The following is a 56,444-nucleotide window of genomic DNA, read 5'->3' as shown; positions in this document are numbered from 1 at the left end:
GGTGTGGGAGGACAAGGACAGCGAATTGGTCAGCATGCTGGTCGGATACACGGATCTGCTCGCCGACGAAGCCGCCAACGAGACCGCCGCCCAGTTCATTCGCGAGCGAATCGCCGAGATCGTGACGGACCCGGCTGTCGCCCGGCTTCTTCAGCCCGCGGGCCTTTTCGGCGTCAAGCGCCCGGTTCTGGGGACGGATTATTACGAGACCTTCAATCGTCCCAATGTCCGGCTCGTGGACGTTCGCGCGACCCCGCTCACCGAGGTCACCGCCTCCGGACTCGAAACGACGGAGGAGAGTTTCGAATTCGACGACATCATCTACGCCACCGGATATGACGCGATGACCGGTGCGCTGGCCGCGATCGACATTCGCGGCCGGGGTGGCGTGTCATTGCGGGAGAAATGGGCAGCCGGGCCCGTCACCTACCTCGGCGTCGCGGTGGCGGGCTTTCCGAACCTTTTCGTGCTCGCGGGCCCGGGGAGCCCGTCGGTGCTGTCGAACATGATGGTGTCCATCGAGCAGCACGTCGATTGGGTCGCGGACGCGATCGATGCGATGCGGTCCCAGGACGTCACGACCATGGAGGCCGAGGTCGACGCGGAGCGGGAATGGACCAGGCACGTCGGCGAAGTCGGCGATATGACGCTGTACCCGAAGGTGGACTCCTGGTATGTGGGATCGAATGTCCCCGGCAAACCGCGGGTGATGTACGCGTACATCGGCGGCGTCGGAGCATATCGCGAGAAATGCGACCAGGTCGCCGCCGACGACTATGACGGTTTCGTTCTCACTCGTCAGACGAGACGCATCGGCGGGCACGCCGGAAACTGAACCGGTAGTGCCGCCAACGCTCGATGGAACTGCCCCGGCCGCCAAGGTAGTTGCTGCACAGGCACTTTCGGGCGGATATCCGGCAGCGCGTCGAGCAGCAGGTCGATGCCCTGGGAGGCAATCGTGTGGGCGAGGGGCTGGGCCGGGCAGCCGTGCGGGCCGCCGCCCCACGCGAGATGCGACCGGTTGCCCCTGCGGTCACCGCCTGCGACGGCGGGATCGTTGTTGCAGGCGGCCAGGCTGATGACCACCGGTTGATCGGCCGGCAGCCACGTATCGCCGATGAGTTGCGGCTGTTTGGGGTAGCTCACGCACCAGTTGGCCAGCGGGGGATCCTCGAACAGCACCGCATCGATGGCGTCCCGGGTGGCCATGGCGCCGCTGAGTACCTCGCCGCCGTAATGTTCATCAGTCATCAACTGCAGTAGCGCATTGAGAATGAGATTGCAGGTCGGCTCCGTACCCATCGAGAACAGGAGCGCGGCCTGATTCACCATTTCCATGGCATCGAGCCCGTCCGGGTGCTTCAACAACTCGGAGGTCAAATCGTCGCCCGGCTCGGCCTGCTTCTGCTGGACAACTCCTATCAGCGCCTGGACGAACTGCTGTTGCCCTTCTTCGGCGCCCACACCCTCCAGCATCGCGGCCATCCCGTGGTAGGCCGCCGCCGCGGCGTCTTCGGGAAAGCCCATCAGTTCACTGATGACCCGAAAGGTCAACGGAAACGCGTAATCGGTTCGCAGGTCGGCGGTTCCGGTTTCGCAGAAGCCGTTGATCAGCACTTCGGCGGCCCGAGCAACAGCGCCGTGCACCTTGTGCAGGTCGACGGTGTCCAACGCCGCGACAATGGTGCGCCGGTATCGCTCGTGTTCCGCACCCGCGGTGCGCAGCGCATTCTGGCGATAACCCAACATCGGCAGCATCGGGGAGTCCGATGGCGCGTTCTTCTCCCATCGACGGGAGTCGGCGGGGAAATGATGTTCGTCGTTGAGGATCTGCACGGCCACCTGGAAGCCGACCACGAGTGTCGCCGGTACGCCAGGAGAAAGCTCGATGGGCACCAGGGGTCCGCGTCGCCGCATGTTCTCGTAGGCGCGGTGCGGGTCGGCCGCGAACGCGGGGGTGTCCAGCCGCACGTGAGAGTCGGCGGGTACCGGGGACCCATGCGTGGTCAGGGACTTCCCGTTGGAGTTCGGATCTGTATTGCTCAACACATAACTCCCGCGCGCGGTGCCGCGTTGGATCCCTTTCGGCCTACTGCGGGACGGCCTGGCATTCGTTGTGTGGGCATGCTGGGGGATGTTACCGGGAGCTGTTGCAGTTCAATGGGTTCGGGGAAACAAGCATTCCAACTTGTTTCGTATCCAGGGCTATTGGCGATTCATGCAGGCGCGGCGGAATTGAGAGAAACCAGCTCGCTGTGAATCAGAATGGCGCCAGCAATAGGTCGTCGATCAATCGCCGGAAGCTGCGGTCGATGAGGGTGGGGTCTTCGGCGGTGCAGTAGCGCATGACAAGTCCTTGCAACGCGTTGATTGTTATGTCGGCGCGGGTGGCGGCGAGCTCGGCGGGCATGCCGATGGCTCGCAGCATTGCCTCGAGATTGCGGATCAGTTGTGTGAGAGTCTCCGAGGTGTAGGCGGCGTAGGGGCTGTCCTGCGCGCAGGCCGCGCCGAATATCTGCTCCTGAATCCGGACGCCGATGCGCTTCTCGCCGCGCATCATCGATTCCCAGTCGGCGAATGCCCACGCGCGCAACCCCGCCGGAGATGTGAGGTCCTCCGAACTCGGAGTGACCTGCTGCCGGTGGAGGGCGAGGACATCGAGGAGCAGTTGTTCCTTGGAGCCGAAATAGTAGATCAGCATCCTGGCACTGGTGCCCATCTCGGTGGCGAGGGTTCGCAGTGAGGTGTCGACGATCCCTCGGCGGCAGAGGATCTCGCTGGCCTGGGCCAGGAGCTGCTCGCGCTTCTCATGGTCTGTTCGGCGGGCCACGCCATGACTCTAGTGGTCGCCGTCTTGACTGTAACAAGTGTTTCAACTAAATGTGGTGCGGTGATCGAACACGCTGTCTGCCAGCTGTATTGCGCGGCGACCCGGGCCCGGTGCGACTGGGTTGGCGGGGTCGCGGGATGACGGCGACGCGTAGCGCTCCGGCTGCGGTTGTCAGCGGCTCCAAGATCGCCGACGACGGTCGGTCCCGCTGGTGGCGGTTTGTCGCCGCGGTGACCGGTCTGGCCGGTGCGGTGCTGGCGGTACTGGTGCCGTTGTTGCCGGTGTATCAGGAGCAGGCATCTTTCTCATGGCCGCAGCAGGGGCACGCCGGGAGCGTGAGTGCTGCGCTGGTGTCGTATTCGCCGCAGAGCGTGTCGGTGAATATTCCGTGTGCCGCCGCGTCGATGCTCGGGGAGCGGGGCGGGAATCTGGTGTCGACCGTGCCACCGGCGTCGGGCAGCGCATGGCATTACGGCTTGAACGTGGTCGTGACTCCCGTCGTGGAGGGTGGCCGGCTGCAGGTGGTTTTGCGGGACAAGGTGCTGCTGGATCGGCCGGTCGCCGAGTTGCCGCCCGGTTGCAGGGTCGTGGTCTTCTCCGACAGCGCCCGCACCACCGTGGACAGCGGCGGCGGAGAGCCGGTGATGTTGCGGGAGGACTTTCGGCCGCAGTTGGTTGGTGTGTTCACCGATCTGGCTGATCCCGCTGCGGTCGGCGCCCGTGCCGATGTCGTGATCGATTCGCGGTTTACCACGTCGCCGACCGGGTGGAAACTGGCCGCGATCATCGGAGCGGTGGCGGCGACAGCAGCAGCGCTGTGGGCGTTGCATCGCCTGGACCGCCTCGACGGTCGCGGCCACCGCCGCGTCTTCCCGCGCCGGTGGTGGCGGCCACGACCGGTGGACGGTGTGATCGTCGGAATTCTGGTGCTCTGGTACATCATCGGCGCAGGCACAGCGGACGACGGCTATATCTTCGGGATGGCCCGCACCGCCGGGCATGCCGGATATCTGGCGAATTATTTCGCCTACTTCGGGGTCCCCGAGACACCGGTCGGGATCCCCTACGACAACGTGATCGGGCTGCTGGCGCGGGTGTCCCCGGCGAGCGTCGTGGTCCGGCTGCCTGAATTGGTATTCGGCATAGCGTGCTGGCTGCTGATCAGTCGTGAAGTGGTGCCGCGACTGGGAGTGGCCGCTCGGACCGAACGCTGGGCGGTGTGGGCGGGTGGTCTGGCGTTGCTGGCGTTCTGGCTGCCCTACAACAACGGCCTGCGCCCCGAGCCCGCCGTCGCCGTCGCAGTCTTGCTGACCTGGGTGTCTGTGGAACGTGCACTCGCCACGCGGCGGCTCACTCCGGCAGCGGTCGCGTTGATACCGGCCGCGCTGGCCGTGGTCACCAACCCCACCGGGCTGATCTGCTTGGCGGCGCTACTGGCCGGCGCTCGCCCGCTGACCCTGATCCTCGTCGCCCGCGCGCGCCGCGTCGGCTATCTCCCATTGATCGCTCCCGCGCTCGCCACCGGATTGGTGGTGCTGGTGGTCGTGTTCGCCGGACAACCCCTCTCCGAGATCGCCGCGATGCGACAAGCTCACGGCGTGGTCGGCCCCGACATGCCTTGGTACACCGAGTATCTCGTTTACCAAGGTCTGTTCGAGCCGGCGCCCGACGGCTCACTCGCCCGGCGGTTCGCCATGCTGTTCCTGTTCCTCGTACTGGCGATAGCGGTCGCCGTGCTGCTGTCCCACCACGGCCGCATCCCCGGTCTCGCGGCCGGGCCCACCCGGCGAATAGTCGGAACCACCCTCGCGGCAATCCCGTTGCTGATTTTCTCCCCGACGAAATTCACCCACCACTTCGGTATCTACGCGGGACTTGCGGGAGCCGTCGCCGTGGTGGCCGCCGTCGCCTGCGGGCCCGGAATCATTCGGTCAGCGCGAAATAGGACACTGCTTGCCGTCGCCGTGGTGGTCGTGCTCGCGGTATCGTTCGCCTCTTCCAACAGCTGGTGGTATGTCGCCAGCTACGGAATTCCGTGGTGGGACAAGCCCATATCGGTCCACGGGGTGTCGGCGGGCCTCGTGCTGCTCGCAGCGGCGATGCTGCTCATCGCGATTGCCGGCTGGCACCACGTACGAGAACCGTTCCGCGTTGTGCCGCGAACGACGACGCGGGCGGTACCGATGCTGACTGTCACGGCCGCGCTTATCGTCGCGGTCGAAGTCGCGTCGTTCGTCAAAGCGGCCGTCGAGCAGTATCCGGCGTTCTCGCTGGCCGAATCGAACCTTGCCGCCATCGCGGGCCGACCGTGCGGGCTCGCCGACGACGTCCTGGTCGAACCCGATCCCAATATCGGCATGCTGGCGCCGATATCCGGCGATCCGGCGACCGCGCTCGGGGCCGGCACGGCGATCGGGTTCGGCCCCGACGGGGTCAACCGCGCCGACCTGTCCTCCGACGGCTCGGACGCCGCGGCCGCCTCGGTCGGACAATCGCTCGGCAGCGACGGCACCACGACCAAGACCGGTGGTGACACTGGCAGGGCCAGCGGCGACACCACCGATCCGAGCACCAGCGGAATCAACGGAACCACAATCGCGCTCCCGTTCGGACTCGACCCCGCACGCACGCCGGTCCTCGGTAGCTACGGCAGCCCCGGCGCCGACAAACACCTGGTCTCCGGCTGGTACAGGATGCCCGTACCGCACAGCCGCGGTCAGCTCCTCGCCATCAGCGCGGCAGGCCGCATCGCCTCCACCGACCTGGACAACCAGCCGGTGCCCGGCCAAACCGTAGAGGTCGAATACGGAACAGTCGGCGACGACAACGCCGTTCGATCACTCGGCACGATCACTCCGGACGATGTCAGCGTCCTTCAACCTGCCTGGCGCAATCTGCGGGTCCCACTACGCGAACTGCCCGACCAAGCCGACGCCGTTCGCATCGTCGCTTCCGTCTCGAGTAGTGACCCGAAGCAGTGGGTCGCACTCACGCCACCCCGCCTGCCACAAACTCGAACACTCGATACTGTTGTCGGACACGACATTCCAGTCCTGTTGGACTGGCTGGTCGGACTACAGTTCCCCTGCCAGCAGCCCATGCGGCATCGCGACGGCGTCGCCGAACTCCCGCACTACCGCATCACGCCCGACTTCTCCGGCGCACAAATGACCACCAACTGGCAAAGCCACAGCTCCGGAGGCCCGCTCGGCTACACCCAACTCCTCACCACCACCCAAACCGTCCCCACCTACCTTCGCGACGACTGGAAACGCGACTGGGGCCAACTCCAACGACTCATCCCACTCGACCCCAGCACCAGTCCCGCCCACCTCGACACCACCACCATCCAACGCTCCGCCCTGACAAACCCTGGACCACTGAATTTCAACGTCCGCTGACCGCCGCGCCGTTTCTTGTCGGTCGCCGAGTGGCATTGTCGGCCCGCGCGGCGGTCCCATGGCACCGTCGGTCCGTTTGGATTCGGTGAGTAGCCGCGCGACGTCGGCTCGTGGGGCGTATTCTGCTTGCGGTGCCTCGTCTTTGGGCTCGGGACAGGGGAGGCATGGTCTCAGTCGCCATCTGGCGACGGGTGGGGAAGCCGGTCAGTTGTGGGGAGGAGTTTCTGAATGTATTCGGCCGAAATCAACCGCAAGCAGCCTGCATTGTTGCTGCTGGTGATCGACCAGTCATATTCGATGCTGGAACCGTGGGCGGAGACGGGACAGTCGAAGGCGGCGGCGTTGGCGGCTGCGGTCAACAACCTACTGGGAAACGCGGTATTGCTGTGCAGCCGCGGAGACGAGGAGGTACACGGCTATTTCGAACTCGGTGTGCTCGGCTACGGATCGGCGGTGGGCCCGGTGCTGCACGGCAGTGACGACAGCCACCTCATTTTGTCGGTCGGACAGGTCGCGGACAACCCGTTGCGTGTGGATACGGTGACCCGGCGAGTGCCGGACGGTGCGGGTGGCGTGGTCGCCGTGCAGCAGCAGATGCCGATCTGGGTGGATCTCGCGGCGAACGGCGCGACGCCGATGACGGCGGCGTTCACCGCCATCGAGCCTGTGGTGGAGTCTTGGTGCGCCGCTCATCCGTCCAGCTTCCCGCCGATTGTGATCAATGTGACCGACGGACTGAGCACCGATGGCGAGCCGCGGGCGGTGGTGGATCGCATCCGGCAGATGGGCACCGACGACGGCCAGGTGCTGGTGTTCAACCTGCATCTGTCCGGACTTGTAAGTCAACCGGTCCGATTTCCGAATTCAGCTGCCGCGCTGTCTGATTCGAATGCGGCAATGCTCTACGAGTTGTCGAGTGAACTGCCGCCGTCGCTGCTCGACGCGGCCTCGGCGCTGGGGTACTCGGTCGAGCCGGGTGCTCGGGGATTTCTCTACAACGCCGATGCCGCGACCGTGATCGACTTTCTCGACATCGGCACCCGGTCGGTCACGCCGACCGGTCTGGGTGAGCTGACCGTGGGCCGAAACGAGAACTCGGACAGCGGAACTGCTGAGTGAGGCCCGTCTCGGCCATCGTGGGGACGGTCGCCAAAGACGGCCGCACCGACAAGGAGAACGATGACCGGGCCGCCGCCGGATTGTTCCGGTTCGCGGTCGCGGATGGTGCGACGGACGCCGGGCGGGCGGGGACCTGGGCGGAAATACTCGTGGACGCGTTCGTGCGGAACTGGCCCGCGCCGGTGGATATCTTCGCTCCGAATCATCTTGCGGCGCTGCGTGAGCAGTGGAGGAGTGAGGTCTACCGCCCGGATTTGCCGTTCCACGCGACGTGGAAGCTGGATCTCCGTCCCGGAGCCGCTGCGTTCGTCGGTGTCGAGGTCGACTGGCGCGCGCGAACGTATTCGGCAGTGGCAGTGGGGGATTGCTGCCTCCTTCACATCCGGGGTGATGAACTGGTGACGGTGGGGCCGATAGACGACTGGAAAGAGTTCGGGTCACGTCCGCAGCTGGTGAAGGCGGCTGCGGGAGAGGAAACCTTCCGTCGTGCGGTGTGGCGGAACGCGGGTCGGTACGAGTCGGCGGATGTGCTTCTCCTGGCGTCCGATGCTCTGGCACAGTGCCTGCTGCGTCGCTTTCAAGAGTGCGATGCCGCCGATATCGAGACGTGGGACACCGGTCTACGCAACGGATTTGCGGAATGGGTCAGCGCCAGACGCGCCCACGGTGAGCTGAACAATGACGATACGACAATGTGCATGGTGATGTTGTGAGACTTCCTTCGTTGTTGCAATATCAACTCGCGGTTCAGAATCCGCACGTGGCATTCGCTCACGACGCCGCACTGGCAGCGGCGACCGCCCGCCCGGACCGGCGGGGTATGCCGAAGGTCGCCTCGGGCGGATTCGCTGCGACCTTCGATCTGCAGGCAGGTAGCCAGCGCTGGGCGGTGCGGTGTTTCCACAAGAACGTCCCGCAGGACAGGCGGCTGCTGGACCGGTACCGGTATATCGGAGATTTCATCCGGGCGAACCGGGATCTCGACTTCTTGGTGCCCGTGCAGTACCGGGACGATGGCATTGCGGTGGGCGGTGAGGTCTACCCGACGGTTCGGATGCGGTGGGTGGACGGAGTATCCCTCGGCGTATGGCTCGCTCGCTGGGCTAATGAGCCCGTGCCTGATCGAAGGTCGATCGATAGGGTTCGCGCTGCGATCGGTACCGCTGTAGAGGCGCTACAACGCAAGGGTGTGGCCCACGGAGATCTCCAACACGGCAATATCCTGGTGCGCCCGGATCTGACGATTTGGTTGATCGATTATGACGGGATGTATCTGCCGGAGCTCGCCGATCTCGGACCGATCGAAGAAGGCCATCGCAACTATCAACACCCTGACCGGGGCAGTAACTTCGATGAGACGCTCGATTATTTTTCCGCCGAGACCATCGACCTTTCCCTGACTGCACTCGCACGGGAACCGTGGCTGTGGGAGGAGTTCGGCGGAACCGGCGAGAACTTGTTGTTCAAGGTCACGGATTTCGCCGATCCCGAGAAGTCTTACGCGTTCGAGGAGCTCAGGGCGATCGATGGACTGGCCGATCGAGTCGGCAGACTCCGGGATGCCTGCCGGTCCGGGTTCGCGGATATCGCGGCAGCGCTACGTGGAACGCCTGCCACGACGATGTACGGTCCCCGCCATGTGGTCACCGGCCCGGTGGTGTCGGGCGAGAACAGCGACGAACTCCGCGCTCTGGCCGGTTCCGTGGTCACGGTCTTCGGGACAGTGGTAACTACGACGCTGCAGGGAAACGACACCATCGCACTGATCAATTTCGGTGATTGGCGGCAGGGGGATTTCACGATCATCGGCTACGACGAGGTCGCCGAAGCTCTGTTCAAAAAGTATGGGCGGAGTGGGAGCAACGGGAAGTGGCTGCCCTTGCTGAAAGGCAAGCGCGTCGCGATCGAGGGTCTCATTACCTTGTATCAGAACAAGCGGGTGGAGCCGGTGACTCCGCAGATCGTGCTCGAACATGCACAGTTTCTACAGGTACTCGACGATGCCCAGTTCGAGGAGTACGTCCGGGCTGCGCAGAGCGTCGGCGATGATGGTCGGAGGGTGAAAGAGCGGAGGCAGACAACAGATTTCGGCTTCGGTCGGGACATCGATGCGACCGCGATGTCGTCTGTGCGCGAGCCCGTCGGTCCAGCGGCGCAGCCGTTACGGGAAATCGACCGCGAGATCAGCCGTAACGCACGCTTGGACAAACGATATCGAAAATGGCAAGGGCCCGCGGCCCCGTCGTCAGGAGGTTCGGTGCCGCCCGCCGAAAATCGGCCACCGCCGGTCCCGGCGCAATACCGGCGTGAACCCGTCGCGCCGCCCCCGCACCGTACCTCAACGGCACCTCCCGTCGAAAAGGCAAGGACAGAACATCCCGGCACGGTGGGACCGGGGCAATTTCCCACACCGCCTCAGCCATATCAGCAGCAGCCCGCCCCAACGCCCTATTCGGTGCAGTATCCCGTCTATCGGCCTCCGGCCCAGCCGCTGTACACGCCGCCGGCATCGCGGCGAAGCGGTCGGCGCACCGCGCTCGTGTTGACGATGTTGTTTGCCGGTGTCGTGGTGCTTGCTTTCGTCGTCCTACTTCTCTGAGTGCGAACCGGACTGATCCGGACGCTCGTAGAGTTGCCAGGCCGGTGTCCGGATGCCTGTTATCCGATGGTCCGGATCGGTGCGAAGCTGTATGCGGCGCAGCATGAGTCGCAAGTGCCGCGCTGGGTCATCGTCCCGTCCGGGACCGCGATCGAGTAGATAGGCGGTCTTGCTGCCGTCGTGGTTGGCGATGACCGCGTCGGTGTCGTAGCCGCAAATGGCGTCTCCCAGCGCCAGTTTCGCCGTTGTTGTGCCATCCAATGCCTCGAACAGGCGGACCAGCAGCGGATCTCGTATTGCCGCGGTGGACCGGCCGTGTTGCTTACCGGACTCGGCCGCGTCCAGCAGGGCGCCGCCGACCCGGCGGCTACGCCAGAGTTCCTTGTCGCCGACGACGACCAGGTGGGAACGGGCGCGCGTGATGGCGACATTCCAAAGGTTGAGCTGGTTATCGATTCTATTGACCGAACGCGCCGGCATGCCCGGGCCCGCGACGAGCGAGAAGATCATCACGTCGCGCTCGCCGCCCTGGAAGACGTGGACCGTCCCGACCTCGACGTGGTCGCGGAACCTACTCCCGAGACGGGAACGGATGGCGTCCGCCTGCGCCCGGTAGGGAGTGACGACACCGACACTCGCATTCGTCGGTAAGTTGCCCGAGTCGAACAGGAACCGAACGCATTCTTCGACTTTCGCGATCTCCGCCCCATTGATCCAGGACTTGCTCGACCGAGGATGCTCGGCGCGCCCGTCGGTCGGAACCCAGATGACAGCGGGCCGAGGTAGAGAAGGTTGTCGCCGCACGTCCGTCATGACCGTGAGCTTCCCGTCGTAGAACAGGTTGTTGGCCAGAGCGGCAATGTGGGGATGGCAGCGGAAGTGCTCGTCCAGTAGCAGGGGCTGCCCGACGGCTCGTTCCGCGGCTCGGAATGTCGAATGTCTCCGGTACGCCAACCTCCGGTGTTCGAGCCACGTGGCCTCGATTCCGGCATCGCGGTAAGCCCGTGCCTCGTCGTCGGCAGTGATGTCGGCGATGTGCTCGAGCTGCATCGGGTCGCCGATGACCAACGCCCGCCGGGCGCGGAACAGCAGCGGCAGCACATGCGGGATGGCGCATTGGCTGGCCTCGTCGACAACCACGAGATCGAACAGTGCCGGGTCGGGCGGGAAGCGGCGGGCGGACAGATTCGTCACCGCCCACGCGGGGATCGCCGGCAGCGCGGCACGAGTGGTCTTCCACTCGTCGCGGCTCCGGAGATTTCGTAGTAGTTCGGCGATGCGGGAGCGGCCGTCGCTGGCACGAGTACCCATGACGGACGAGAACAGCGCGGCCGCAGCCGTGCTGACTCTCGACTCGGTCTCCGCGTCGCGAGCCGACAGGTCATCGTCCGTCGGGAATTCGGACAGTGTCGACACATTCTTCCGCCACGCATTCTCGGCGGTGCCGAAGCCGTCGAGAGCCATGCAGGCCTCGACCGTGGACAGAGTTTTCACGGTGATGTCCCAACGTTTCAGCAGTCGAATCCGCCGCCACTCACCGAAGAACCGAGCGTTACCGGCTTTGGCTGCCTTCCGCGCCAGCGCCTGTGGATCTATCCGCGAGAATCGCTGGCTGAGTTCTGGGACCGACATGCCCAGTTCGGCGGCGTAGTTCTCCCGGTCCTGTCCCGTCCGCAGCTGCGCGGCCTCATGAGTTGCCTTGCACGCCAAAGTATCTCGCCATTCGGACCGCGCCTCCACGGCTCTGTGCAGGTACATGGACGCGGTGTCGATGTTGGTCTCGGGGTCCGAGGACGTGCGCAGTTCCTCTAGCGCTTTGGTCTCGACGGTGCGACGGGTCTCGACATTGCCGGTGCGGATGACGCTGTTCGGGACGACGCTGCAGCAGCGTTCCCAGACCTCGTCCACGGCCGTGTTGTTCGTGGAGGCGACGAGTACGGACTGGCCGGCGGCCACGGCGGTGGCAACCAGATTCGCGACGAGCTGGCTCTTCCCGGTCCCCGGCGGACCGGTCGCCACCGTGAGCCGTCGGGACATGGCCGAACGAATGACAGCTTCCTGGGCCTCGTTGCACGACAGCGGTGTCACCGGCCGGACCGTTGAGGGATCGCATTCGAGGGGCGGATCGATCCGTTCGACCGGGTCGGGAGACAAGGCGGCGAGAGCGGTATCGCGGATTGCGGCACTGCGCTTTTCGATATCCGCCAAGTCGGAGAGCAATTTGCCATTGGCTCCCGGATGGCGTGAAACCCGAAACAGGACAGCAGCATTCCGGCCGCCGTCCAAGGGAGTGTCGATGTCGATATGGTCGAACAGCTGGTCGGGTTGCGGTTCCTGGACACAGCCGAGTTCGAATTCGTCGGCGATTCTGCGTGCTTCGACACCCATTCGGTCGTGCTGGTTCCTTTGCCAGCCGGGTCGGTAGGTGTCGTTGAACAGGGCTGCTTCCTCCGCACCGAGACACTCCTGGGCCAGGGCCGGGTGAGCAAGGACCGGACCGATCGGCTGGAGCCGGCGTTCGCCACCGGTCTCGACGAGTTCAACCCGACGAATCAGCAAGGGCGCGAAGCGATTCGGTATGCGGTTCTTCCGTTTGTCACGCGGTGCCGTCAGCATTGCGGGATACCCGGCCCACAGCTCGTCGTCCGCTTCCGCGGCTTGACCCACCAGATCGGCGGCCTCTTGCGGGACCGCGATGCAATGATCGGCATCGACCTGCCCGCAGAGAATCCGCTCCGTGCCGGACAGACAGACGTACGTTGTGCCGTGATCGTCGACCGAAAGCCAGGGCACCTCGTACTGATCGGTGAGCAGACAGCTCCGGTAGTACTCCAGCAACATCGACCACGATGGTTGCGTCGAGCCCGTGCCCTGCACCGTCGGAACGGGTTTCGCGGGCCGGGACGACAGAGGAGCGAGGGTCGGTGCGGGGCCCTGCGGGCATGACGCAAGGATGATGCGATCGTCGACGCCGATCGCCGAAAGTACCGGGACCTGCGAGGTGTGGGAGCGCATGTGCCGGTTGGTGTACTCGAACAGGTCCTGGACCGAAACCTGCCCGGTACCGTCCTTGCCGACCGCGCCCGTGCGCAGAGCCTCGACCACGACTCCGGTGAACACCGACGGTTCCGGCCCCTCCGGAGTGCCACGGCCGGCACGGGAGACCTCACTCGCCCGGGACGACGACAGCACATACACGCCGCTGCTTTCCAGCGGGGAGCGACGATCCGACCGTCCCTTGGCCGTAGGCAGTGCCGGTTCCGAGTCCGCCGTCCGCAGCCCCAGTGCGAATCCGCCGCTGAGGCAGCTGTCGATCATGACGACCTTCTGTGGCGCGACGCACAATTCCAGTTGGTCGTTGATGAACCCCGCGCTGACTCCGGTGTCGGCGATGCGATCGAAATCGGTATCGGTAGCGACGAAATGGAATTCTCCGTTGGTCTGCACGAGCCGTTCGCCGTGGCCCGACACATACAGCAGGGCGAGTTCGTCCTCCTCGCATGCGGCGAGGAAGGTCGCGATCTCTGCGCACATCTGCTCACAGGTCAGGTCGACGCGGCGGTTCACCGACCCGAATCCGCCGATCTGGCGATGTGCCAGGACCTGCTCGAGTTGCCAGATGTCGGTCTGCACCGAGGGAAGAGGTTCGAAACGACTGTCGGTATATGTTTCGTTGCCGATCAACAGGGCTCTGCGACGACTCAGCCGCGTCATTCGGCTCCGCCTTCTGAGTTGTCTGCGCCAGGTTCATCGATCTCGCGGATGAACCGTTCGACCAACCTGGCCTGGCGTTTACCGAGATGACCGCTCACCATCACCTTGCTGCCGTTGCGTTCGAGTTGGACGGTGCGGTGCTTGTTCTGCTCGCACCACTGGGTGATCGCGGCAATCAACACGCGCGCAGCGGCATTCACCGAAGCGACACCGACTCCGGCCCACAGGACAAGGTCGGGATCGGACACGCCCTTGCTCCCGTCGGGCGTCGGGCGAGTGCTCTCGACAAATCCGGCATCTATACCCTCGGTCGACTGCAACTGCCGTCGTAGATCGCGGGTGAGACGCTCCTGGCGTAGTGCTCCCCCCTCAGGGATAACCGTGATTCGCCAGCCGTCGTCGCTCATACGGACCCCCCTTGTTCGTCGTGAACCTCGATTATGCACTGTCTCCCAAGGAGTTTCGTGTTACTCGAAGTTCACGTGGCGACGGCCGGTCAGATGAGGTTCAGTGCGAGGGCGAGTGTGCCGAGGGTCGCCAGGATGGTTGCCGAGCCGACGTGCATTCCGATCGAGATCCGGATGTCTCTGTGCCGCCAGGCGAGCCAGTATCCGGGGAATGTGAAGAGCACGCGTGAGAGGAATGCCCATGGTGACCAGAGGTGGTACAGCGAGAACAGGATCGTGTTGATTACGGGTGCCAGCCGGCCGAGGTGGGCAATGCGGGGCAGTAGGAAGCCGCGGAAGTACAGCTCTTCGATGAGCGGGAGTGCGAATCCGGTCAGTGGCAGGCAGATCAGCATCGTCGTGAGCGTGGTGGAGTGCGAGTATCCGTGCAGGTAGGCGTTGGTGCCGTTGCTGCCGGCGTCGGCGTAGGGGAGCCAGGTGAAGAGGTTGTCGAGGACGAATGTGTTCACCGGTGCCAGTGCGTAACCCAGGGTGATCATCCACAGGATGAGTGGGACGACCATCGCCACCAGTGTCCCGCGTGGGACCGGCCTGCCGGTGTAGTGCAGTACGCTGCGGAGTGCGAGGCGGCCGTTGCGGCGGTAGCCCAGCCACAGCAGGCCCGCCAGGATCGGTAGGAGAACCGTGCACAGGGCGATGGCCCAGCCGGCGAAGTGTGGATAGTCGATGGCGTCGACGAGTGGTTCGCCGATGAGCAGGTAGGCGGCGACGATCAGCGCACCGGGAGCGAGGTGCAACAGGACCGACAGTGGCACGGGGTGACGATCGCTCAGCAGCCGGTCGGCCAACCGGTTCGGTTGTGTGTCAACAAAAGCGGGCATGACCAGATTCCTTGTACTGGTGGTGGGTGGCACCGCGGGGCTCGGTCACCGCGGCGCTTGTCGTTGTGCGGGAGGAGGTTCCGTTGTCGCTCAGCCTGCTTTGTGGTCGAGGAGGGTGGTGATTTCGCGGACGGCGTCGGCGACGGCTGGGGAGTCGTTGCGCAGGATTTTGCCGTGGTCGCTGGCGACTCTGGCGCTGATTTTCAGGTTCGGGTTGCGGGCCAGGTAGGGGTCGAGGGTGCGGCGCATCTCCTCCAGCTCGCCGCCTTTGTCGTAGACGGTGTCGGCCGTGGCGGCTACGTATCGGATGGGGAGGGTGGCGCGGTCGAGGAGGGGGCCGAGGGCGGCGTGGAGTGCGTGGGCTTCGATCTGGATTTCGGCGTGTTGGTCGGCGCTCATGCGTGCGGCGAGGCCGAGTGGGGCGACCAGCGGGAGCAGGAGTCGCATGCGGCGGAAGGTTTTCCGGAGTCGTTCGCGGCCGGCTTCGTCGGTCCAGCCGGCGGGGTAGGGGCCGTCGACGCCGACGACGCCGAGGGCTCGGTCGGGGTGGCGGTCGGCCCAGTGGACGGCGAGGAGTGCGCCGTAGGACCAGCCGACCAGGAGCGGTTGGTAAATGTTTCGTGCGGTGAGGACGGCGTCGATGTCGCGCAGGCAGGCTTCGAAGGTGTAGTCGGTGGATCGTTTGGATTTGCCGCGGGCGCGTTCGTCGAAGGTGATGTGGCGGTAGTCGGGGCCGAGGTCGGTGATGACGCGTTGCCAGTGTCGTTGGCTGGCGTAGGAGCCGTTGAGGTAGATGATCGGTTGGCCGGTGCCGCCGGTGTCGGTGACGGCCAGTGCGGTGTCGTCCACGGGGATGGTGCCGGTCCAGGTTGAGTGGGTGGTGGTGTTGTCGGACATCGGGTTTCCTTTCGGGGGGGTGTTGTCCACCACTGTCACTGGCTCGGCTGTCACGGGGCTGACATGGTCCTGATATGGGCACTGACACGACGATTTCGGCACGGCCGGCCCGGCACGACAGCCCTTACCGAGCATCTGGCGCAGCCGGCGGCGAACAACGACAGGCTGCTGATCGAAGACTCGACCCTGTATCAACGAATGGCCGTGAATGTGCGACCGAGCTGCCGCTCGACTACGGCAGTCGAATAATCCTGTGCCAGATACGCGGGTCATAACTCTGAGACCCGGCCCGAAAGCACCCACACCGACCGGTCCGGCGGGTCCGGTCGCCAGTCACTGCCGATGGCAGTCGCGAGAACACACGCAGCATCCGGGCGGTCGCCTGCATCGGCCTACCTGTTCCAACTGAGGTTGGCCGCCGAACGAGCATTCAACTATGTATGACCTACGCGAATGACGTTTACCCCAGTGCCCCCGGCGGGGCGCTATAAGGATGGGACCGGCGGCGACCAGCGGTTTTCGTGGGGGACGCTGACGATCGAGGCGGGATTCAGGAATCCGAAGTCGGGTTGATGCCGTTCGGTGACTAGCTGGTGGGCGTTGCTGTGCCTCTCCGGTGCCGCCGAGTGTGGTATTCGGGTTCGGTCCGGGGCGCGTTCATGTGTCGTCGGCGGGCTCCGACGATTGTTGCCGCGCTTGCCCTTCCAGGATCTCTGTGACGACTTTGGCCTGTTGGCGGAGAAGCTGTTCGCCTTCTACGCCGTCGACCACGTGGATCCGGAAGTCGGCGGTCGGTTCGCGCGCTGCGATGGCCGCGCGCGTTTGGCTGATTGTTGTCGGCGTCGGGTTCCTCGGCCACCACGTCATCGTATCGAGCGGAGTTTTCGGGTGTGCAGGAGCGAGCGACGGTCATCGGTCGAGCATCTCCGTGCGGCAACCGGAGCAGTCCGAGGTGCCACGGAACGAGGTGACAGAGCAGGATCTGATCACTCGCGATATGGGGCTTTCCGTTCGTCCGACGAGGAAATCGTTGCCGACAGTTGCGTCTACCGGAACAAAGCGGAGGATCTATCCGTTTCATCCGCAGGATTCGGAGGCACACTCCGTATCGTCAAAAGGAAGGCGAAGCTATGAGGATTTCCGTTATCGGCGCCGGAGCGATCGGTGGCAACATCGCGCGGCGGCTCAGTGAGGCAGGACATGACGTGCTGGTCGCGGACGCCCGTGGACCGGAGGCGGTCGCGGCAGACATCGTCGCGGCGGGCGTTCGTGCGGTGGATGTGGACGAGGCGACGAACGACCGGGAGGTCATCGTGCTGTCGATTCCGTTCGCCAAGCAGCCCGAACTCGCCGATCTCCTCGCCGCGGTCACCACCGAGACGGTGATCGTCGACACGTCCAACTACTACCCCACCATGAATGGCCACGTCCGAGCCGTGGATGACGGTCAGGTCGAGAGCCTGTGGGTCGCGGAGCAACTCGGCCGCCCGATCGTGAAGGCGTGGAACGCGGCTCTCGCCGGTACGCAGCAGGGCAAGGGACTGCCCGCCGGAACGCCCGGTCGCCTCGCCATTCCGGTGGCCGCCGATTCGGACCGGGCACGTCGTCTCGTGATGGGCCTCGTCAACGATATGGGCTTCGATCCCGTCGACGCCGGGCCTCTGGCCGACTCGTGGCGGCAGCAGCCGGGAACGCCTGCGTACTGCACCGAACTGAACGCCGGGGAGTTGGATCGGGCCCTGGCAGCGGCCGACAAGGACGAGGCGCCCCGTACCCGCGACCGGCTCATGGAGCATTTCGCGAGCCTCACCGCGGCGCCCACCTTGGACGAGACGGTCGCGATCAACCGCGCCGCGCATCACTCGGACGCCCGCTGACCGATCCTCGGCGCATACGTGCCCGGTGCCTGTGGGGAACTGTCCATCGTCGGACGTTGCGGTTATCGCGGTGCCATCCGGATGGCACCGTCCAATCGAATGACCTCGCCGTTGAGCATCGGGTTTTCGATGATATGACGTACCAGGGCACCGAATTCGGCAGGATCTCCGAGTCGAGAGGGGTGCGGAGCCTGTGCGCCGAGCGATTGCCTGATGTCTTCGGGAAGCGTTTTCAGTAGCGGTGTGTCGAAGGTGCCGGGAGCTATTGTGGCGACGCGTATCCGGTGCCGCGCGAGTTCTCGCGCGATGGGTAGCGCCATGGACACGATCCCGCCCTTGGCCGCGGAGTACGCGGGTTGGCCGATCTGCCCGTCGAAGGCCGCGACCGAGGAGGTGTTGACGATGACACCACGTTCGCCCTCGACGCTGTCTGTCGCCGAGATTCTCTGCGCGGCGAGTCGGATGACGTTGAATGTGCCGGTCAGATTGATTCTGACGATGCGCTCGAAGTCGTCGAGCGGTAGCGGCCCGTTCTTGCCGAGGACCTTTCCGGGCGGGCCGACGCCCGCGCAGTTGACGACGACGCGAAGCGGCCCACGCTCGGCGAGGATGTCCAGTGCGCGAGTCACGTCGTCGGTCGAGGTGACGTCGCCGGGCACGAAAGTCATTGCCCCGCTGTGTTCTTCCTGAATTGCCGCGCCGGGGGACGACGGCAGGTCCAGCACGCCGACATGGGCGCCGGCCTTGATCAGCACTTCGGTGGTCGCGAGTCCGAGACCGGACGCACCGCCTGTGACGAGTGCGATCGTATTGTCCAGCTTCATGTTCGACGCTTCGCTTTCACAGTCGCTCGATAATGGTGGCGTTGGCCATGCCTCCGCCCTCGCACATGGTTTGCAGTCCGTAGCGCCCACCGGTGGCTTCGAGATAGGCCAGCATCGACCCCAGGATCCGGCCGCCGGAGGCGCCGAGCGGATGGCCGAGGGCAATCGCGCCGCCGGCCGGGTTGAGGCGCTCCGGGTCGGCGTCGAAATGGCTCTGCCACATCAGAGGAACCGGCGCGAACGCCTCATTGACCTCGTAGATATCGATGTCGGACAGGGGAATTCGGCTGCGGTCGAGAACCTTCTCGGTGGCCGCGAGCGGGCCGGTCAGCATCAGCAGGGGATCGCTACCGACAACCGCGAAGTTATGGAATCTGGCCCGCGGGGTGAGCCCGAGCGCCACTGCCTTCTCTTCGCTCATGATCAGTACGGCCGCGGCGCCGTCGGTGAGCGGTGAGGAGTTGCCCGCTGTGATCGACCACTTGATCTCAGGAAACCGGGCTGTCATCGCGTCGCTTTCGAACACCGGGCGCAATCTCGACAGCGACTCGGGAGTGGTTCCGGCACGGACGGTTTCGTCGGAGTCGACCACGATCGGCGCACCCGTCGCGTCGACCGTGGGCACGTCGATGATCTGTTCGGTCTGCTGACCGAGGCCGACCTCGACGGCCAGCCGGTGCGAGCGAGCGGCATACCTGTCGAGCTGCTCGCGATCGAATTTCCATTGAGCGGCAACAAGTTCGGCGCCGATGCCCTGTGTCACGAGTCCGTGCGGGTACCGGGCGGAGAGCGGCCCGGCCGCGGGGTCCTTGCCGCCGGCATTGGAAAACATCGGTGCCCGGCTCATCGATTCGACGCCGCACGCGATCACGACGTCGTACGCGCCCGCGGCCACGCCCTGTGCCGCGAAAGCGGTTGCCTGCTGGCTGGATCCGCACTGCCGGTCGATCGTCGTGGCCGGTACGGATACGGGGAAGCCCGCGGCCAGAACCGCGGTTCGCCCGATGTTCAAGGCTTGTTCGCCCGATTGCGTGACGCAGCCCGTGATGACGTCATCGACCAATGCGGGATCGAGATCGTACTTGCCGACAAGTGTCCGCAGCAGATCCGCGAGGAGGGTGGCCGGGTGAACGGCCGACAATGCGCCGCCGGGCTTTCCCTTCGCTGACGGGGTGCGTAAGACGTCGATGATGACCGCTGTGCTCACGACTCGGCCCCCGGCCTGACGCGTTCGGGCCTGGCCCAGGTGTCGGGACCGCGCCCACGCTCACGAAGCTCGCCCTTGCGAACCCGCTCGGTGGCCGTCTTCGGCAGTTGGCCGACCACCTCGATGAAACGCGGCCTCATGAACTCGGCCAGCCGTCCGGACAGGAACTCGTCCAATGCGGCCGCATCGACCTGCCGCGATTGTTTCGGAACGACGAAGGCCATCACCTCTTGCTCGCCCCACTCGGAGTCCACGCCCACCACCGCGCACTCCAGCACGTCGGGATGTTGCAGCACAGCGGCTTCGACCTCGACCGAGGAAATGTTCTCCCCGCGGCGGCGCAACGAATCCTTGAGACGATCCACCAGGTAATAGTTGCCCTGCGGATCACGACGGAACGCGTCCCCGGTGTGGAACCACAGATTGCGCCACGCGGCAACGGTCGCCTCGGGGTTTCCCCAGTATCCGGACGCGAAATGCCACGGTTCCCGCGGACGCAGTACCAGCTCGCCCACCTCGCCGTCCGGCACCTCGTGATCGAACTCGTCGACGATCCTGGCCTCGAACCCGTCGCGCAAGCGGCCACAACTCTGCGGGATGCTGACGTCACAGTCGACCGCGGCGATCGGCGCGCAGACCTCGGTCATTCCCCATTGCGTGGTCACCAGGACGTCGTGCCGCTTCTTGAAGTCCTCCACCTCCGGGATCACCGGAATCATCTGCACCAGCCGCAGCGGGGTCGACTCCGGCCGCACGTCGTGGCGGTAGACGAAATTCGCCATCGCCCCGAGGAGCAGGGTGAGGGTGCACCGGTACTTCTCGATGTCCGCCCAGAAAGCATCGGTGGAGAACCGCTCGCGCAGCACAGCTCGCCCATGTACCCGGGCCGCCGTGATCAAGTTGGCTCGATACGTGATGTGAGACGGCGGAAACGGGAGGTACACGGCGTCCTCATGACGGAGGACGGACGGCGGGAAGACCCCGAACGACGCCTCCTTCAGCTGGGCGAAGGGCACGACGACGCCTTTGGACAGGCCCGTCGTTCCTGAGGTGTAGAGGATGCAGGCGGGAGTATGTCCCGGTATCGGGTCGCCGGGCCAGGTGCGCTGGGATTCGCGCGCGGCCCCGAGAACGGTGTCTGCGTGGACTATCGAAGTCGGGCCGTCGGAGCGAAGGACGAGGTCGCCGCCGAGGACGACTACGTGCTCGATATCGGGCGCTCGGACCAACCCTTCGCGGACCGACGGAAAGTACCGGGCGTCGACGACGGCGACCCGAGCCCGGGTGTCCGTGATGATGTGATCGAGCAGCGCACCCCGGTACGCGGGGTTGGCCGAGGCCTCGATCGCACCGAGGTGGGCTATGCCGCACCACAATTCGACCGAGGCTACCGACGACGCCACGAAGGTCAGGACCGTGTCGCCCGCGGCCACTCCGAGTTCCGCGAGGGCATGTCGCCAGGCCAGGGCGTTCGCGTGGACTTCGCCATAGGTTCGGACAGGGCCGTCGACTTCCTCGAGGCAGATCGCGGCCGGCGACTCGGCCGCGATCTCGGCGATCAGGTCGGGATACGCCTCGGCGGTCCGCGCTCTTTCGGGGCTCACTGGCTCTCCTGAGTGAATGTTCTCGGTGACCGGGTGCAAGGGTGTGACGGCCACAATACTGACAGATCTTGTCCAAATCAATACCGACACGACAGCTGGGCTACTCGCCGCGACAAAATCTTCTGACCAGCGCAAAAGCTCGATGATGCCCTCTGTGTGCTTGGGTGGGCTGACGTGCATGGCTCGCGGTCAACCTCTGTGAAGTAGCCAATCGCGCCTTTCTAATCTGGACGATATATGTCAGTATGGTGGCCATCACATTGATGGAGGAGCACACAGTCATGGGAAAGCTCGACGGCAAAGTAGCCTTCATTACCGGCGCGGCCCGCGGTCAAGGCCGCAGTCACGCGATCCGGCTCGCGCAGGAGGGCGCGGATATCATCGCCGTGGACATCTGTGAAGACATTCCGGACAGTCCCTATCCCGGAGCGACCGAATTGGATCTCGCCGAGACGGCGAAGCAGGTCGAGGCCCTGGATCGCCGCATCGTGGCGCGAAAAGCCGACGTCCGCGATTACGCGGGTTTGAAGAGGGTGGTCGACGAGGGCGTCGCGCAGCTCGGCGGGCTCGACATCGTCTGCGGCAACGCCGGAATCGCCGGAATCACCAATCAACCGCAGTCGGTCTGGGAGTTCGACGCCGTCACGTGGCAGACGATGATCGACATCAATCTGACCGGGGTATGGCATACGGCCAAAGCGGCGGTTCCACACCTGATCGCGAACGAAGGCGGCTCCATCATTCTCACCAGCTCGGCGGCCGGTGTGAAGGCGTACGCGAACATCGGGCACTACGTCGCGGCCAAGCACGGCGTGATCGGACTCATGCGGACGCTCGCGCTGGAACTCGCCCCGCACGGCATCCGGGCGAACGCGGTGAATCCCACCCAGGTGGATACGCCCATGATCCAGAACCGGGCGATGCGCCGCCTGTTCCGCCCCGATCTCGAAAACCCGACGAGGGATGATTTCGCGCCGGCTTCCCAAACGCTGCATGCGCTTCCCACTCCCTGGGTGGATTCGGAAGATGTCAGCAATGCCGTCCTGTTCCTGGCCTCCGACGAATCCAGGTACATCACCGGCGTAGCCCTGCCCGTCGACGCCGGCGCCCTCGTCAAATAGCTCACAAAGGCCGCCGTCGCTGCTCGCCGGGAGGAGTGGATTTATATGTCGTTGACAGACGCACAGCTGACCGAGCTGTACGACAAGCAGGCTCTTCACGACAACCTGATGATGTATGTGCGCGGAGCGGACCGGCACGATCGCGAACTGATGAGGTCGACGTACTGGCTGGATTCCTTCGACGACCACGGCGGCTATGTCGGTGATGGCCAGGGCTGGGCCGATGCGGCGATGGCCTGGCACGACAAGATCTACAGCTGCAACCACCACGTCTCCAACGTGTTGTCCGAGATCGACGGCAACCGGGCCCGGCGCGAAAGCATGTTCATTTGCGTAGTGCCGTTCAAAGAACCCGAAGTGACCATGTTCCAAGCCGGCCGCTACCGCGACCTCTGCGAGAAGCGGGACGGCGTGTGGAAGATCCTGCACCGCACTTGCGTCTGGGATTGGATCGATGTCAGGCCGATCAACCCGGACTGGGATGTCGTCAACGTTCCTCGCGTATCCCACTGGGGCGCCTGGTATCCCGAGGACCCGATCTATCTGGACTGGATCGATAGCCCGCCCACCGAATTTCCTCGGTAACTCGGTCCATGCCGATTTGTCGGTATGGCCGGGTTGTCTCGGCGGCCGCGGAAACTACATGAACAGCGCGCGATTCAGGCGGACAAGGTACTCGGCCCCCGGATCGCGCGCGCCGCTACCGCTCATCCGCTCCCGAACCGCCGCGAATCCCAAATCCCGGCGCTTGGGCGAGCGCGCCGCATCAGCTGCCGCGAGTGCGGCGGTCAACTCGTCGCGAGAGAGGTCCGTGCAATAACAAGGCGTGCCGGGCTGCTGCCGCCATGATTCATCCAGTCCGCCCGCGTCGACCCCGTCGAACCCGGTCTCCTCGACCAGCGCCACGGCCACCGCGCGATCCCGCTCGGCCTCGGCGGCGACGGGAATGGCAATGCGATCTGGGCTGCCCGCGGGCTTCGCCTTGTTCGCGAACGAATCCGAACCGATCGCGTTCCATGCCTTGACGATCGGCCGCCCCAGCCTTTCGACGACCCACAGGCTCTCGGTGAGGCCGGCATCCATGGCATCGATCCGGCCGTCGCGCTGCGGGTAGTAGTTCGAGGTGTCGATGACAACCGTTTCGGCTGGCAACTGGGCGGTGAGCGGGGCGACTTCCGGCAGGCGACTCAGCGGAATGGAAAGGATCGCGATATCGACGTCGGCCATCGCGTCCGCCGCGTAAACCGCACGCCCACCACAGGCGAGAACGTCAGGCTCGATCGTTTCGGGGCCGCGCGAGTTCGCCACTTTCACCTCGTGTCCGGCGGCGCTCAGCCTCGTGGCCAAGGTCTTTCCGATGTGCCCGGTCCCCAGAATGCCGATCTTCATCCATATCTCCTCTTCTTCGGTTCGCGTTTCCTACCCGTGTAGAACCGTGTTTCAGCTGTCGTAGACGGCGACGAGGCGGCCGACGACCCCGCCTTCGCGGAGACGCTCGAGGCCCTGCGGGATCTGGTCCGGCGTGATTCGGTGGATCGGCGGGTCGAGTTCGCCTCCGCGCATGAGTTCGTACAGCTCGATGAGGTCTTGTTGCGTGCCGGACATGGAGCCGACGATCCGCAACTGCTTGAAGATGATTGCCTGGGTATCCACCGTGGCCTCCGGGCGACCGAGACCCACCTGCACCAGCGTCCCGGAATCGGCGAGGGCGTGCACCGCGTCGGCGGTGGTGGTCCCGAATCCCGCGTAATCCACGATCAGCGTCAGATTCTTGTCCTCGAACTCACCGATCGATTCGGCTACGCCCGCGAGGCCGATTTCGGCGGCCAATTCCCTTGTGGCCGGGTTCGTTTCGGCGGCATAAACTTCGGCGCCCTTCAGTACGGCCATGCGGGCGCCCAAGTAGCCGAGACCGCCGAGGCCGATCACTCCGATCCGCATGCCTTCTTTCGCACCGCCGAGCGCGACCATCGCGTGGTATGCGGTAAGCCCCGCATCGGTCGCCACCGCCCCGAGTTCGAAGGAAAGCTCCTCCGGCAGCCGGACCAGATTCGCGGCGGTGGCACGAACTTTGGGCCCGTAACCGCCGTCCCAGTCTCCGTAGCCGAGAGCACTGCCGTCGGGCATCAACGGCGACAATCCGACTCGGTCGCCGATCTTCCATCGGTCCATGCCGGGGCCGACCTCACTGATCACGCCGGCGTTCTCGTGCCCGAGCGTCATCGGCAGGCGTGGGAACGATTTCATCCATTCCGGCTCGTGGAGCGCCCCCATATCGGAGGCGCACAGCCCGGCGGCCTTGATATCGACGACAACCTCGCCCGCACCCGCGTGTGGTGTCTCCACCTCGTCGAATGTCAGCGGTCGGCCGGTTCCGTGAAATCGCCATGATCGCATGGTTCGCACGCGTCCTTTCCGGCCGGATGAGCGGCCACGAGATTCAGGAGAAGGAGAAACCGACGAAGTCGTCGGCGACGACCTTCTCGCATTCGGCGACGTATCGATCGAGTCCCGCCACGTACGGCATGAAGACCCGGGTGCCGTCGTCGCGGTTGACATGCACCATGTAGTTCTCGACGTTGAGACGGAGCAAATTGGACGCAGCCTCGGCGACGTGCGCGGTCCACTCGTCCTGCGCCTGCTGCTCGGGTTCGACTCTGGTGTGGCCCCGTTCGCCCATATGGCGGAACAAGTCCGCGAGGAAGTCGACGTGCTGGACATTGTCCAAGATCATGTTGGCCAGCACCGAGGGGCTTCCGGGGCCGGTCAACAGGAACAGATTCGGGAAACCTCGCGTCATCAGTCCGAGCAGGGTGCGCGGGCCGCGCGCCCACAGATCGGTCGGCCCCTGCCCGAATTCGTTGCGGATATTCGCCTGATCGAGAGCGCCGGTGAAGGCATCGAATCCGAGCGCGAACACGATCAGATCGAACTCGAGGTCGTGGTCGCGGGTTCGGATGCCTTTCTCGGTGATCCGCTCGATGGGATCGGCGTGCACGTCGATCAGATCCACATTGGTCTCATTGAACGCCTCGTAGTAGCCGGTATCCACGCACAGGCGTCGAGAGCCGATGGGATAAGCGCGCGGTGTCAATATCTCGGCTTTCGACGGATCCCGCACGGTGTCTCGCACATGCTGCCGGACGAAGTCGGCGACGATGGTGTTCGCGTGGATGTCGGTGCCCTGATCGGTGAAGACGGCGTTCATCGTGTGCCCGCCGCGCGCCCAGCGTTCACGCAACAGCGCCTGCTGTTCCTCCGGCGAGTAGCTGCTCGCCGGACCGGCGCCGAGAGGTATGTCCGAGCCGGTCGGATGATGCAGGATCGCTTCCCTCATCTCGCCGACGCGGCCGGCGAGATCGGAATACTTCCGCTGATCGAGCGGGCCGTTCTGGGCGGGCACCGAATAATTCGCGGTGCGCTGGAAGACCGTGACATTGTCGGCGACACGGGCCAGCGCGGGCACCGCCTGGACGCCGGAGGAACCGGTTCCGATGACCGCGATGCGTTTACCTGCCGTCTCCACGTGATCGGTGGGCCAATGCGAGGTTTGCACCCAGCGACCGCGGTAGTCCTCGAGGCCGGGAAAGGCAGGCGTGCGAGCCTTCGAGAGCTGGCCGGACGCCATGATCAGATAGCGTCCGGTGACGGTGTCGCCGCTACTCGTGCGCACCCGGTAACGGTGTGCGCCCGGCTCCCACTGCGCACCGGTGACCCACGTCGAAAACCGGATGTGCGGGCGAATTCCCCAGCTGTCGGCGGCGAAGTTCAGATAGGCGAGAATCTCGGTCTGAGCCGGGTAGCGCTCTTTCCACGACCACCGCGGATACAGCTCCTCGTCCGGAAAGCAGTAGAAGTAGCTTTCGATGTCGACGCGTGCTCCCGGGTAGCGATTGTGGTACCAGACCCCGCCCACATCGGGCGCGCCCTCGAAAGCGATGACCCGCAAGCCTTTTCGGGTCAGCTTGTGGACAGCGTAGATGCCGCCCGCACCGGCGCCGACCACCACGGCGTCGTAATCCACCGAATTCATAACCGTACCTTTCTCAGGTCGAAATTCATCACTACGCGAGGGTCCGAAGAGACTCCGCCGACCGCCGGATCACCGGAAGGACGAGCCGCGACGGCCGGGTGCTGTCGTGCCATACGGTGTTGGTGGCGACCACTGAATCGGCGGCGCCGGCATCCGCGACGGGAACGGCCGCATTCGGATTTCGGTCGAACCTCGGAAAATTGCTGCTGGACACATCCAGTCGCAGCCGGTGCCCGGCAGCGAATACGTACGCGGTGGCGACGAGGTCGACGTCGATCTCGTACACCCGGCCGGGTTCCAAGAACTCCGCCCGTGTCGTCGACTGCCGGTAACGGCAGCGCAGAATGCCGTCGCACACGAGCTCGGATCGGCCGTCCGGATGAACGTCGACCAGCGTTGCCGTGAAATCGGTGTCGACCGCGCTCGACGAGATGTGCAGTTTCGCCCGGACGGGACCGGTGACCTCCAGCGGCTGCTCCAGCGGTTCGCCGGTGTAGCACAGCACATCCCGACGTGCCTCGGTCCGTGCCTGGTCCCGGGGACCCGCGTTGGCTCCGATGAACAGGCCGGGCAGGAATGTCGCGCCGCCACAGGTCGGGACCGGGTCGGCCGGGTCGTAGACGAAGAAGTCGGAAACCGTGTCCGATCCGGGCGAGGTCGACAATGTGCCGTCGCCGTCGCGGGTTCGGGCATCGCTCCTGCTACCCAGGAAGTACTCGACGTATTCGGTATCGGGCAGCGGCCAGTCCGGCTCGTCGCGCCAGATGTCGGGTCCCATGACGAAGATCCGCACCGGACTCGACGAGGTCGTCTCCGGCGAATCGGTCAGATGTTCTTGGAACCAGGCCAATTGCACGCCGGTGATATCGACCGCGTCGGTCCCCGCCCGCATTCCGAACGCCCGTTCCGGGAATACCCCGCTGGTCGCTCCGTGCGCCCAGGGGCCGATGATCAACCGCTGCCGCCGCGCGTCCGGTTGCGCGGTGCGATGTCGCAGCGCGAGATAGTTGTCGATGGTCCCGCCCAGGAACAGGTCGTGCCAGCCGCCGATATTCAGCACCGGAATATCCGTGGCGAGGGCGCCTCGAGCCGAAAGGCGTGCCCAATAGTCGTCGCGCTCCGGATGATCCAGCCACTCGGTGAGGTACGGCGCGATCATCGTCAACAACGGGTGGTCGCGCGCCGGCAGGGTGCGGAACACGTCGTCCATGGCGTCGAGCATTCGCCGCAGCTCGGCGAGACGCTCCGCCTCGGCGGGGGCATTGCGGAGCAGTTCACCGAGGCCGAGTGTCGATGTGACCCACTGCAAGGCGAACCCCAGGCGGAACGCGCCGCCCTGATACAGCCAGTTGTCGTAGTAGTCACTCGATGTGACGGCCGCGGATATGGTGGCGAGGGCGGGCGGTCTTTCCGCAGCGGCCAGCCACTGTGTAGCGCCGGTGTACGAGCTGCCGAACATGCCCACCGAACCGGTGGACCACGGCTGTCCGGCGGCCCACGCGATGGTGTCCGCGCCGTCGGCGCCCTCGTCCGCGAACGGACGAAAGGTTCCGGCGCTCTGGGATCGCCCGCGCGTGTCCTGGACGACGACCGCGAAACCCGCTCCGGCAGCGCGCAATACATCTACCCAGCCGCCGGCCATTCCATAGATTTCCTTGTTGTACGGAATGCGCTCGATCAGGGTGGGGAAGGGGCCGCCGACCGCCGGCCGATAGACATCGGTGGCGAGTTCGACGCCGTCGCGCATCGCGACCCGGACGTTCTTCTCGACGACTATGTCCATGGCGCCGGTCGCGCTCCTTTCCTGCTCTTTCGTCCGTGGTCGCTCGACCTCAGAACGCCGTGACGCCACCGTCGACAGCCATGGACAGGGCCGACGTCCAGGTGGACTCGTCGGAGAGGAGATAGAGGACGGCGTGTGAGATCTCCGTCGGATCCATGACGCTGTCCGGATGGAAGTGGGCGTAAGTGCTCAGCAGCGCCTCATTGCCGGCGGCGATCTCACCGAAACGGGGAGCGATATGCCGAGACATCTCCGTGTCGACCGGCCCGGGATGCACCGTATTGACCCGGATCCGGTGCTTGCCGAGTTCGGCGGCGAGGGTCTTTCCCATACCGTTCACGCCGAATTTCGAGGCGGTGTACGCGAGATTGAACGGACCGCCCTTGAGCCCGTTGCCGGACGAGATGAGCACAATCGACCCGCCGTTGTTCGCGTCGACCAGCACCGGCGCGGTGGCCATCACCGTGTTCCACACTCCGATCAAATTGACGTCGATGACGTCGCGGAACTCTTGCTCGGTGAATTTGTCCCAGGGCTTGAAGATCTCGATTCCCGCGTTCGCGACGACGCCGTCGAGTCGACCCAGCTCGGCCACCCCGATGCTGACGACCTGCCGCAGGCGCGCGAGGTCCCGTACGTCGGCCTGCTCGGCGACGATCCGCCTGCCGAGCGCCTCGACGAGAGTCACCGTCTCGGCGAGATCCGCCGCGGTCGCACCGTCGTACTGCCCGACCGTGGGAATCGACGCGCAGATATCGACGGCGATGATGTCCGCGCCTTCCTCCGCGAGGCGGACGGCATGGGCGCGACCCTGACCGCGTGCGGCGCCGGTGATGAAGACGACTTTGCCTTCCATGCGTCCCGACATTGTTTCAGCTCCGATCCACCGTTGTGATGCCCACCATACTGACACATATCGTCCAAAATTGGAAGGTTGCGTATCGGCCCTGAAGTCGCCTTCGTTCGGCGGGCGGGGTTCCGGGTAGGTAATCTGCAGGACTGTAGTAATGAATTCGAACGTGCACCAGAGGTTTCGGCGCCAATAAGCATGGGTTCCACGCCAGGTGTAATTCGGTGTCCGGACTACGGTTGCGCGGGTGGCACGATGGGGGCGTTCAAGGTCTGGAAATACTGGAACACCGCGGCCACCGCGATCGGTCCACCGACCAGCAATGTGCCGCCGATGGCGCCCAGGGATCCGAACAACACGGCGCCGCCGAGGCATGCCGCGATGGGCCCCGCGCCGAGCAACCACGCCACCGGAGCGGTGGCCGCGACTCCGACCACGAGCCCGCCGACACATCCGACCCCGGCGCCGATGACTGTTCCGAACATCGCGCTCAGCATGCTCGCCACCGACACCTGCTGGGTCAACGTCGCCAACGCATCGGCGGAACGCGCGTCCGCGCTCGGATATGTCGCCGCGACCTGCTGCAATACGTCGGCGACCGGTGTCACCTGCGGGAAGTCGGCGGCCGGCGTGGCGGCGGCCGGAGTCGTATCGGGTGTCAGTACCACCGTCCGGCCGGAGACCTCGGCGTTTATCGGCCGGTCGAGATCGTCCATCCGATAGACCAGCGGGATCGTGGCGGCCGTGTTTCCGAGGGGGTCGAGTACGTCGAGGTACCTGCCGCTGACCGCCAGCGCGCCGATGTCGGTGGACAGCACCACGGACCGTCCCGCCACCCTGGCGATGTAGTGGATCTCCGTCGTCTCCGCCCCGTCGGCGGGCGACTGAGCGAAGGCCGTCCCACTCCACAGGCTCGTCGCCGCGATGGCCGCCACGGTGGTCCTGGTAAGTTTCTTGTACTCCATTTCGATTTCCTTCATCGGGGCAAGCGGGAGATTTCGACCCGAAATATCTGCTGCGAATTCGAATTTCGATGCCGAGGCGGCAGGGACTGATCAGTCGATTGTTCGGGTAATGCGAGCCGACGTGGCCGCCCGGGGCGGCTGCGGTGTGGCGCATCGCCGGAGTAGTGTGATCTCAAGCATACTGACACATCTCGTCCAAATAGGGAAGGGTGTATCTGCATGAAGGTGACGAATAAGCCTGCCCGAGTGACGTTTCCGTCCAGGATCGGCGTGTGGTGGAACAGTGAACCGTGGCCGATCCGCGAGGCGCAGCACATCGCCCGTGACATCGAGGCGATGGGTTTCGGATCGTTGTTCATGCCCGAGGGCAGCGGCAAAGACGTGCTCGTGGAGTCCGCGGCCTTCTTGGCCGCCACCGACCGGCTGGTCGTGGGGACGGGCATCGCCAACATCCATGTCCGGATACCGACGGCCGCGGAGTCCGGCGGCCGCCTCCTCAGTGCCCTGTATCCGGGACGGTTCGTCCTCGGTCTGGGGGTCAGTCATGCGCCGTTCGTCGATCAGGTGGTCGGCGGCGCCTACCGCAAACCTCTCGCGATGATGCGCACCTACCTAGAGCGCATGGACGGCCTGCCCGCGGAGATCGAGGCCGGCTCCACGGCTCTGCGGCTGCTGGCCGCGTTGGGCCCGAAGATGATCGAGTTGTCCGGTGAGCATGCCGACGGCGCACACCCGTACCTGGTGACACCCGAGCACACGAAACTCACCCGCTCGATCCTGGGCGAAGACCGATGGATCGTGACCGAGCAGGCCGTGGCGATCGGTGGCAGTGCGGACGATCAACTCCGGCGCGCACACTCGCACCTGGGGCCGTCCTCGCGGCTACCCAATTACCGGAACTCGTGGCTGCGGCTGGGTTTCGACGAGTCCGATGTGGTGGACGGCGGGTCCGACCGTTTGGCTCGTGCGCTTGTCGGCATGGGCTCCGCCGCCGATGCCGCCTCGCGGATCACCGCGCACCTCGACGCCGGTGCGGACCACGTCGTGGTGCAGGTCCTGGGCGACACGCCCCGGAGCGATCCGCGCCCGGCCTTGCGCGAACTCGCAGCGGCGCTTCAACTCTGACTGCGCGAGCTACTCCGGGGGGCTGTCGGGACCGTAGTGGGTGGCCTCCCGGTACGCGGACGGCGGCATCCCCCGCCACCGCTTGAAGGCGATCGTGAAGCTGGCGGCGTCCTTGTAGCCCAGCGTCCGAGATATCCGCGATACGGAGTAATCGGAATTGGAGAGCAGATCGCAGGCGAGGTCGCACAGGACTTGGTCGCGCAGCTCGGCGAAGTCGTGGCCCGCGAGTTCGAGCTTGCGCTGCAGGGTGCGCGGCGAGACCTGCAGCGCGGCAGCCACATTCGCCAGTTTGCGGTTTAGCGCCGGTGCGGCCCGGATGGCTTTGGCGACGGTGTCCGGCCAGTCGCCCGTCGCCCTGAACGAGTCGAGGACTTCGGTGTCCGCTTTGACCCATGCCGCATGCTGGAACGCGTTTCCGAACGGGAGTTCCTCCGCCGATATCACGGGGTCCCACCACATCCGCAGCGTCTCGGAGCCACAGACGACAACGTCGCTGGAGACGTAGGTCAAGGCTTCGGGCGAGACCTCCGGCAACGGAAAATCGATGCGAGTGAACGGGAATCGGCCGCCATACAGCCACTCGAACGAACGGCTGACAACGAAGATGTCCCGATAGGCGCTGAACGGTGTCAGCTCCTTCGGGGCGTCGGGGTAGGTGAACTCGACGCCTGTCACCGTGCCGTCGGGTGTTCGAAGAGGCCCGATCTCGAGTAGGCCGGGCGAGTAGTCGACCGCGCTCGCGACCTCGACCCACGCCGCAATGGTCGGCGCGGTCGCGAGAGCCATCCCGCGGGCGCCGACGGTGGCGGTGGTGTAGGCGCGCGCGGCGTGTAGCCAGAGATCGATGCGGTCTCTCGTCAGGGCGATGAACTCGAGTTGGAAGGCCAGCTCCTTCCTCGCGGGGATGGTGCCGCCCGGGCGACTCACCGCGTCAGGGTCGATTTCCGCGTTGGCGAGTGCCGTTCGCCAGTCGAGACCGGCGTCTTCGAGAAGCCGGCGCAGCGCGTGGACACTGAAGTTCGCGACGCGCAGGTTCTGATACGAGTTCAGCTTCATTGCTGCCTCCTCGAGCCGCCGAGGCCCGGTAGTACCACAAGTCCCGCCACTAGCTTTGCATCCTGCGCCATCGGGCCGCGGGGGCAAGTACTTGACGCGCTTTCCGGCCTGATTGGCGTCGAATGTCATGCCATACCGGTGCACACCGCTCTTAACCTGGCCGTAGCGAATGTGAGCAAGGCCACCGGCGCACCCCGTGCGTCTGGACCGCCGTAGCGCGATCGGCTCGCGCAATTCGACATAGTGCAGGTGCTTTTCGGCACCCGAACAACGACTATCTGGAGAAATTCGATGAGTGCCCCTGAACTGATCAAGAGCGACGCTGCCCGGGATTTTGTCGCCGATCATACCGTCGAACGTGACGAACGGCCCATGGTCGACGGACCGAACAAATTCAAATTCGCGATTTTCGGAGCGAATGTATCCACCGGCCAGGGCGGTCTGACGCTTGCCGAGAACACCATCAAGCTCGGAAATTGGGACGAGGTCCGGGGCCTTGCCGAAAAGGCGGACAGGTACGGCGTCGAGGGATTCATCCCGATTGCTCGGTGGCAGGGACTTTCCGGTCCGGACCGGCCCTGGGGCAGGCAGCACGAGACTTTCACCTGGGCGGCGGGCCTGGCGGCGGTGACGCGCAACATTCAGATTTTCGCCACCTGTCACGTCCCGTTCGTACATCCGCTCATGGCGGCGAAGATGAGCGCGACGGTCGATCACATCAGCGGCGGTCGCATGGGTTTGAACGCCGTCGCCGGCTACCACCTGCCGGAGTACAAGATGTTCGGTCTCGAACTCCCCGAGCACGACAAGCGCTACGAGCTGGCCGAAGAGTGGATGACGATCGTCGAGCGACTCTGGTCCGATGGGGGCGACGAATACGAATTCGACTTCGAAGGTGAATTCTTCACTCTGGAAGGTGCTCAGGCTTACCCCAAGCCTGTGCAATCGCCCGGGCCCATGGTGATGAGTGCGGGCGCCAGCCCCGCCGGACAGAACTTCGCGTTCAAGCACGCCAACATTCTGTTCATCGCGGTCGCCGACGTGGACAGCAGTAAAGCGGTCACCCAGAAGGTTCGCGCCAACGCCGATCAGGCGGGTAGGCCGGACCTCGGCCTGTGGGCCGGCGTGCACATCGTGTGCAAGGACACCGAGAAAGAAGCGCGGGACTACGTGAAGTACGTCGTCGATGAAAAGGGCGATTGGGAAAGCGCGGTGCGCTACCAACAAATCATCGCCTCGGGTGACGCCCGCAGTATGCGCTGGGACGACTACAAGCGGGATCGAGACTTCAAGAAGGACGAATCCGTCCGCACCTTCCTGAGGGCCGGTCTCGTTCCGCTGGTGGGCACGCCCGAAATGATCGTCGAGGGCATTCAGAAGTTGTCGGACGCGGGCATCTCGGGCGTCTGCACCGGGCTGGTCGATTACGACGAAGGCCTGGACCGCCTGAACGAGCAGATCTTCCCGCTGATGCGCAGTGCCGGGCTTCGCGCCTGACGCGGATACCCGAACCGATCCTTTACAAGGGAGTGAAGGTACATGACATTTCCGGATCCGAAAGAATTCCGACTGGTCGTCGCGGGAACCACCGACTCGGGGGAGGCGGATTTCCTGGAAGCGGGCGGGCCGGCGGTCATCGATATGCCGGGCATCGCCGACGGCGCATTCTACTGGGCGGTCGAGGGTGGTCACAGCAGAGCGAATATTGGTGGCCCGCCCGCTCGCGTCCGATTGGCGGGTCCGAATGGTTCCACGTTCGGTGTGAGCAGTTTCCCGGCACGGTCGGCCGGAAACGAACTGGATCCTGAGCAACTCGATCCCAGTATGGCCGGCACCGGTGACGGCGGCGATCCCAATATGCACGCGAGCGACACCATCGATTACGAGGTCGTGATCTCCGGAAAAGTGGATCTCGAACTTCCCGGCGGGAAGATGCGAACTCTCGTTCCGGGCGATCTGCTTGTGCTGGCCGGTGTTCCCCATGCGTGGAAAAACCCGTACGACGAAGACTGTGTCTACATCGTTGTGACCATCGGCTACAACCACGGACCATCGGAAATAGAGGAGTAATCATGGGTCTGAGTTCGCCCGGCGCGGCGCTGCGCGAAATATTTCAGCGCCCCGAAACCGTGGTCATGCCGTTCGGGTCCCTGCCGCTTCACGCGCAAATGTCCCAGCACGCCGGTTTCGAGGCGTTCGAGCTTTCCGGCGGCATGTCGGCATGGTGGGCCGAAGGCGCCTCCGACGTCGGCTGGCTGACCCTGACCGAAGTGGTGGCGCATGCGAAGCGGGTCGCGCGCAGCGTCGACATCCCTGTGTACTGCGACGCCGATACCGGTTTCGGCGCCCCCATCAATGTCCAGCGCACGGTCGAGGAGTTCATCGATGCCGGGGTTGCCGGCATCCACATCGAGGATCAGCGCGAGCCCAAGAAGTCCGGCGGAACGACCGGAATCGAACTGGTATCGGACGCGGAGGCGATCGGGCGGTTGAACGCGGCGGTCGACGCTCGCGACCGCGCGGATGCCGATTTCGTGATCGTCGCGCGGACGGACGGATTCGGCGCCGCCGGCGGAAGTGTCGACGAGGCCGTTCGCCGGGCCCGGCTCTACCGCGCCGAGACCGGCGTCGATGCCATCTTCTTCGAGGGATTCCACACCTGGGAGCAGGCGGAACTGGCGCTGCGGGAGACGCCCGGGCCGAGCTACGTGATGGGCGCCGATCTCATCGGCCGGCGGCCACTCGCCGAACTGACCGCGGTGGGCCAGGCGATCGAGGCCGTGCCGTTCGTGCTGCCCGGCGTCCACGAGGTGTGGCGTCTGCTCCTGGACATCAAGGAAGCGGGCGACGCCACTCCGTTCGCGGCATATGTGGAGAAGATGAACGAAGCGAAGGGAACTGCTTACGACTTCGGCTGGGGCGCTCGGCTCGGTCGGCCGTCGCCGGAGTATGTGCGCGGCACCGAGGAAAAGTTTCTACCGGCCGAAGCGCAACGCGATTACGTCAATACACCCAATGCCTAGCGTCGCCCGTACGGCTGGGCAGTTTTCCGCAAATCGAAAAAAGGTACGTGAAATGACTGGGCAGAGCGAACTCGACTTCGGTGGACGAGTTGCGATCGTCACCGGAGCAGGCCAAGGAATGGGACGCGAGCACGCCATTATGCTCGCTTCCCGTGGCGCGCGGGTCGTGGTCAACGACATCGCCACCACCCGCGCCGAGGAAACAGTGGCAGCGATTATCGCAGCCGGCGGGACGGCGGTCTCCGACAGCCACGATATTGTCGCCGAAGCGGCGGATCTGGTGCGGACGGCGATCGAGACCTTCGGGCGTCTCGACATCGTCGTGAACAATGCCGGAATCAACGCCTACGGCCGTTTCTGGGAGATGGACAGCGACGTGTGGTGGCGCGTCTTCGATACCAGCTTCCGGGGTGTCGTCGAGGTCGCCCGCCACGCCATGCCGCACCTCATCGAATCGGGTAGCGGACGTCTCATCAATATCTCTTCGAACGGGTTGATGGGCCTGCCCAACGACACCTCCTACGGCGCTGCCAAGGCGGCGATTTGGGGCCTCGGCAATTCCCTGGTGGCAGAGGCACGCGAGGTCGGTGTCCAAGTCACCACGCTGCTGCCCGTCGCCTGGACACCGATGACCGAAGACGCGTTCGCCAACAGCAATGCGGTCGTTCAGGAGCTCATGCGCGGACACTTTCCCGCGCCTGCCGTCGCGGCATTCGTCACGTGGCTCGCTCATCAGGACACGACCGTGCACGGCGAGTCCTTCGAGGTGGGCGGTGTGGGGGCGGCCAGGACCGTCTTCACCGCGATGCCGCGGATCAAGGCCGCCGCGCCCACGCCGGAAGCCTGGGCGGGGACCGCCACAAACCTGATGCGGGACGGCGATCTCACCCCGTTGTTCAACGCGAGTGAGTCGCTCCGCGCGCAAATGGTTTTCCTGGCGCCGGAGATGGCGAGCGAGATCCCCGCGGACGCGGCGGATGTGTCCAGCAATTAGGTAGTCGGCGGGGCGCTCCCGGTCTCGCGAAAGGAAGAACTGATGACTCGGACCAAGGTGCGTGTTTTCGGCGGTGATCCGACGGTCGTGCGCAACGCGTTTGCCCAATTCCCTTCGGGCGTAGCCGTTCTCGCGGTCGATATCGACGGCGGGAAGCACGCGCTGGTCGCCTCGTCGTTCATGGTCGGAGTATCACTCGATCCGTGTCTGGGCGCGGTCGCCGTGCAGAAGACGTCGGAGACATGGCCGCTGATCAAGGATGCCGACGCGCTCGGAGTGTCGATCTTGGGCAGGGGGCAGAGCGAGTTGACCCGCAAGCTGGCGAGTAAGGATCGCGCCGCGCGGTTCGAGCAGGTCGCGATCGAGGTCGGCGACCGCGGCGCGGTTTTCCTCGAGGGTGCGTCGTTGTGGTTGGAGTGCTCGGTCCACTCGGTTTCCGAGGCGGGCGACCACTGGTTGGCGCTGCTCGAGGTGAACAAACTCGGCGTCGGTGACAACGAGCCGCTCATCTGGCACGGCGCGAAGTTCCGCGAGCTCGTCGACGCTCGGTCTGTGGACGTCGATAGGTGATCACGTGACGAGATTCGACGGTATCGAGCGTGCGATCGCCGACATCGCCGCGGGCAAACCCGTGGTGGTGGTGGACGACGAGGATCGTGAGAACGAGGGCGATCTGATCTTCGCCGCCGAGAAGGCGACTCCCGAACTTGTGGCGTTCATGGTTCGCCATACGTCCGGATATCTGTGTGTCCCGTTGGCCGGCGACGACTGCGACCGTCTTGGCCTGCCCCCGATGTATGCCGTCAACCAGGACAAGTACGGCACCGCGTTTACGGTCACGGTCGATGCGCGGGAAGGGATCGGAACCGGTATCTCCGCGGCCGACCGAGCCGCGACCGTGCGTTTGCTCGCCGACCCGACCACCGGCATCGGCGACTTCACCCGGCCCGGCCACGTGCTGCCCCTGCGTGCGCGAGAAGGCGGTGTGCTGTGCCGCCCCGGTCACACGGAAGCCGCTGTCGATCTGGCCCGGATGGCTGGTCTGCAGCCGGCGGGCGTCATCTGCGAGATCGTGAGCCGCACGGACCCCGGCGCGATGGCCCGCACCGGCGAACTGCGCGTTTTCGCCGACGAATACGGACTCGCGCTCATCTCGATCGCGGACCTCATCGCCTGGCGCCGCAGGCACGAGAAGCTCGTGGTGCGTGTCGCCGAGGCGCGTATTCCGACTGCTCACGGCCTCTTCCGGGCGGTGGGCTACCGAAGCAGGTACGACGACCTCGAGCATGTCGCCTTGGTCTGCGGAGACCTCGCCGGCCCGGGCCGCGAAGAAAATGACGTGCTCGTCCGCGTCCATTCGGAATGTCTCACGGGTGACGTATTCGGGTCGTTGCGCTGCGACTGCGGACCTCGACTCGATACCGCGCTCGAGACGGTCGCCCGGGAAGGCCGGGGAGTCGTGCTGTATCTGCGTGGCCACGAGGGTCACGGGATCGGGCTCCTGCACAAATTACAGACCTACCAATTGCAGGATGCGGGAGCCGATTTGCGACTCGGGGTACCTGCCGATTCCCGCGACTACGGCATCGGTGCGCAAATTCTCGAGGACCTGGGAATTTCGTCCATGCGATGAAGAAGGAGTTACCGACGATGTATGAGAAATATCGGACCATGGGATTCGATCTGTCGAGCAGTGGTGTGCTCACGGTGACGTTCCTGCGCGCCGAGAAGTTGAATGCGATCGATGCCGAGTTTCATCGTGAATTGTCGACCGTTTTCGCCGATATCGGTATGGACCGCCGGGTGCGGGCGGTGGTGTTGACCGGTGCGGGACGTGCGTTCTGTGCCGGAGGCGATTTGGAGTGGATCGCGGGGGAGACGCCGGTGACGAGGGAAACCACGTTTTTCGAGGCGAAAAAGATCGTCGATGATCTGCTGAACGTGCCGCAGCCGGTGATCGCGGCGGTCAACGGCGCCGCGGCGGGTTATGGCTTCACGATGGCGTTGATGAGCGATTTCAGCATCGTGGCCGAGGAAGCGCGGTTGTCGGATCCGCATGTGGCGATCGGTCTTGTCGCCGGCGACGGCGGGGCGATGATGTGGCCGATTCTGGTGGGCATGGCACGGGCCAAGCGGTATCTGCTCACCGGGGATCCGGTGGTGGGCCGGGTGGCCGCCGAATGGGGTCTGGTCACCGAGGCGTGTCCGGCGGATGAGGTGGTGCCGCGGGCCATGGAGGTGGCCGAACGGATGGCGGCCGCGCCGTATGTCGCGGTGCAAGGCACGAAGAAGGCGCTCAACGCGATATTGCACATGTTGTCGAGCGTGACGCTGGATCTGGGTTTTCAGGCCGAGCGCGTGTCCGCCGTGTCGCCCGACCACCAGCGTCTGCTCAACGACGCGCTCGAGGCTCGGGCCCGCCGACGCGCGGCCGCTTCGGTCGAACGATGAGCGCGCCGGAGCAATTGCCGCCCGGACTCATGATGGACGTCGATCTGAATATCGCACTGCTCTTGCGGCGGATGCGCACGATCCATCACGGGTCGACAGTGATTTCGAGGTCGGCGAGCCGCCCTGGCGGGCCGTCGCGGTCGACCACCTTCGGTGAGGTGCTCGACCGTGCGGAGCGACTCGCGGCGGCGTTGGCGCGGTTGGGCGTGCGGCCCGGGGATCGGGTCGGCAGTCTGGCGTGGAATACCCAGGAGCACCTCGAGATCTACTACGCGGTGATGGGTATGGGCGCGGTATTGCACACGGCCAACCCGCGTTTGCACGAAGACCAGTTGGTGTACACGATCAATCACGCCCACGACACCGTGCTGATCGTCGAGTCCGCTTTCCGGGCGCAGATCGATGGTCTGCGGCACCGGTTGCCGCACCTGCGGCATGTTGTGGTCATCGGTGCCGCCGCCGCGGATCTCGCGCCCGGCGAGGTCGGTTTCGAGGAGCTGGTCGCGCGGGTCGGCGTTCCGATGCCGCCGATCGATGTCGACGAGCGGGCCGCCGCGGCGCTCTGCTACACCTCCGGCACGACCGGGAAGCCGAAGGGCGTCCTGTACTCCCATCGGTCGATCGTGCTGCACGCCTTGTCCATGGCGGGCAGTGACGTCTTCCGGATCGGTGAACCGGACGTCGTCCTCGGGTTGGTCCCGCTTTTCCATGCGCTGGGCTGGGGCCTGCCCTTCATCTGTGGGCTCACCGGCGCCGACATGGTTCTGCCCGGGCCCGATCTCGCGCCCGAGGCGGTCGCCGAGTTGATTTCCGAGCACCGCGTGACCTGGGCCGGCGGGGTCCCCACGGTGTGGATGGACCTGCTGCGGATCGTTCGGTCGGGCGCACCGGCCGAGCTGTCGAGCCTGCGGACCATCGTCGGCGGCGGCACCGCGGTTCCCGAAACGCTCATGCGCGCCTACGCCGCCCTCGGGATCGACTTCGTCCAAGGCTGGGGGATGACCGAGGTCTTCCCGGGAGCCACCATGGTCGCACCGTCCGCCATGGTCGACACCGACTCGGGGTGGCGGGCGCGCGCGTCGGCCGGCCGCATCTCGCCCCTCTACGAGATGCGTGCGGTCGCCGAGGACGGCGCGGAGCTGCCCCGAGACGGAATCACTATGGGCGAGTTGGAGATTCGTGGCCCCATGGTCGCCAGCTCCTATCTCGGACCGGAGGTCGGCGCGGACAAGTTTCACGACGGCTGGTTGCGGACCGGGGACGTCGGGACCATCGACCCGAACGGGTGGGTCCGGATTACCGATCGGCTCAAGGACGCGATCAAGTCCGGCGGCGAGTGGATCAGTTCCGTGGACCTCGAGTCGGCGCTGATGGCTCACCCGTCGGTGCACGAGGCCGCCGTGGTCGGACGTCCGGATGACCGCTGGGGTGAGCGCCCCGCCGCATTCGTCGTGACCGACGGACGGATCGGCGCCGACGAACTACGCGACCACCTGGCGGATCGCGTGGCGAAGTGGTGGATCCCCGAAGAATTCCGGCTTGTCGAGAAAATTCCGCGGAACAGCACGGGGAAATTCGACAAGAAGATGCTGAGAGAGACACTCGAGAATTCGGTGTAATAAACCAACAGGAGATGGCTGAAATGACAGTACTCGACGACTATCGCGACAAGTACGAGAACTTCGAGTTCTCGCGCGATGAGAACGGCATCCTCGAGATGCGACTACAGACCGACGGCGACTCGTTGCAGCTGTTGGTACCCGCGCACCGCGAATTGACCCGAGCTTTCCGGGAGATAGCGCTCGATCGTGGAAACCGGGTCGTGCTCATCACCGGAACCGGTGACGAGTTCATCGGTCCGCGGCCGACGGCCGACAGTGGGCAGATCATGACGGTGATCCCTGATTTCTCTCAGGAGTATTCCGTCTGGGAGCAGGATGCCTGGACTGATCACCGGGAAATGGTCAACGCCCTGCTGGACATTCAGGTCCCGGTGATCGCGGCGGTGAACGGCCCCGCACGCCGGCACTGCGAGATCCCGTTGTTCTCCGACATCATCATCGCCTCGGACACGGCGTCGTTCGAAGACTCGGGACATTTCGAGTTCGAGGACATGGCGCCGGGCGACGGCTCCCACATCTGGACGACCATGCTGCTCGGGATCAACCGCGCACGTTCCTACATGCTCTCCGGCGAGGCCATCACGGCCGCGGAAGCGCTTCGCTGGGGCCTCGTCAAGGAGGTTCTTCCCCAGGATCAGGTGCTCGATCGCGCACGCGAGATCGCGCGGGGCGTTGCGGCGAAATCGGATACGACCCTTCGCTTCACCCGTGCCCTCATGGTTCAGCCCCTCAAGAAGCAGGTTCTCGAACTGCTCGGGCTGGGGCTCGCTTACGAGGCCTTCGGCGCACTCGGCAAGCGAGCCTGACGGCAGATGGAAAATTCCACATCCATCGAGCCCCGAATCGCCGATCCTTTGTTCGATATCCGCGACAAAGTGGCGATTGTCACCGGGGCAAGCTCGGGGCTCGGTCGGCAATTCGCCACCGCGATGGCCGAACGCGGTGCATACGTCGTCGTCGCGGCTCGTCGTACCGAGCAACTCCGCGCCCTGGTCGACAAATATCCCGGGCGGATGCTCGCCGTCTCGGCGGACGTGACGAAGGAAGACCAGGCCCGGGATGTCCTCGACCGCACCCTCGAATGGCGCGGCGCGATCGACATCGTTGTCAACAATGCCGGTACCACCTCGATTCAGCCGGCCGAAGACGAGGATGTCGAAACGTTCAGCAAAGTACTGGACGTCAACCTGGTCGCGCTCTACCGCCTGTGTCACCTCGCCGGTAGGCACATGCTGGAACAGCGCCGGGGAACCATTATCAATATCGCTTCGATCAACAGCTTCGTGGCCAGCTGGTCAATCCCGCAGGCGGGATACTGCGCCAGCAAGGGAGCCGTGACCAGTCTGACTCGCGAGCTCGCCGCACAGTGGGCCGATCGCGGCATCCGGGTCAACGCCCTCGCGCCGGGATACTTTCCGAGCGAACTCACCGAAGAACTGTTCGCCAGCAGCGCCGGCGAGCGCAGATTCCGTCGCATGCCGATGCGGCGCGGCGGCCGCGAAGACGAACTCAACGGCGCCCTGGTGTTCCTCGCCAGCGACGCATCGTCCTACATGACCGGGCAAACGCTTGTCATCGATGGCGGGTGGACGGTGGTATGACCGCAATCGGTCAGGCGGCGATCGAGTTCGACCTCCCCGTGCCGATGCGCGATGGTGTGGTTCTCAGAGCAGACGTATACCGACCTTCGGGCGCTGGCCCGTGGCCGGTTTTGGTGCAGCGCACGCCTTATGACAAGACGTCGCCGATGGCGGGATTCGTACTCGACACGCTGAAGGCGGTGCGGCGTGGGTACATCGTCGTGCAGCAGGACACGCGAGGCCGGTTCGCCTCCGACGGTGAATGGCTGCCGTGGGCTCACGAGCATGCCGACGGCTATGACACCGTCGAGTGGGCCGCGAACCTACCCGGCAGCAATGGCAGAGTCGGAATGTTCGGCGGCAGCTACACCGGCAGTACCCAGTGGTCCGCGGCTGTTACGCAGCCGCCCCACCTGAAGGCGATCGCACCGCAGATTACCTGGTGCGATCCCGAGGACGGGCTCTTCTTCCGTGGCGGCGCACTGGAGTTCGGAGTGAACGTGTGGTGGTCGCTGATGCAGTCGATAGCCCACTATCCGAAGATCGCCACCGATCCCGAGGAATTGCTCGAGAAGCTCGGCATCAGCGTTGCGGATTTCGATCGCATCGCTGAAACGACCTACTGGGAGTTGCCATCCGGCGCGTCGCCGGCTGTGGCTCGCACAGGCCTGCCCGACACCGGACTGGAGCGCGGGTTGCGTGAGCCCGCGACGATCGCTGAGGCCCGAGTTGCCGGCCGGCACGGGGAAGTCTTGGTTCCATCGCTGAACATCGCCGGCTGGTACGACTCTTTCCAGCAGGGCACGGTCGACAATTACATCGCCGCGCGCGAACAAGGACTCACTGCGCGCTTGATTGTCGGGCCGTGGGAACACCGGAGCAGTGCCTCCGTCACGCCCGGCCTCTTGGGCGAGGCGAACTACGGCTTGGGGTCGGTCGCGCTGCCCAGTGGCGACGGGACGATGACCGGAGTGCAACTGGACTGGTTCGACCATTTCCTCGCCGACCTTCCGGCCGACGCGAACCATCAGTCCGGCGTGGATATCTTCGTCATGGGTATCAATAAGTGGCGCCACGAGGATCACTGGCCACTCGCCAGGGCTCGCCCCACCGAGTTCTTCCTCCACTCCGGCGGGCGGCTGTCCCTGTCCACACCGACCGATGAGCAGGCGACCTCGACCTACGTTTACAATCCGGCCGACCCCGTGCCGACCACCGGCGGCGCCATGATCATCGCAGGCAGTTTTCCCGCGGGTCCCCGCGAGCAGCAGGCAGTCGAGACGCGCGATGACGTGCTGGTATTCAGCACCGATCCACTCACCGAGGATATGGAGATCACAGGCCGGATCGGTGTCACACTCTTCGCAGCTACCGACGCTCCTTCGACCGACTGGGTAGTGCGATTGTGCGAGGTCGACGGACAAGGCCGTTCGCTCAACATCGTGGACGGCATCACGCGCGTCCGGACCGAGAGCGGACGCATCGATGAGATCGACGTCGACCTGTGGTCGACCAGCATCGTGATCAAGAGTGGCCATCGGCTGCGAATTCACGTCACTTCGAGCAACTTTCCGCGGTGGGATCGCAACCTCAACACCGGAGATGATCCGGTTACGGCGACCGAACATCGAATCGCCCATCAGACGATCTATCACGATGCCACGCATCTGTCGCGGATAACCGTGCCGATCATCCCCGCGATTTAAAGACTTCGGGGAAATGCCGGCAAAGGCCGCAGGGTGACCTGCGGCCTTTGGTGCGCTAGGCCGCGGATTCCGAGGCGGGTGTGACCTGCTCCGGTTCGAAGGTCTTGACGAGCACCCGTTTGGCGATCAGCCACGCGGAGTCGACTTTCCGGTACAGGTCTTCGTAAACGACATTGAACACTTCGGCCGCCCAGCGAGCGATGGTTCAGCTCGATTATGGCAAGTTTGTCTTCCACGGACATGAGTGCGGGCCTTTCGCGGGTATCCGGTCAATCGACCATGGTCAAGCCGCCGCTGACGCTGAGCACCTGACCGGTGATATAGGCGGCTTGATCGGAGACGAGAAACGTGACGGCCGTGGCGATTTCCTCGGTCCGGCCGACTCGTTTGAGGGGGATGGTGGACAACAGCATGGACTTGATGCGGTCGGAGGTGTCGTCGACCCACAGCGGTGTGTCGGTGGCGCCGGGGGATACGCAGTTCGCGGTGATGCCGCGCTTGGCCCACTCGCGTGCCAAGGATTTGGTGAAGGCGATGACTCCGCCCTTCGTCGCGGCGTAGACGGCCTGTCCGCCGCTGCCGACCCGCCCGGCGTCACTGGCGATGTTGATGATTCGCCCGGCGCCACGTTCGATCATGGTCGCGCCCACTTCGTGGCAGACGAATATCGTCGACATCAGATTCACATCGACCAGATTGCGGATCTGCTCCACACTCAATGAGACGAACGGATCGTCGCCCGCCCATCCCACATTGTTCACGACGATGTCGATGGGACCGAGTTCGGCGGTGATGCTGCGCGTGAGTGCCGACACCGCCTCGGGTGAAGTCACATCGCAGGTGAACCCGTGCGCACGCAGCCCCTGCTCCGACAAGTTCCGCGCCACGGACTCGGCGCGGTCACTCTTCAGATCGCAGACGGCCACTTCGGCGCCGGAGTGTGCCAGCTGAGCGGCGATGGCGGCCCCGATGCCCTGCCCCGACCCGGTTACCAGAGCGACCTTCCCCGCAAGAGACACCTGCATGTTCATACCTCCGTGCTTGTCGAGTGAGGTCCTGCCGGGCTGGGCTCACGTGGATGGACCGATCATAATATGGACGACATTAGTCGGTAATGGAGGGTGGCATGGACAGCCCGAGGGCTCAGCTCGTCGCGGTTACAGCGATGGGGAGTCTTCAGCCGGGGGATTTCGATAGCCCACACCTCGCAGCACGGTGTCCACGAGTTGCGTCAAATAGCTTTCGGTGTGTGCCACCTCGGCCAGTCCCGGCGGGGTGCTGCGGACGTGGGTGGTGATGGCGCCCGCGACGAGATCGGCGATGAGGGTGGGGGTGATGCCGGGGTCGATCTCGCCACGCTCGATCGCGCGCCGGACCAGGGCTCGGGTCGCGCGAATGTAGTCCGGATAGTCGAGTTCGCCGATGACTTCGGCCAGTTCCTTGTTGGACTGCCGGTCCATCAGGAGGCGGCTGGTCATCAACCCTTCGATGCTCTGCACGAACGCCATCCACTGCCTGGCGAACTCCCGGAGGTCCAGCTCGAGGTTGCCGAGGTTGATGTTTCCGACCGATGGGGCGGCCGAGCGAACCGCGTCGACCAGCAACGCCGCCTTGTTGGGCCAACGCAGGTACAGCGAACCCTTGCCCACGCCGGCTCGTTTCGCGACTTCGTCCACGGTGAAACCGCTCCAGCCGCGGTCGCCGTACACCGTCCGGGCGGCATCCAGGACACGCTCGTCCAAATTAGGTACCCGCGGTCGTCCGACGGCGCGCGACGATGACGTCATAGTCTGCACCATACCGTGATTCGCATGTCGGCGAAGCCGTCCGACCGGCCCTCGTGCGACGATCGCGGTCTCGGTGGGTATATTTCTGATTAGTTTCGTCCAGAAAGGGCGGATGCCGGTTCCGGCCCCACCTATCGAGAGGCAGTCTCATGACCCAGCCGAACGGTCCGACGCCGAAAGAATTGGAAGTCGAGCAGGTCGGCGGAGTCCGCACGCTGATCATGAACAGACCCGCGGTGCGGAACGCGCTCGATGCCGACCAGTGGCGTCGTCTTGCCTCGGCGCTCGACGACGCCAAGCATGATACGAGCGTGCGCGCGGTGGTTCTGACGGGTGCCGGCGGGGTGTTCTCCTCCGGCGGTCAACTGGGGGCCGACGGTCCCGCGCACCCGCTGGACCGCATGCGGATAATCTCCGCCACGGCCGTGGCGCTGCACGACTTTCCGAAGCCGACGATCGCCAAGGTGCCGGGTCCGGCGATCGGTGGCGGCTGGAACCTCGCGTTGTGCTGCGATTTCGTCATCTGCTCGAGTAATGCGACGTTCGCGCAGGTCTTTCCGCGGCGAGGGCTGTCCGTCGACGTCGGCGGTTCGTGGCTGCTGCCGCGCCTGATCGGGATGCAGAAGGCGAAGTTGTTGATGATGACCGGCGATCTTCTCGATGCCGCCGAGGTGGAACGATTGGGGCTGGCCACCCGGGTGGTCGAGCCCGAAGAGCTCGATGCTGTCGTCGAGTCGCTCGCCGCGCGCCTGGCGGCCGGGCCGCCGGTCGCGCTGTCGTTGACCAAGTCACTCCTGCACCAGGCGGCGGGCGCGGATTTCGCTACGAGTCTCGAGGCGGAGGCGATCGCGCAAGCGGTGAACTTCGCCGGCGAGGACATCGAGATCGGCATGAAGGCCTTCAAGGCCAGAACGGCGCCGTCTTTCACGGGGCGCTGGTACTCGGAGTAGTGCGGCGGGCGGTCGGCCGTTTCCTAATTTGGACCAAATGTGTCAGTATTGTGGGTAGTCCATGGCAGGGCTGTGTCGAGGTGGTCTGGTTGTCGTCACGACGCCTTCAAGGGAGTAACCGGCGATGCGCGAGGGGTATCGAATGAATGCGAGCGGGGGCGAACCGCACACCGGTGAGGTTCTTACCCAACTGCGCGGCAATGTCCTCTTGATCACGATCAACCGACCACAAGCCCGCAATAGCGTCAACCGGCTCGTCGCCGAGTCCATCGGTGAGGCGCTTGACGCCGCCGAGGCCGATCCAGCGGTGCGGGCGATCGTCTTGACCGGTGCGGGCGACCGCGCATTCTGTGCCGGAGCAGATCTGAAAGCACTGGCGGCGGGGGAAGATATTCACCCTCAGGGCCGCCGCGCGCGCTGGGGTTTCGCCGGGTATGTCAATCATCCGGTCAGTAAGCCGACCATCGCGGCGGTCAACGGATTCGCTCTCGGCGGCGGCACCGAATTGGCCCTCGCCAGCGACTTGGTCGTTGCCGCGGACACGGCCGAGTTCGGTCTTCCCGAGGTGCGCCGCGGTCTGGTGGCGGCAGCCGGCGGCGCGTTCCGATTGGCGCAGCAGATTCCACGCAAAGTCGCCCTGGAGATGGCGTTCACCGGCGCGCAGATCTCGGCCGCGCGGGCATTCGAGCTGGGGCTCGTCACTCGGGTCGTACCACAGGCCGAGGTGCTTCCGGCGGCGCTCGAGCTGGCCGAAGTCATCGCCGCGAATGCCCCGTTGGCCGTGCAGGCGACCAAACGGATCGCGGGCGGAATTACCGACGGATCGGTAGAGCGTGACGAGGCCGATTGGGCCCGCAATCGCCTCGAGGCAGCCTGCGTGCGGCGCTCGCAGGATGCGCAGGAGGGACTTCGAGCATTCGTCGAAAAACGGACACCGAACTGGGCAGGACGATGAAACAACGATCCCGCGCCGCACGGTCGGCGGTCATCGCCGGCCTCGGTATGACCGAACTCGGAAAGGTGTACGGCAAGAGCAGTAGTCAGTTCGCCGCGGAGGCTGTGCGGCTGGCGGTAGCCGATGCCGGTTTGCGTCTTTCGGATGTCGACGGCCTCCTTGTTTCGGCGGGTGTGACCAACGATGTCGGCCTCGGACTGCAAGTCGACCTCAACCTGCGCGATCTCGAACTGCTGAGCCAGATGCAGGCATTCGGATCGACAGCAGGGGCGATGGTTCAGGTCGCTTCGATGGCCGTGCAGGCCGGAATGGCCGAGGTCGTCGTATGCGTCTTCGCCGACGCTCCACTCGAGGAAGGCATGGGCGCCGGCCACGCCTATTCCGACGGCCACCGAACCCACTCGGGTTGGGCGGGACTCCAGCGATCGACGGGCGCCGTAACCCCGAACGTGCTCTATTCCCTGGCCGCGCGGCGCCACATGCTCGAATATGGGACAACGTCCGAGCAACTCGGCGCGATCGCCGTTGCCCAGCGTGAATGGGCGGTGCTCAATCCGCTGGCGCAGATGCGTTTGCCCATCACCATCGAAGATCACCAGCATTCGCGGATCGTCAGCGCTCCGTTCCATCTCTTCGATTGCTGCCTGGTATCGAATGGCGGGATCGCGGTGGTGGTGACCACCGCCGAACGCGCCCGCGACCTGAAGCAGCCCCCGGTGCATGTTCTCGGGTGGGCGCAAAGTCATCCCGGTACGAGATTGCGACGCAACGACGACTTCGGTCTGATGACGGGTGCGGCACAATCGGGACCGGCCGCAATGGCGATGGCCGGGGTCACCACCGATGACATCGATATCGTCGAGATCTACGACTGCTACACCTACACGGCTCTCGTGACCCTCGAGGACTACGGCTTCTGCGGCAAGGGCGAAGGCGGCCCGTTCGTGTCGACTCCGGGGAACATCGGCCCGGACGGCAAGCTGAAGATGAATACCGGTGGGGGACAACTGTCTTCGTACTACATGTGGGGCATGACGCCGTTGTCTGAGGCGATCCTGCAGGCGCGGGGACAGGCCGGTGCGAGGCAGCAAGAGAAGCGCGAACTGATCTTGGTCTCCGGCAACGGCGGAATTCTCGACCACCACTCGACCCTGATCGTGGGCTCGTGAATTCGTCGAAGGGCGCCCGAACCATGCACATTCAACCTGTTGTCCGAGACTCCGCCACAGCGGCATTCTTCGACGGGACCGCGCGCGGCGTCTTCCTGCTACGCAGATCCCTGGTGTCCGGCGAAGTCGTGACCCCCTCGGCGGTACAGGACAGTGCGGGAAACACCGATCTGGAATGGTTCGAGGCTTCGGGGCGAGGGCGGGTCGTGTCGTGGGCGTTCGTGCCCCAACGGGCAGCCGACACACCACTCGAACTCACGATCGCCTTGGTCGAACTGGACGAGGGGCCATGGTGGTGGACCCAACTCGTCGACATCGACCGAGACGCGGTCGCAGCAGGCCTTCGAGTACGAGCGGTATTTCCGAAGTCCGGCCCGGCCGAATCCCATGAATACGTCCCGGTCTTCGCACCCGCCGAACCGGACGTATAGCCAACGGGGAGACTCGTGCGGGAGTCGGACGCCGATCACCGGTGCGCATCTGGACGTCGCCCCGCGGCAACCGACCGCCGCACTGTGCCAGTGACCAGTTCGAGGCCAAATGTGCTGCCGACCGGGGCACTCAGACGTTCCGACAACCCGTAGCGTCGATGTACCCCGCCACGATTTCACGGTTCGACGCCGCTGTCCGGCCTCCGTCTATGGGCTGGGCGGGTCGGCGGTGCGGATACGGATTGGCGTGGCGTGAATTGATGAAACCGGGAAGTTGTTTCGTCCCGCGCCGCCGCGGTTATTTGGCCGACATGCGGAAATCTGTCGCAGGTTGGCACCCCGGAGGGCTCGAACCTGCGACCTGCGACCTGGGAAAACGTCGGGGCCCTCCCGATGGATGACACTTCAACCGCGCTGACCTGAGGAAACGGTGTCGCAGGTTGGTGCCCCCGGCGGGGCACTATAAGGATGGGACCGGCGTCGACCAGCGGTTTTCGTGGGGGAAGCTGACGATCGAAGCGGGATTCAGGTATCCGAAGTCGGATTGATGCCGCTCGGCGATTGAGCCGGTGGGGCCTTGCCGCGACTCTGTCGTTGCACTCGGGTAGATACGGGTTCGCCGCCACCCTGCGACCGGAGTTCTTCTCCCTCACCGGCATCGCACCCTGAGGCCGGACGTCGCCCAGCAGCTTCGAACATCGGCCGGTCCCCACACCCAGAGGCCGATAATGTGGAGCGGAACCTCCCTGCCGGGTCGATCGGCGTCCGCGTCCGCCGACCTGGCGGTCGTGAAGTGTCGTGCGGTTTCACCCGATGGCGAGAATGAGTTCGTTGCAGGACCGTTCGCATCGGCGGCATGCCTGTGCGCAGATGCGGCAGTGTTCCATGTGTGCGGCGTGGGTCTCGCATTCGTCGGCGCAGGAGCTGCATACCGACAGGCACGTCCGTAACACCAACCCTGCCAGTGCGGTATCGAACGCAGTTTGGCGTGACAGCACTCGGCCTGTGCTGGTGCAGATGTCGGCGCAATCGAGGTTCTGCCTGATACAACCGGTCAGCCGGGCCGGGTCTGTTTCGCTCAGGCAGGCGTCCGCGCAGGCGGTGCAGGTTTGAGCGCAGGTGAAACAGTCTTCGATGCAGCGTGCCAAGAGGGTCTTGTCGATGTCGCCGAGTCCGGCGGGGTAGGTATCGAGCATCTCTATGGCCTGTGTCATCACAACTCCTGGGCATAGGAAACGACTTCACTCCCCCGGTTACCCGCCGTCACCGGCGAGTAACTCCCGCCGGCCCACCGACCAGGCGTGGCCCATTCTTGGCGTGGCGCCGAGGACGCGATTTCACGGCGACCGGCTGCCCGGCGCGAGCTGCTGGCGGCATGGCCGGGTGCCGAGTGTGGTTGGGTGTCAGGGTTTTCCGCGTGCCGGTGTTTGTTCGGCGACACCGTGGCGCAGGGGCGTGTTGTCGGCGGGGGACCGGGCGGGATTGGCGGGGGAGTCGCCCTTCTCGCCGGTGACCGGTGGGGCGTTGGCCGGGTCACCGCCGGAGGGCTGCGCACCCTGCTGCAGTTGCTCGGCCCGTGCTGACAAGATTTCGATGACCCGGGGCCGCTGTGCGGTGACACGCTCGTGTTCGAGCAGTTGGCGCACTTGGTCGAGTTCGAGGGATCGGGCTCGATGCTCGATCGACCCGACCGTGAGCTGGTCATAGTCGGGTAGCGGAAGGGATTTGCCGGTGCTCATGCTCGCCTCCTTCGAACCGCAGAGGTGCTCTCGGCTGGGGCCTACCCTGGGTGTCGCGGCTGAAACCGGCTGCTGGGTTGCGCGGCTGTCTTGAATGGTGTTGCCAGTGCAGGCCACCGCTCGTACATCGTGGTGTGCCGTCCGCTCCGGACGTACCGGTGAGACGTCGTGCAGGGTGCGCCGGTCGTCCCCGATCAACACAGCGCCCGGTCCTCCGGCGTGGGTGATCTTGTCACAGGTTCATCGAATGCCTGGTCATGAGACCGCGTGAGCCCGGCTACGGCGATTGGCTCGGGCGCATCGAACGACGTCGGCCGCCATGCGGGCTGTGATCATCGAGGCTCAGCGGAACTCACTCGCCGATACCGGTGCCGTCGCCGCACGACACCTGCTTGTCTCGCCGGTGCCGCCTCGGCACATCTACTGAATCCGCTATGCGAAGAACCACGGCGTGGGCGCTCACCCGGACGTCGTTCCGACGCGGCGATGCGCAGTCAGCAGGGCGTGGTCGAGCCGGGATCGGAGCCTCGTCTCGTCGCTGGACACGTCGCGTAGCGTCGCGACCAGACGCTCGGCTATCGCGCGGAGATTGGTGTTGGTCTCCTGCGAGCGCCACCGCAGTACCGCGAACGCCTGGTCGGCGTTGATGCCGTAGCCGAGCATCAGTGCGCCTTTGGCCTGTTCGATGACCGCGCGGGCGTCGACGAGTTGTGGCAGGACGTCGTCGAGTACTTCCTTGCGGTACTCGGCCGCGGCGACCGACAGGTCGATGTAGTAGCCCTGGGTCCCGATCACCGCGCCGCGTTCGTCGGTCATCGGCTCGGACACGACGAGGACTTCCCGCACCTGCCCGGCGGCGTCGATGATGCGGTGGCGGCTGGAGAACGCGCCGCCGTCCTCGACGGAGGTGATCCATGCTTCGAGGCGGTCCCGATCGTCGGGGTGTTTGTGCGAGAGCAGCAACGCGGTAGTGGGCTCGGTGCCCGGCGGGTGGCCGTGCATCCGCGCGACCTCCGCCGACCATTCCCACCGCCGACTGCCGAACCAGTAGCGGAATCGGCCCACGGCCAGCGGATCGCCGACCCCGACCACATGCTCGACGAGGTCCAACTCGGCCCGCGACACGTTCTCGCGCTCTGTCATCCGATCATTATCGACTGGTTATCGCCGCATGGGCGGCCACGTACACGCGCACCGGCGCATCCACGGCCGGGGGAACATCCGGTCACGGTAGTCGAACAGGCCAGACTACCTGGGGGCCACTCACTCAACGGCCACCTCGGGATCCGGAGCGCGGACGAACTCGGTCATATCCACGTACAGCCCGACGCGCATCGCGCGACACATCAGTGCCGGGGCCAGGATTCGAAAGTGCTGTCGTGCGGACTATCTCGGCACGAAAGTGCCGACTGTCCGGTGTCAACGTTCCACGGCGGTCAGCGTCGGGGGTGTCCGCCCGATCCGACTGTCGCCACGATGTCATCGATGCGTGCGGCGAGACGCAGGTCGCGCTCGGTGACGGCCGGTGGGTGGCCGGTCGACAGGCGGAAGGTGAGGGTGGTGGCGTCGCGGCGGATGTCGGTATGGGTGTCGTGGTCGCGGGCGGCGCGGTGCACGTGGTCGATGACCAGGTCGTGGCGGTCGGCGGGGAGCTCGACAGTGCGCCGGATCTCGCTGGTGTCACCGCGCCATTCGGGGAGATCGGTCAGTGCTCGGTCGATCTCGTCGGCTGCCAGTGGGGTGTGTTCGGCGGTGCGTACCCTGGCCGTCGCCCGGTCCGGTGATTCGCCGGCGGGTGCGAGGGTGGCGGCGGTGTCGGGGTCGAGGTGCTCGGTGAGATCCACGGCGTCCGGTTCGAGGTCGCGTAGTGCGTGGATGACCGCTTGGGTGATGTACCGGGCGCGTTCCTGGCTGACGCCGAGCAGGTAGCCGACCTCGGTGAGCAGCGCCGTGCCGTCGCCCGTGTACTGCTGCGGCGCACCGGTCATGGTGTCCTCGAGCGCATTCGGCAGAAGTCGCGCGTATCGGTCCCGGGCCTGTGGTGACAGGCGCCCGGCGACCGTGGTCAGCACTCCCGACACCGCGGTGCGGGCCCGCTGACTGTCCGCTAGGTGCGCGTTGTCGCGTACCGATTCGATCAGGTCCTGGTATTTCACCGGCGATACCTCCCTTCGCACAGGTGAACGGTTCCACTACGTTCTTCACCCCGCCGCGTACCCGACGCGTCCCGCGCTATGCGACTGGCACGACTTCCACCACACTCCGCCCAGGTCATGACCACGCCGTCAGCGGACTCCCGAAGGATTGCCGGCGCTGCTCGAGACATGCAGCGCGGGCCGACTGTGGTGTGATCACAGTCGGCGACGCGCAGCGTCACCCGGGTCTGAACGGCGTTGTGTCGTCAGGAAGAGGGTGGCGTCGTCGGGCTGCCGGCGACAGTGCGGTGAAACCACTCCGATGACAGGCGCGCGGCTTCGTCGAGCGTTCCCGGTTCTTCGAACAGGTGCCCGGCGCCGCGCACGATCTCCAGCCGTGGCGCGACGGCCATACGCCGCATGGCCTGCCGGTTGAGTTCGAGGACCTCGCGGTCGTGCTCGCCGACGATCAACAGGGTCGGCGCGCGCACCCGGGTCAATGCGTCACCGGCCAGATCCGCTCGGCCACCCCGCGATACGACGGCGTGCACGGCAGCGGGTCGCTCCGCGGCGGTGACGAGTGCCGCGGCCGCGCCGGTACTGGCGCCGAACAGGCCCACCGGCGACTGCCGCGTGCCGGGCTGGTCGGCGAGCCAGTCCACGGTGCCCGCGACCCGGCCCGCGAGCAGCGCGATATCGAAACGCAACTCGCGGGTGCGCAGGTCGTAGCGTTCCTCGTCGGGGGTGAGCAGATCCAGCAGGACCGTGCCGAACCCGGCCTGGTGCAGGATCGAGGCGACGTGCCGGTTACGCGGACTGTGCCGTCCGCTTCCGCTGCCGTGGGCGAAGACCACGATGCCGCCGCCACGCGCCGGTCGCGTCACGTGGGCGTCGAGCCGGACCTCGCCCAGCCGGATCCGCACCTCCTCCCCGGCGGTCACGGCGTTCACGTATTGCCCGGGGCGGCGCTGATATCGGCGAGCGCCGAGGCGGAATCGCGGTCGATGGCGGCATCACCGATCGACAGGACCCCTACCGGGCGGCCCTCGTCGACGACCGGGATACGGCGGATCGCGTGCTCGCGCATCCGGTTGACCGCGGTGTCGAGTTCTTCGTCCGGCGCCGCTGTCACCAACTGGTCGCTGCAGACGTCGCCGAGGTGGCGACCGGAGAGATCGTCGGCGTCGGCGAGCGCGCGAACAACGAGATCACGATCGGTGACGATCGCCCGCACCCGATCGCCGTCCGCCACGAGTACGTCACCGATATCGTTGTCGCGCATGGCTTGTGCCGCTTGCCGCACCGTCGCATCCGGCGCCAGGGTCACCACATTCTCGGTCATCAGGTCGCGCACGTACTGAACCATCGAAACCTCCTCGGGAGTGTGCGGCTGCTTCTTTTCCATTTCGCGGCTACCCCTGTGCGCCGCGAATACTCCGGTGCCGAGGATCGCGCACCACACGGTCTGTTACGCCTGTATGGCCGGACACGGCGGCCGACTTCGGCGCGCTCGCGCTCGACCGCGGCACCGAGTTCGTCGTCGGCTACGCCGAGGTAGTGCAGCGCAGCGTCATGGAACACCTGTCCGAGCGTGCGCTCACCGCGCTCACCGTCACCCAATACCTCGACACGGTCACTCTGCGATCACGTTCCGATTCGGTGACGTCGGCCTGGGTCCTGCCCGCCCGGCGCTCTACGCCTCGCAAGCCCTGCTGTGGCTGCCGGGAATCCCGGTGGCTGGTGTCGGATTCGGTGTGGGGAGAAGTCGCCGCCCAGGTGTCCGCCGCCTCTACACCGGGGAATCAAACTGCGCAATTCGGTGATGTGTGCGCTGCCGTGCTGATTCCAGGATATCGGCGGTCTGTCTCTGCCGAGCCTTGCGCCGGGACCGGAACACGCCGTGCAATTCTGCGGAGCGAATCCGGCCTGGCTGCGTCGTGATCGCCGGTACGGTGGCTGTATGTCCGAGGTGGTCGTGGTGGCACTGATCGGAGTGTTTGTGGCGGGGGCCTTGGTGTTGCGCTGGTGTAATCGGGATCGGTCCGAGGACAACGGGTTCGAGGATGGGGCGGATCAGCCGAGTACGAAGTAGCGGAGCCATAGGTAGGGGGCGGCGATGGTGATGGTGATCGCTGTGACCACGGCGCCCTTGCGGGTGAATTCCCAGAACGAGATCGGGGTGTCGGCGCGTTTGGCGATGCCGAGCATGACGACATTGGCGCTGGCGCCGACGGCGGTGAGGTTGCCGCCGAAGTCCGCGCCCGCCGCCAGCGCCCACCACAGGGCGTGGCCGTGTTCTTCCATGCCGCCGGCGAGTTCGGCCACCAGCGGGCTCATCGTGGCGACGTAGGGAATATTGTCGATGATCCCGGACAGCACCGCGGACACCACGAGAATGAGCATGGCCGCCACCAGCGCGTTGCCGCCGGTGGCCGCGACCGCGTGCCGGGAAAGATTCTCGATCACACCGGTTTTCACCAGCGCGCCGATCATGACGAACAGTCCGGCGAAGAACAACAGCGTGTCCCACTCGACGGCCGACAGGAACTCCTCTTGTGGCACTCCGGAAACCAGCACGAGGATCCCCGCGCCGAGCAGCGCGACCACCGAGGGATCGATGTGGAACAGCGAGTGCCCGATGAACCCGGCGAACACCGCGGCCAGCACGAGGCCGCATTTGACCAGTAGTCCGCGGTCGCGGATGGCTTCGCGTTCGTTCAGCGCCATGATGTCGGTGGCGCGGTCGGGATCGACGGTGAAGCTGCCGCGGAACAGCCACGGCAGCACCAGCGTGAACACCGCCAGCTCCACCAGCACGAGCGGGGCCATGTGGACGAGGAAGTCGTTGAATGTCAAGCCGGCCCGGCTGCCGATGATGATGTTGGGCGGGTCCCCGATCAGGGTGGCGGCGCCGCCGATATTGGCGGCGAGAACCTCGGCGATCAGAAACGGCGACGGGTTGATGTCGAGACGATCACACACCAGCAACGTCACCGGCGCGATCAGCAGCACGGTGGTCACATTGTCGAGAAAGGCCGACGCCACCGCCGTGATGAGGGTCAGCAGGATCATCACCCGCAGCGGAGAACCCTTGGCGCGCTTGGCGGCCCAGATCGCGGTGTACTCGAAGACGCCGGTCTGCCGCAGTATCCCGACGATGATCATCATCCCGAGCAGCAGGAAGATGACGTCCCAGTCGATCCCGGTCTCGTGGGAGAAGAAGCTGTCGGCCGACCCCACCACGCCGAGCGCCAGCACGATCGCGGCGCCGCCGAGCGCGGCGGTCGTCTTGTGGATGCGTTCGGTGGCGATCAGCGCGTAGGCGACGACGAAAACGGCGACCGCGAGGACAACATTCACAGCGCGCCCCGCCGGCGCGGCGTGGTCAGTGGTGGTGCAGTGTCGCCGCCAGCAGGCGCGAAGCGGTGATGACTCCGATCAGTTCGGCCTCCTTCATGACCGCGACCAGCGGGCTGCGGTACTGCGACATGGTGGCCGCCACCTCGAGGATGGTGTCGTCGGCCTTCGCCGCGGGCACCTTGATCAACCGCTCGGGAATGACGTCGCGGACCTTCTTGCCACGCAGCTTCGTCACCATCCGATCGCAGG

At 65.2% G+C, this 56,444-nt stretch carries 51 protein-coding genes and 1 pseudogene; 24 read left to right on the top strand and 28 right to left on the bottom strand.

The annotated features are described in order from the left end of the window. A partial coding sequence (locus QH470_RS35115; RefSeq protein WP_483243959.1) for an NAD(P)/FAD-dependent oxidoreductase occupies positions 1-835 on the top strand: 835 nt, incomplete at its 5' end. Here the strand turns inward: QH470_RS35115 and QH470_RS35110 are convergent. Continuing rightward, positions 799-1,971, bottom strand: a complete 1,173-nt coding sequence (locus tag QH470_RS35110) for a cytochrome P450 family protein (protein ID WP_280276696.1) — start codon at positions 1,969-1,971, stop codon at positions 799-801. The genes QH470_RS35115 and QH470_RS35110 overlap by 37 nt on opposite strands. 289 nt (positions 1,972-2,260) lie before the next feature. Beyond that, on the bottom strand, positions 2,261-2,830 hold the full coding sequence (locus tag QH470_RS35105) for a TetR/AcrR family transcriptional regulator (protein ID WP_280276695.1): 570 nt from the start codon (positions 2,828-2,830) through the stop codon (positions 2,261-2,263). A 137-nt stretch (positions 2,831-2,967) separates the two neighbouring features. Here QH470_RS35105 and QH470_RS35100 point away from each other — a divergent pair, with 137 nt between their 5' ends. The 4 genes from QH470_RS35100 (at position 2,968) to QH470_RS35085 (ending at position 9,949) form a co-directional block, all read left to right on the top strand. Then, positions 2,968-6,231: an arabinosyltransferase domain-containing protein gene (locus QH470_RS35100; RefSeq protein ID WP_280276694.1), complete on the top strand. Its 3,264-nt coding sequence runs from the start codon at positions 2,968-2,970 to the stop codon at positions 6,229-6,231. 228 nt (positions 6,232-6,459) lie between these two features. Then, on the top strand, positions 6,460-7,350 hold the full coding sequence (locus QH470_RS35095) for a VWA domain-containing protein (RefSeq protein ID WP_280276693.1): 891 nt from the start codon (positions 6,460-6,462) through the stop codon (positions 7,348-7,350). Between the two features lie 17 nt (positions 7,351-7,367). Continuing rightward, entirely contained in the window at positions 7,368-8,063 is a 696-nt protein-coding gene (locus QH470_RS35090; RefSeq protein WP_280276692.1) for a hypothetical protein, read from the top strand. Then, positions 8,060-9,949 carry a lipopolysaccharide kinase InaA family protein gene (locus QH470_RS35085; protein ID WP_280276691.1) on the top strand — a complete coding sequence of 630 codons (1,890 nt, stop codon included), beginning with the start codon at positions 8,060-8,062 and terminating at the stop codon, positions 9,947-9,949. Before QH470_RS35090 ends, QH470_RS35085 begins: the two co-directional genes overlap by 4 nt. Here QH470_RS35085 and QH470_RS35080 read toward each other — a convergent pair. The 5 genes from QH470_RS35080 to QH470_RS35060 form a co-directional block, all read right to left on the bottom strand. Then, complete coding sequence (locus QH470_RS35080) at positions 9,938-13,663, bottom strand: caspase, EACC1-associated type (RefSeq protein ID WP_280276690.1); 3,726 nt, start codon at positions 13,661-13,663, stop codon at positions 9,938-9,940. The genes QH470_RS35085 and QH470_RS35080 overlap by 12 nt on opposite strands. Beyond that, the gene (locus QH470_RS35075) at positions 13,660-14,070 is read right to left on the bottom strand and encodes an effector-associated constant component EACC1 (RefSeq protein ID WP_280276689.1); all 411 of its coding nucleotides are present in this window, start codon (positions 14,068-14,070) and stop codon (positions 13,660-13,662) included. Before QH470_RS35075 ends, QH470_RS35080 begins: the two co-directional genes overlap by 4 nt. A gap of 89 nt (positions 14,071-14,159) precedes the next feature. Beyond that, positions 14,160-14,951: a CPBP family intramembrane glutamic endopeptidase gene (locus QH470_RS35070; RefSeq protein WP_280276688.1), complete on the bottom strand. Its 792-nt coding sequence runs from the start codon at positions 14,949-14,951 to the stop codon at positions 14,160-14,162. 90 nt (positions 14,952-15,041) lie between these two features. Further along, a complete protein-coding gene (locus QH470_RS35065) occupies positions 15,042-15,848 on the bottom strand; it encodes an alpha/beta fold hydrolase (RefSeq protein ID WP_280276687.1) in 807 nt (268 codons plus the stop codon). A gap of 657 nt (positions 15,849-16,505) precedes the next feature. Then, positions 16,506-16,715, bottom strand: a complete 210-nt coding sequence (locus QH470_RS35060; protein ID WP_280276686.1) for a hypothetical protein — start codon at positions 16,713-16,715, stop codon at positions 16,506-16,508. A 173-nt stretch (positions 16,716-16,888) separates the two neighbouring features. Here QH470_RS35060 and QH470_RS35055 point away from each other — a divergent pair, with 173 nt between their 5' ends. Next, positions 16,889-17,725 carry an NADPH-dependent F420 reductase gene (locus QH470_RS35055; protein WP_280276685.1) on the top strand — a complete coding sequence of 279 codons (837 nt, stop codon included), beginning with the start codon at positions 16,889-16,891 and terminating at the stop codon, positions 17,723-17,725. A gap of 62 nt (positions 17,726-17,787) precedes the next feature. Here the strand turns inward: QH470_RS35055 and QH470_RS35050 are convergent, their stop codons facing one another. Genes QH470_RS35050 through QH470_RS35040 form a run of 3 tightly spaced genes read right to left on the bottom strand, consistent with a single transcriptional unit; the run spans position 17,788 to position 21,360 of the window. Next, positions 17,788-18,549, bottom strand: coding sequence for a 3-hydroxyacyl-CoA dehydrogenase (locus QH470_RS35050; protein WP_280276699.1), 762 nt, complete (start codon positions 18,547-18,549; stop codon positions 17,788-17,790). A gap of 16 nt (positions 18,550-18,565) precedes the next feature. After that, positions 18,566-19,756 (bottom strand): thiolase family protein, encoded by a 1,191-nt coding sequence (locus QH470_RS35045; protein WP_280276684.1) that lies wholly within the window; start codon positions 19,754-19,756, stop codon positions 18,566-18,568. Further along, entirely contained in the window at positions 19,753-21,360 is a 1,608-nt protein-coding gene (locus QH470_RS35040) for an AMP-binding protein (protein ID WP_280276683.1), read from the bottom strand. Before QH470_RS35040 ends, QH470_RS35045 begins: the two co-directional genes overlap by 4 nt. 245 nt (positions 21,361-21,605) lie before the next feature. Between QH470_RS35040 and QH470_RS35035 the strand changes: the two genes are divergently transcribed. Beyond that, the gene (locus QH470_RS35035; protein WP_280276682.1) at positions 21,606-22,481 is read left to right on the top strand and encodes a mycofactocin-coupled SDR family oxidoreductase; all 876 of its coding nucleotides are present in this window, start codon (positions 21,606-21,608) and stop codon (positions 22,479-22,481) included. Between the two features lie 45 nt (positions 22,482-22,526). After that, entirely contained in the window at positions 22,527-23,066 is a 540-nt protein-coding gene (locus QH470_RS35030; RefSeq protein ID WP_280276681.1) for a nuclear transport factor 2 family protein, read from the top strand. 54 nt (positions 23,067-23,120) lie between these two features. Here QH470_RS35030 and QH470_RS35025 read toward each other — a convergent pair whose 3' ends face one another. From QH470_RS35025 to QH470_RS35000, 6 genes are all read right to left on the bottom strand, one after another. Continuing rightward, a complete protein-coding gene (locus QH470_RS35025) occupies positions 23,121-23,870 on the bottom strand; it encodes an NADPH-dependent F420 reductase (protein ID WP_280276680.1) in 750 nt (249 codons plus the stop codon). 51 nt (positions 23,871-23,921) lie between these two features. Further along, positions 23,922-24,878, bottom strand: a complete 957-nt coding sequence (locus QH470_RS35020; RefSeq protein ID WP_280276679.1) for a zinc-binding dehydrogenase — start codon at positions 24,876-24,878, stop codon at positions 23,922-23,924. A gap of 43 nt (positions 24,879-24,921) precedes the next feature. Continuing rightward, positions 24,922-26,514 (bottom strand): flavin-containing monooxygenase, encoded by a 1,593-nt coding sequence (locus QH470_RS35015; RefSeq protein WP_280276678.1) that lies wholly within the window; start codon positions 26,512-26,514, stop codon positions 24,922-24,924. A 31-nt stretch (positions 26,515-26,545) separates the two neighbouring features. After that, complete coding sequence (locus tag QH470_RS35010; RefSeq protein ID WP_280276677.1) at positions 26,546-28,297, bottom strand: CocE/NonD family hydrolase; 1,752 nt, start codon at positions 28,295-28,297, stop codon at positions 26,546-26,548. Positions 28,298-28,346: 49 nt separating this feature from the next. Continuing rightward, entirely contained in the window at positions 28,347-29,165 is an 819-nt protein-coding gene (locus QH470_RS35005; RefSeq protein WP_280276676.1) for a mycofactocin-coupled SDR family oxidoreductase, read from the bottom strand. A 215-nt stretch (positions 29,166-29,380) separates the two neighbouring features. Further along, positions 29,381-30,112, bottom strand: a complete 732-nt coding sequence (locus QH470_RS35000; RefSeq protein WP_280276675.1) for a DUF8020 domain-containing protein — start codon at positions 30,110-30,112, stop codon at positions 29,381-29,383. Between the two features lie 219 nt (positions 30,113-30,331). Between QH470_RS35000 and QH470_RS34995 the strand changes: the two genes are divergently transcribed. Next, a complete protein-coding gene (locus QH470_RS34995) occupies positions 30,332-31,237 on the top strand; it encodes an LLM class F420-dependent oxidoreductase (RefSeq protein ID WP_280276674.1) in 906 nt (301 codons plus the stop codon). A 9-nt stretch (positions 31,238-31,246) separates the two neighbouring features. Here the strand turns inward: QH470_RS34995 and QH470_RS34990 are convergent, their stop codons facing one another. After that, positions 31,247-32,293, bottom strand: coding sequence for an AraC family transcriptional regulator (locus QH470_RS34990; RefSeq protein ID WP_280276673.1), 1,047 nt, complete (start codon positions 32,291-32,293; stop codon positions 31,247-31,249). A 291-nt stretch (positions 32,294-32,584) separates the two neighbouring features. Here QH470_RS34990 and QH470_RS34985 point away from each other — a divergent pair, with 291 nt between their 5' ends. From QH470_RS34985 to QH470_RS34935, 11 genes and pseudogenes are all read left to right on the top strand, one after another. Next, positions 32,585-33,790: an LLM class flavin-dependent oxidoreductase gene (locus QH470_RS34985; protein ID WP_280276672.1), complete on the top strand. Its 1,206-nt coding sequence runs from the start codon at positions 32,585-32,587 to the stop codon at positions 33,788-33,790. 42 nt (positions 33,791-33,832) lie between these two features. Then, entirely contained in the window at positions 33,833-34,363 is a 531-nt protein-coding gene (locus QH470_RS34980) for a cupin domain-containing protein (protein WP_280276671.1), read from the top strand. A 2-nt stretch (positions 34,364-34,365) separates the two neighbouring features. Then, a complete protein-coding gene (locus tag QH470_RS34975; RefSeq protein ID WP_280276670.1) occupies positions 34,366-35,316 on the top strand; it encodes an isocitrate lyase/PEP mutase family protein in 951 nt (316 codons plus the stop codon). After that, entirely contained in the window at positions 35,243-36,310 is a 1,068-nt protein-coding gene (locus QH470_RS34970; protein ID WP_342228482.1) for an SDR family NAD(P)-dependent oxidoreductase, read from the top strand. Before QH470_RS34975 ends, QH470_RS34970 begins: the two co-directional genes overlap by 74 nt. A gap of 42 nt (positions 36,311-36,352) precedes the next feature. Beyond that, positions 36,353-36,880 carry a flavin reductase family protein gene (locus QH470_RS34965; protein WP_280276669.1) on the top strand — a complete coding sequence of 176 codons (528 nt, stop codon included), beginning with the start codon at positions 36,353-36,355 and terminating at the stop codon, positions 36,878-36,880. Positions 36,881-36,884: 4 nt separating this feature from the next. Continuing rightward, a pseudogene (locus tag QH470_RS34960) lies at positions 36,885-37,940 on the top strand (bifunctional 3,4-dihydroxy-2-butanone-4-phosphate synthase/GTP cyclohydrolase II); the annotation flags it as partial. Positions 37,941-37,960: 20 nt separating this feature from the next. After that, entirely contained in the window at positions 37,961-38,761 is an 801-nt protein-coding gene (locus QH470_RS34955; protein ID WP_280276668.1) for an enoyl-CoA hydratase/isomerase family protein, read from the top strand. Continuing rightward, on the top strand, positions 38,758-40,380 hold the full coding sequence (locus tag QH470_RS34950) for a long-chain-fatty-acid--CoA ligase (protein ID WP_280276667.1): 1,623 nt from the start codon (positions 38,758-38,760) through the stop codon (positions 40,378-40,380). The genes QH470_RS34955 and QH470_RS34950 overlap by 4 nt, the downstream gene beginning before the upstream one ends. Positions 40,381-40,403: 23 nt before the next feature. After that, positions 40,404-41,189, top strand: coding sequence for an enoyl-CoA hydratase/isomerase family protein (locus QH470_RS34945; RefSeq protein WP_280276666.1), 786 nt, complete (start codon positions 40,404-40,406; stop codon positions 41,187-41,189). Between the two features lie 6 nt (positions 41,190-41,195). Continuing rightward, a complete protein-coding gene (locus tag QH470_RS34940) occupies positions 41,196-41,984 on the top strand; it encodes an SDR family NAD(P)-dependent oxidoreductase (protein ID WP_280276665.1) in 789 nt (262 codons plus the stop codon). Further along, positions 41,981-43,669, top strand: coding sequence for a CocE/NonD family hydrolase (locus QH470_RS34935; protein ID WP_280276664.1), 1,689 nt, complete (start codon positions 41,981-41,983; stop codon positions 43,667-43,669). Before QH470_RS34940 ends, QH470_RS34935 begins: the two co-directional genes overlap by 4 nt. A gap of 55 nt (positions 43,670-43,724) precedes the next feature. Here QH470_RS34935 and QH470_RS34930 read toward each other — a convergent pair whose 3' ends face one another. The 3 genes from QH470_RS34930 to QH470_RS34920 form a co-directional block, all read right to left on the bottom strand. Next, positions 43,725-43,850, bottom strand: a complete 126-nt coding sequence (locus QH470_RS34930) for a hypothetical protein (protein WP_280276663.1) — start codon at positions 43,848-43,850, stop codon at positions 43,725-43,727. A gap of 88 nt (positions 43,851-43,938) precedes the next feature. Further along, complete coding sequence (locus QH470_RS34925) at positions 43,939-44,694, bottom strand: SDR family NAD(P)-dependent oxidoreductase (RefSeq protein WP_280276662.1); 756 nt, start codon at positions 44,692-44,694, stop codon at positions 43,939-43,941. Between the two features lie 132 nt (positions 44,695-44,826). Next, positions 44,827-45,456 (bottom strand): TetR/AcrR family transcriptional regulator, encoded by a 630-nt coding sequence (locus QH470_RS34920; RefSeq protein ID WP_280276661.1) that lies wholly within the window; start codon positions 45,454-45,456, stop codon positions 44,827-44,829. Between the two features lie 149 nt (positions 45,457-45,605). Between QH470_RS34920 and QH470_RS34915 the strand changes: the two genes are divergently transcribed. The 4 genes from QH470_RS34915 (at position 45,606) to QH470_RS34900 (ending at position 48,961) form a co-directional block, all read left to right on the top strand. Next, a complete protein-coding gene (locus QH470_RS34915; protein WP_280276660.1) occupies positions 45,606-46,406 on the top strand; it encodes an enoyl-CoA hydratase/isomerase family protein in 801 nt (266 codons plus the stop codon). Positions 46,407-46,530: 124 nt separating this feature from the next. Continuing rightward, positions 46,531-47,361, top strand: coding sequence for a crotonase/enoyl-CoA hydratase family protein (locus QH470_RS34910; protein ID WP_280276659.1), 831 nt, complete (start codon positions 46,531-46,533; stop codon positions 47,359-47,361). Further along, complete coding sequence (locus tag QH470_RS34905) at positions 47,358-48,530, top strand: thiolase family protein (protein WP_280276697.1); 1,173 nt, start codon at positions 47,358-47,360, stop codon at positions 48,528-48,530. The genes QH470_RS34910 and QH470_RS34905 overlap by 4 nt, the downstream gene beginning before the upstream one ends. Further along, a complete protein-coding gene (locus tag QH470_RS34900) occupies positions 48,527-48,961 on the top strand; it encodes a Zn-ribbon domain-containing OB-fold protein (RefSeq protein WP_280276658.1) in 435 nt (144 codons plus the stop codon). Before QH470_RS34905 ends, QH470_RS34900 begins: the two co-directional genes overlap by 4 nt. A gap of 806 nt (positions 48,962-49,767) precedes the next feature. Here the strand turns inward: QH470_RS34900 and QH470_RS34895 are convergent. The 8 genes from QH470_RS34895 to QH470_RS34860 all read right to left on the bottom strand — a co-directional run. Then, on the bottom strand, positions 49,768-50,175 hold the full coding sequence (locus QH470_RS34895) for a four-helix bundle copper-binding protein (protein WP_280276657.1): 408 nt from the start codon (positions 50,173-50,175) through the stop codon (positions 49,768-49,770). A gap of 189 nt (positions 50,176-50,364) precedes the next feature. After that, positions 50,365-50,700 carry a DUF8129 domain-containing protein gene (locus QH470_RS34890; RefSeq protein WP_280276656.1) on the bottom strand — a complete coding sequence of 112 codons (336 nt, stop codon included), beginning with the start codon at positions 50,698-50,700 and terminating at the stop codon, positions 50,365-50,367. Positions 50,701-51,159: 459 nt separating this feature from the next. Further along, entirely contained in the window at positions 51,160-51,843 is a 684-nt protein-coding gene (locus QH470_RS34885) for a PAS and ANTAR domain-containing protein (RefSeq protein ID WP_280276655.1), read from the bottom strand. Positions 51,844-52,136: 293 nt separating this feature from the next. Continuing rightward, a complete protein-coding gene (locus QH470_RS34880) occupies positions 52,137-52,856 on the bottom strand; it encodes a DUF2267 domain-containing protein (protein ID WP_280276654.1) in 720 nt (239 codons plus the stop codon). Between the two features lie 245 nt (positions 52,857-53,101). Beyond that, positions 53,102-53,776 (bottom strand): dienelactone hydrolase family protein, encoded by a 675-nt coding sequence (locus QH470_RS34875; protein ID WP_280276653.1) that lies wholly within the window; start codon positions 53,774-53,776, stop codon positions 53,102-53,104. A 5-nt stretch (positions 53,777-53,781) separates the two neighbouring features. Further along, a complete protein-coding gene (locus tag QH470_RS34870) occupies positions 53,782-54,201 on the bottom strand; it encodes a CBS domain-containing protein (RefSeq protein ID WP_280276652.1) in 420 nt (139 codons plus the stop codon). 707 nt (positions 54,202-54,908) lie between these two features. Next, complete coding sequence (locus QH470_RS34865; RefSeq protein ID WP_280276651.1) at positions 54,909-56,195, bottom strand: ArsB/NhaD family transporter; 1,287 nt, start codon at positions 56,193-56,195, stop codon at positions 54,909-54,911. Between the two features lie 25 nt (positions 56,196-56,220). Further along, on the bottom strand, positions 56,221-56,444 hold a 224-nt coding region (locus tag QH470_RS34860), incomplete at its 5' end, for a CBS domain-containing protein (protein ID WP_280276650.1).

It is taken from the genome of Nocardia wallacei, from assembly GCF_029868745.1.
Lineage (GTDB): Bacteria > Actinomycetota > Actinomycetes > Mycobacteriales > Mycobacteriaceae > Nocardia > Nocardia wallacei_B.
The sequence above is the reverse complement of the archived record's forward strand: the minus strand, read 5'-3'. Positions and strand labels throughout refer to the sequence as shown.

What these genes read in the sequence shown, in the direction of transcription:
- QH470_RS35100 (WP_280276694.1), top strand. Translation starts at nt 2,968, where the DNA reads ATGACGGCGACGCGTAGCGCTCCGGCTGCGGTTGTCAGCGGCTCCAAG.
- QH470_RS35095 (WP_280276693.1), top strand. Translation starts at nt 6,460, where the DNA reads ATGTATTCGGCCGAAATCAACCGCAAGCAGCCTGCATTGTTGCTGCTG.
- QH470_RS35080 (WP_280276690.1), bottom strand. Translation starts at nt 13,663, where the DNA reads ATGACGCGGCTGAGTCGTCGCAGAGCCCTGTTGATCGGCAACGAAACA.
- QH470_RS35075 (WP_280276689.1), bottom strand. Translation starts at nt 14,070, where the DNA reads ATGAGCGACGACGGCTGGCGAATCACGGTTATCCCTGAGGGGGGAGCA.
- QH470_RS35070 (WP_280276688.1), bottom strand. Translation starts at nt 14,951, where the DNA reads ATGCCCGCTTTTGTTGACACACAACCGAACCGGTTGGCCGACCGGCTG.
- QH470_RS35065 (WP_280276687.1), bottom strand. Translation starts at nt 15,848, where the DNA reads ATGTCCGACAACACCACCACCCACTCAACCTGGACCGGCACCATCCCC.
- QH470_RS35060 (WP_280276686.1), bottom strand. Translation starts at nt 16,715, where the DNA reads ATGACGTGGTGGCCGAGGAACCCGACGCCGACAACAATCAGCCAAACG.
- QH470_RS35050 (WP_280276699.1), bottom strand. Translation starts at nt 18,549, where the DNA reads ATGAAGCTGGACAATACGATCGCACTCGTCACAGGCGGTGCGTCCGGT.
- QH470_RS35035 (WP_280276682.1), top strand. Translation starts at nt 21,606, where the DNA reads ATGGTGGCCATCACATTGATGGAGGAGCACACAGTCATGGGAAAGCTC.
- QH470_RS35030 (WP_280276681.1), top strand. Translation starts at nt 22,527, where the DNA reads ATGTCGTTGACAGACGCACAGCTGACCGAGCTGTACGACAAGCAGGCT.
- QH470_RS35025 (WP_280276680.1), bottom strand. Translation starts at nt 23,870, where the DNA reads ATGAAGATCGGCATTCTGGGGACCGGGCACATCGGAAAGACCTTGGCC.
- QH470_RS35020 (WP_280276679.1), bottom strand. Translation starts at nt 24,878, where the DNA reads ATGCGATCATGGCGATTTCACGGAACCGGCCGACCGCTGACATTCGAC.
- QH470_RS35015 (WP_280276678.1), bottom strand. Translation starts at nt 26,514, where the DNA reads ATGAATTCGGTGGATTACGACGCCGTGGTGGTCGGCGCCGGTGCGGGC.
- QH470_RS35010 (WP_280276677.1), bottom strand. Translation starts at nt 28,297, where the DNA reads ATGGACATAGTCGTCGAGAAGAACGTCCGGGTCGCGATGCGCGACGGC.
- QH470_RS35005 (WP_280276676.1), bottom strand. Translation starts at nt 29,165, where the DNA reads ATGTCGGGACGCATGGAAGGCAAAGTCGTCTTCATCACCGGCGCCGCA.
- QH470_RS35000 (WP_280276675.1), bottom strand. Translation starts at nt 30,112, where the DNA reads ATGGAGTACAAGAAACTTACCAGGACCACCGTGGCGGCCATCGCGGCG.
- QH470_RS34995 (WP_280276674.1), top strand. Translation starts at nt 30,332, where the DNA reads ATGAAGGTGACGAATAAGCCTGCCCGAGTGACGTTTCCGTCCAGGATC.
- QH470_RS34990 (WP_280276673.1), bottom strand. Translation starts at nt 32,293, where the DNA reads ATGAAGCTGAACTCGTATCAGAACCTGCGCGTCGCGAACTTCAGTGTC.
- QH470_RS34985 (WP_280276672.1), top strand. Translation starts at nt 32,585, where the DNA reads ATGAGTGCCCCTGAACTGATCAAGAGCGACGCTGCCCGGGATTTTGTC.
- QH470_RS34980 (WP_280276671.1), top strand. Translation starts at nt 33,833, where the DNA reads ATGACATTTCCGGATCCGAAAGAATTCCGACTGGTCGTCGCGGGAACC.
- QH470_RS34975 (WP_280276670.1), top strand. Translation starts at nt 34,366, where the DNA reads ATGGGTCTGAGTTCGCCCGGCGCGGCGCTGCGCGAAATATTTCAGCGC.
- QH470_RS34970 (WP_342228482.1), top strand. Translation starts at nt 35,243, where the DNA reads ATGTGCGCGGCACCGAGGAAAAGTTTCTACCGGCCGAAGCGCAACGCG.
- QH470_RS34965 (WP_280276669.1), top strand. Translation starts at nt 36,353, where the DNA reads ATGACTCGGACCAAGGTGCGTGTTTTCGGCGGTGATCCGACGGTCGTG.
- QH470_RS34955 (WP_280276668.1), top strand. Translation starts at nt 37,961, where the DNA reads ATGTATGAGAAATATCGGACCATGGGATTCGATCTGTCGAGCAGTGGT.
- QH470_RS34950 (WP_280276667.1), top strand. Translation starts at nt 38,758, where the DNA reads ATGAGCGCGCCGGAGCAATTGCCGCCCGGACTCATGATGGACGTCGAT.
- QH470_RS34945 (WP_280276666.1), top strand. Translation starts at nt 40,404, where the DNA reads ATGACAGTACTCGACGACTATCGCGACAAGTACGAGAACTTCGAGTTC.
- QH470_RS34940 (WP_280276665.1), top strand. Translation starts at nt 41,196, where the DNA reads ATGGAAAATTCCACATCCATCGAGCCCCGAATCGCCGATCCTTTGTTC.
- QH470_RS34935 (WP_280276664.1), top strand. Translation starts at nt 41,981, where the DNA reads ATGACCGCAATCGGTCAGGCGGCGATCGAGTTCGACCTCCCCGTGCCG.
- QH470_RS34925 (WP_280276662.1), bottom strand. Translation starts at nt 44,694, where the DNA reads ATGCAGGTGTCTCTTGCGGGGAAGGTCGCTCTGGTAACCGGGTCGGGG.
- QH470_RS34920 (WP_280276661.1), bottom strand. Translation starts at nt 45,456, where the DNA reads ATGACGTCATCGTCGCGCGCCGTCGGACGACCGCGGGTACCTAATTTG.
- QH470_RS34915 (WP_280276660.1), top strand. Translation starts at nt 45,606, where the DNA reads ATGACCCAGCCGAACGGTCCGACGCCGAAAGAATTGGAAGTCGAGCAG.
- QH470_RS34910 (WP_280276659.1), top strand. Translation starts at nt 46,531, where the DNA reads ATGCGCGAGGGGTATCGAATGAATGCGAGCGGGGGCGAACCGCACACC.
- QH470_RS34905 (WP_280276697.1), top strand. Translation starts at nt 47,358, where the DNA reads ATGAAACAACGATCCCGCGCCGCACGGTCGGCGGTCATCGCCGGCCTC.
- QH470_RS34895 (WP_280276657.1), bottom strand. Translation starts at nt 50,175, where the DNA reads ATGACACAGGCCATAGAGATGCTCGATACCTACCCCGCCGGACTCGGC.
- QH470_RS34890 (WP_280276656.1), bottom strand. Translation starts at nt 50,700, where the DNA reads ATGAGCACCGGCAAATCCCTTCCGCTACCCGACTATGACCAGCTCACG.
- QH470_RS34885 (WP_280276655.1), bottom strand. Translation starts at nt 51,843, where the DNA reads ATGACAGAGCGCGAGAACGTGTCGCGGGCCGAGTTGGACCTCGTCGAG.
- QH470_RS34870 (WP_280276652.1), bottom strand. Translation starts at nt 54,201, where the DNA reads ATGGTTCAGTACGTGCGCGACCTGATGACCGAGAATGTGGTGACCCTG.